At 70.6% G+C, this 55412-nt stretch carries 63 protein-coding genes (1 of these 63 cut by a window edge); 29 read left to right on the forward strand and 34 right to left on the reverse strand.

Annotated features, from left to right (window positions below; translation table 11 throughout):
* Positions 1 to 126: 126 nt before the first annotated feature.
* The 7 genes from ACFYOJ_RS26720 to ACFYOJ_RS26750 form a co-directional block, all read right to left on the reverse strand.
* Entirely contained in the window at positions 127 to 1086 is a 960-nt protein-coding gene (locus ACFYOJ_RS26720) for an AAA family ATPase (RefSeq protein ID WP_356559568.1), read from the reverse strand.
* Between the two features lie 173 nt (positions 1087 to 1259).
* On the reverse strand, positions 1260 to 2045 hold the full coding sequence (locus ACFYOJ_RS26725) for a hypothetical protein (protein ID WP_388598045.1): 786 nt from the start codon (positions 2043 to 2045) through the stop codon (positions 1260 to 1262).
* A gap of 208 nt (positions 2046 to 2253) precedes the next feature.
* A complete protein-coding gene (locus ACFYOJ_RS26730; protein WP_356559552.1) occupies positions 2254 to 2637 on the reverse strand; it encodes a hypothetical protein in 384 nt (127 codons plus the stop codon).
* Between the two features lie 112 nt (positions 2638 to 2749).
* Entirely contained in the window at positions 2750 to 3481 is a 732-nt protein-coding gene (locus ACFYOJ_RS26735) for a VWA domain-containing protein (RefSeq protein WP_388598047.1), read from the reverse strand.
* A 41-nt stretch (positions 3482 to 3522) separates the two neighbouring features.
* Positions 3523 to 4191, reverse strand: a complete 669-nt coding sequence (locus tag ACFYOJ_RS26740) for a DUF6884 domain-containing protein (protein ID WP_388598049.1) — start codon at positions 4189 to 4191, stop codon at positions 3523 to 3525.
* Between the two features lie 303 nt (positions 4192 to 4494).
* Positions 4495 to 4968 (reverse strand): hypothetical protein, encoded by a 474-nt coding sequence (locus tag ACFYOJ_RS26745; protein ID WP_388598051.1) that lies wholly within the window; start codon positions 4966 to 4968, stop codon positions 4495 to 4497.
* Between the two features lie 110 nt (positions 4969 to 5078).
* Positions 5079 to 5471, reverse strand: a complete 393-nt coding sequence (locus tag ACFYOJ_RS26750; protein ID WP_356559482.1) for a hypothetical protein — start codon at positions 5469 to 5471, stop codon at positions 5079 to 5081.
* A gap of 177 nt (positions 5472 to 5648) precedes the next feature.
* On the opposite strand from ACFYOJ_RS26750, the gene ACFYOJ_RS26755 reads away from it, so the two are divergent.
* The 6 genes from ACFYOJ_RS26755 to ACFYOJ_RS26780 all read left to right on the forward strand — a co-directional run bounded on the left by ACFYOJ_RS26755 (position 5649) and on the right by ACFYOJ_RS26780 (position 9834).
* Positions 5649 to 6002 carry a hypothetical protein gene (locus ACFYOJ_RS26755; RefSeq protein WP_356559484.1) on the forward strand — a complete coding sequence of 118 codons (354 nt, stop codon included), beginning with the start codon at positions 5649 to 5651 and terminating at the stop codon, positions 6000 to 6002.
* A 312-nt stretch (positions 6003 to 6314) separates the two neighbouring features.
* Positions 6315 to 6827 carry a hypothetical protein gene (locus ACFYOJ_RS26760; protein WP_356559486.1) on the forward strand — a complete coding sequence of 171 codons (513 nt, stop codon included), beginning with the start codon at positions 6315 to 6317 and terminating at the stop codon, positions 6825 to 6827.
* A 175-nt stretch (positions 6828 to 7002) separates the two neighbouring features.
* Positions 7003 to 7899, forward strand: a complete 897-nt coding sequence (locus ACFYOJ_RS26765) for a hypothetical protein (RefSeq protein ID WP_388598053.1) — start codon at positions 7003 to 7005, stop codon at positions 7897 to 7899.
* A 119-nt stretch (positions 7900 to 8018) separates the two neighbouring features.
* The gene (locus tag ACFYOJ_RS26770) at positions 8019 to 8546 is read left to right on the forward strand and encodes a hypothetical protein (protein ID WP_388598055.1); all 528 of its coding nucleotides are present in this window, start codon (positions 8019 to 8021) and stop codon (positions 8544 to 8546) included.
* 68 nt (positions 8547 to 8614) lie between these two features.
* Complete coding sequence (locus ACFYOJ_RS26775) at positions 8615 to 9418, forward strand: hypothetical protein (RefSeq protein ID WP_388598057.1); 804 nt, start codon at positions 8615 to 8617, stop codon at positions 9416 to 9418.
* A 41-nt stretch (positions 9419 to 9459) separates the two neighbouring features.
* Complete coding sequence (locus tag ACFYOJ_RS26780; RefSeq protein WP_388598059.1) at positions 9460 to 9834, forward strand: hypothetical protein; 375 nt, start codon at positions 9460 to 9462, stop codon at positions 9832 to 9834.
* 336 nt (positions 9835 to 10170) lie between these two features.
* On the opposite strand, the gene ACFYOJ_RS26785 is transcribed toward ACFYOJ_RS26780, so the two are convergent.
* From ACFYOJ_RS26785 to ACFYOJ_RS26820, 8 genes are all read right to left on the reverse strand, one after another.
* Positions 10171 to 10434 carry a hypothetical protein gene (locus tag ACFYOJ_RS26785; RefSeq protein ID WP_388598061.1) on the reverse strand — a complete coding sequence of 88 codons (264 nt, stop codon included), beginning with the start codon at positions 10432 to 10434 and terminating at the stop codon, positions 10171 to 10173.
* A gap of 245 nt (positions 10435 to 10679) precedes the next feature.
* Positions 10680 to 11696 (reverse strand): hypothetical protein, encoded by a 1017-nt coding sequence (locus ACFYOJ_RS26790; protein ID WP_356559406.1) that lies wholly within the window; start codon positions 11694 to 11696, stop codon positions 10680 to 10682.
* Positions 11693 to 12160, reverse strand: coding sequence for a hypothetical protein (locus ACFYOJ_RS26795; protein WP_356559408.1), 468 nt, complete (start codon positions 12158 to 12160; stop codon positions 11693 to 11695). Before ACFYOJ_RS26795 ends, ACFYOJ_RS26790 begins: the two co-directional genes overlap by 4 nt.
* Positions 12161 to 12174: 14 nt before the next feature.
* On the reverse strand, positions 12175 to 13389 hold the full coding sequence (locus ACFYOJ_RS26800; protein WP_356559410.1) for a hypothetical protein: 1215 nt from the start codon (positions 13387 to 13389) through the stop codon (positions 12175 to 12177).
* Positions 13390 to 13468: 79 nt separating this feature from the next.
* Entirely contained in the window at positions 13469 to 15046 is a 1578-nt protein-coding gene (locus ACFYOJ_RS26805) for a DUF2637 domain-containing protein (RefSeq protein ID WP_388598103.1), read from the reverse strand.
* Positions 15047 to 15295: 249 nt separating this feature from the next.
* Positions 15296 to 15457, reverse strand: a complete 162-nt coding sequence (locus ACFYOJ_RS26810) for a hypothetical protein (RefSeq protein ID WP_388598063.1) — start codon at positions 15455 to 15457, stop codon at positions 15296 to 15298.
* Positions 15454 to 15975: a hypothetical protein gene (locus ACFYOJ_RS26815; protein ID WP_356559444.1), complete on the reverse strand. Its 522-nt coding sequence runs from the start codon at positions 15973 to 15975 to the stop codon at positions 15454 to 15456. The genes ACFYOJ_RS26810 and ACFYOJ_RS26815 overlap by 4 nt, the downstream gene beginning before the upstream one ends.
* On the reverse strand, positions 15975 to 16163 hold the full coding sequence (locus tag ACFYOJ_RS26820; protein WP_356559446.1) for a hypothetical protein: 189 nt from the start codon (positions 16161 to 16163) through the stop codon (positions 15975 to 15977). The genes ACFYOJ_RS26815 and ACFYOJ_RS26820 overlap by 1 nt, the downstream gene beginning before the upstream one ends.
* A gap of 573 nt (positions 16164 to 16736) precedes the next feature.
* On the opposite strand from ACFYOJ_RS26820, the gene ACFYOJ_RS26825 reads away from it, so the two are divergent.
* Positions 16737 to 17516, forward strand: a complete 780-nt coding sequence (locus ACFYOJ_RS26825) for a GntR family transcriptional regulator (RefSeq protein ID WP_356559448.1) — start codon at positions 16737 to 16739, stop codon at positions 17514 to 17516.
* Positions 17517 to 17596: 80 nt separating this feature from the next.
* A complete protein-coding gene (locus ACFYOJ_RS26830; RefSeq protein WP_356559450.1) occupies positions 17597 to 18247 on the forward strand; it encodes a hypothetical protein in 651 nt (216 codons plus the stop codon).
* A gap of 545 nt (positions 18248 to 18792) precedes the next feature.
* Here the strand turns inward: ACFYOJ_RS26830 and ACFYOJ_RS26835 are convergent.
* Together ACFYOJ_RS26835 and mihF are read right to left on the reverse strand one after the other, a co-directional pair.
* Positions 18793 to 19251 (reverse strand): hypothetical protein, encoded by a 459-nt coding sequence (locus ACFYOJ_RS26835; protein ID WP_388598066.1) that lies wholly within the window; start codon positions 19249 to 19251, stop codon positions 18793 to 18795.
* Between the two features lie 84 nt (positions 19252 to 19335).
* Positions 19336 to 19650 (reverse strand): integration host factor, actinobacterial type, encoded by a 315-nt coding sequence (gene mihF, locus ACFYOJ_RS26840; protein ID WP_356559520.1) that lies wholly within the window; start codon positions 19648 to 19650, stop codon positions 19336 to 19338.
* Positions 19651 to 19811: 161 nt separating this feature from the next.
* On the opposite strand from mihF, the gene ACFYOJ_RS26845 reads away from it, so the two are divergent.
* The 3 genes from ACFYOJ_RS26845 to ACFYOJ_RS26855 are packed head-to-tail and all read left to right on the forward strand — an operon-like array spanning position 19812 to position 20583.
* Positions 19812 to 20249: a hypothetical protein gene (locus ACFYOJ_RS26845; RefSeq protein ID WP_356559522.1), complete on the forward strand. Its 438-nt coding sequence runs from the start codon at positions 19812 to 19814 to the stop codon at positions 20247 to 20249.
* Positions 20246 to 20458, forward strand: coding sequence for a hypothetical protein (locus ACFYOJ_RS26850; RefSeq protein ID WP_356559524.1), 213 nt, complete (start codon positions 20246 to 20248; stop codon positions 20456 to 20458). Before ACFYOJ_RS26845 ends, ACFYOJ_RS26850 begins: the two co-directional genes overlap by 4 nt.
* Positions 20455 to 20583: a hypothetical protein gene (locus tag ACFYOJ_RS26855; protein WP_356559526.1), complete on the forward strand. Its 129-nt coding sequence runs from the start codon at positions 20455 to 20457 to the stop codon at positions 20581 to 20583. The genes ACFYOJ_RS26850 and ACFYOJ_RS26855 overlap by 4 nt, the downstream gene beginning before the upstream one ends.
* A 560-nt stretch (positions 20584 to 21143) precedes the next feature.
* Here the strand turns inward: ACFYOJ_RS26855 and ACFYOJ_RS26860 are convergent.
* Complete coding sequence (locus tag ACFYOJ_RS26860; RefSeq protein ID WP_356559510.1) at positions 21144 to 21365, reverse strand: DUF397 domain-containing protein; 222 nt, start codon at positions 21363 to 21365, stop codon at positions 21144 to 21146.
* On the reverse strand, positions 21362 to 22228 hold the full coding sequence (locus tag ACFYOJ_RS26865; protein WP_356559512.1) for a helix-turn-helix transcriptional regulator: 867 nt from the start codon (positions 22226 to 22228) through the stop codon (positions 21362 to 21364). Before ACFYOJ_RS26865 ends, ACFYOJ_RS26860 begins: the two co-directional genes overlap by 4 nt.
* Before the next feature lie 198 nt (positions 22229 to 22426).
* Between ACFYOJ_RS26865 and ACFYOJ_RS26870 the strand changes: the two genes are divergently transcribed.
* From ACFYOJ_RS26870 to ACFYOJ_RS26930, 13 genes are all read left to right on the forward strand, one after another.
* Positions 22427 to 22891: an ATP-binding protein gene (locus ACFYOJ_RS26870; protein ID WP_356559514.1), complete on the forward strand. Its 465-nt coding sequence runs from the start codon at positions 22427 to 22429 to the stop codon at positions 22889 to 22891.
* Positions 22884 to 23243: a hypothetical protein gene (locus tag ACFYOJ_RS26875; RefSeq protein WP_356559516.1), complete on the forward strand. Its 360-nt coding sequence runs from the start codon at positions 22884 to 22886 to the stop codon at positions 23241 to 23243. The genes ACFYOJ_RS26870 and ACFYOJ_RS26875 overlap by 8 nt, the downstream gene beginning before the upstream one ends.
* Before the next feature lie 124 nt (positions 23244 to 23367).
* Positions 23368 to 24807, forward strand: a complete 1440-nt coding sequence (locus ACFYOJ_RS26880) for a protoporphyrinogen/coproporphyrinogen oxidase (RefSeq protein ID WP_388598070.1) — start codon at positions 23368 to 23370, stop codon at positions 24805 to 24807.
* A complete protein-coding gene (locus ACFYOJ_RS26885) occupies positions 24804 to 25889 on the forward strand; it encodes a hypothetical protein (RefSeq protein WP_356559171.1) in 1086 nt (361 codons plus the stop codon). The genes ACFYOJ_RS26880 and ACFYOJ_RS26885 overlap by 4 nt, the downstream gene beginning before the upstream one ends.
* Entirely contained in the window at positions 25886 to 26446 is a 561-nt protein-coding gene (locus ACFYOJ_RS26890; protein WP_356559173.1) for a hypothetical protein, read from the forward strand. Before ACFYOJ_RS26885 ends, ACFYOJ_RS26890 begins: the two co-directional genes overlap by 4 nt.
* Positions 26443 to 27462 (forward strand): glycosyltransferase, encoded by a 1020-nt coding sequence (locus tag ACFYOJ_RS26895; protein WP_356559175.1) that lies wholly within the window; start codon positions 26443 to 26445, stop codon positions 27460 to 27462. The genes ACFYOJ_RS26890 and ACFYOJ_RS26895 overlap by 4 nt, the downstream gene beginning before the upstream one ends.
* Positions 27459 to 29045 (forward strand): hypothetical protein, encoded by a 1587-nt coding sequence (locus ACFYOJ_RS26900; protein WP_356559177.1) that lies wholly within the window; start codon positions 27459 to 27461, stop codon positions 29043 to 29045. The genes ACFYOJ_RS26895 and ACFYOJ_RS26900 overlap by 4 nt, the downstream gene beginning before the upstream one ends.
* 34 nt (positions 29046 to 29079) lie before the next feature.
* Positions 29080 to 29550, forward strand: a complete 471-nt coding sequence (locus ACFYOJ_RS26905; RefSeq protein WP_356559179.1) for an NUDIX domain-containing protein — start codon at positions 29080 to 29082, stop codon at positions 29548 to 29550.
* Between the two features lie 2 nt (positions 29551 to 29552).
* On the forward strand, positions 29553 to 30335 hold the full coding sequence (locus tag ACFYOJ_RS26910; RefSeq protein WP_356559181.1) for a phosphotransferase: 783 nt from the start codon (positions 29553 to 29555) through the stop codon (positions 30333 to 30335).
* A 30-nt stretch (positions 30336 to 30365) separates the two neighbouring features.
* On the forward strand, positions 30366 to 30794 hold the full coding sequence (locus tag ACFYOJ_RS26915) for a hypothetical protein (protein WP_388598112.1): 429 nt from the start codon (positions 30366 to 30368) through the stop codon (positions 30792 to 30794).
* Positions 30736 to 31095 (forward strand): peptide deformylase, encoded by a 360-nt coding sequence (locus ACFYOJ_RS26920; protein ID WP_388598105.1) that lies wholly within the window; start codon positions 30736 to 30738, stop codon positions 31093 to 31095. The genes ACFYOJ_RS26915 and ACFYOJ_RS26920 overlap by 59 nt, the downstream gene beginning before the upstream one ends.
* Before the next feature lie 126 nt (positions 31096 to 31221).
* On the forward strand, positions 31222 to 31395 hold the full coding sequence (locus ACFYOJ_RS26925) for a DUF6087 family protein (RefSeq protein WP_356559316.1): 174 nt from the start codon (positions 31222 to 31224) through the stop codon (positions 31393 to 31395).
* Positions 31396 to 31482: 87 nt separating this feature from the next.
* On the forward strand, positions 31483 to 34128 hold the full coding sequence (locus ACFYOJ_RS26930; protein WP_356559314.1) for a DEAD/DEAH box helicase family protein: 2646 nt from the start codon (positions 31483 to 31485) through the stop codon (positions 34126 to 34128).
* Positions 34129 to 34177: 49 nt separating this feature from the next.
* Here the strand turns inward: ACFYOJ_RS26930 and ACFYOJ_RS26935 are convergent, their stop codons facing one another.
* Positions 34178 to 34567 carry a hypothetical protein gene (locus tag ACFYOJ_RS26935; protein ID WP_356559312.1) on the reverse strand — a complete coding sequence of 130 codons (390 nt, stop codon included), beginning with the start codon at positions 34565 to 34567 and terminating at the stop codon, positions 34178 to 34180.
* Positions 34568 to 35324: 757 nt separating this feature from the next.
* On the opposite strand from ACFYOJ_RS26935, the gene ACFYOJ_RS26940 reads away from it, so the two are divergent.
* Entirely contained in the window at positions 35325 to 36248 is a 924-nt protein-coding gene (locus ACFYOJ_RS26940; protein ID WP_356559310.1) for a hypothetical protein, read from the forward strand.
* A gap of 549 nt (positions 36249 to 36797) precedes the next feature.
* On the opposite strand, the gene ACFYOJ_RS26945 is transcribed toward ACFYOJ_RS26940, so the two are convergent.
* The 4 genes from ACFYOJ_RS26945 to ACFYOJ_RS26960 all read right to left on the reverse strand — a co-directional run bounded on the left by ACFYOJ_RS26945 (position 36798) and on the right by ACFYOJ_RS26960 (position 42760).
* On the reverse strand, positions 36798 to 37196 hold the full coding sequence (locus ACFYOJ_RS26945; protein WP_356559504.1) for a winged helix-turn-helix domain-containing protein: 399 nt from the start codon (positions 37194 to 37196) through the stop codon (positions 36798 to 36800).
* Between the two features lie 15 nt (positions 37197 to 37211).
* On the reverse strand, positions 37212 to 37802 hold the full coding sequence (locus ACFYOJ_RS26950) for a replication/maintenance protein RepL (protein WP_388598074.1): 591 nt from the start codon (positions 37800 to 37802) through the stop codon (positions 37212 to 37214).
* 1140 nt (positions 37803 to 38942) lie between these two features.
* A complete protein-coding gene (locus tag ACFYOJ_RS26955) occupies positions 38943 to 39350 on the reverse strand; it encodes a hypothetical protein (RefSeq protein WP_388598076.1) in 408 nt (135 codons plus the stop codon).
* Positions 39335 to 42760: an AAA family ATPase gene (locus ACFYOJ_RS26960; RefSeq protein WP_388598077.1), complete on the reverse strand. Its 3426-nt coding sequence runs from the start codon at positions 42758 to 42760 to the stop codon at positions 39335 to 39337. The genes ACFYOJ_RS26955 and ACFYOJ_RS26960 overlap by 16 nt, the downstream gene beginning before the upstream one ends.
* Before the next feature lie 250 nt (positions 42761 to 43010).
* On the opposite strand from ACFYOJ_RS26960, the gene ACFYOJ_RS26965 reads away from it, so the two are divergent.
* The gene (locus tag ACFYOJ_RS26965) at positions 43011 to 43271 is read left to right on the forward strand and encodes a hypothetical protein (protein WP_356559430.1); all 261 of its coding nucleotides are present in this window, start codon (positions 43011 to 43013) and stop codon (positions 43269 to 43271) included.
* A gap of 443 nt (positions 43272 to 43714) precedes the next feature.
* Here ACFYOJ_RS26965 and ACFYOJ_RS26970 read toward each other — a convergent pair whose 3' ends face one another.
* The 3 genes from ACFYOJ_RS26970 to ACFYOJ_RS26980 form a co-directional block, all read right to left on the reverse strand.
* Positions 43715 to 44125: a hypothetical protein gene (locus ACFYOJ_RS26970; protein WP_388598080.1), complete on the reverse strand. Its 411-nt coding sequence runs from the start codon at positions 44123 to 44125 to the stop codon at positions 43715 to 43717.
* Positions 44126 to 44561: 436 nt separating this feature from the next.
* Complete coding sequence (locus ACFYOJ_RS26975) at positions 44562 to 44972, reverse strand: hypothetical protein (protein WP_356559208.1); 411 nt, start codon at positions 44970 to 44972, stop codon at positions 44562 to 44564.
* A gap of 111 nt (positions 44973 to 45083) precedes the next feature.
* Positions 45084 to 45476 (reverse strand): hypothetical protein, encoded by a 393-nt coding sequence (locus ACFYOJ_RS26980; protein WP_356559210.1) that lies wholly within the window; start codon positions 45474 to 45476, stop codon positions 45084 to 45086.
* Between the two features lie 236 nt (positions 45477 to 45712).
* Here ACFYOJ_RS26980 and ACFYOJ_RS26985 point away from each other — a divergent pair, with 236 nt between their 5' ends.
* Positions 45713 to 46957, forward strand: a complete 1245-nt coding sequence (locus tag ACFYOJ_RS26985; RefSeq protein ID WP_356559212.1) for a helix-turn-helix domain-containing protein — start codon at positions 45713 to 45715, stop codon at positions 46955 to 46957.
* A gap of 14 nt (positions 46958 to 46971) precedes the next feature.
* Entirely contained in the window at positions 46972 to 47445 is a 474-nt protein-coding gene (locus ACFYOJ_RS26990; protein WP_356559214.1) for a hypothetical protein, read from the forward strand.
* A 3-nt stretch (positions 47446 to 47448) separates the two neighbouring features.
* On the opposite strand, the gene ACFYOJ_RS26995 is transcribed toward ACFYOJ_RS26990, so the two are convergent.
* The 7 genes from ACFYOJ_RS26995 to ACFYOJ_RS27025 all read right to left on the reverse strand — a co-directional run bounded on the left by ACFYOJ_RS26995 (position 47449) and on the right by ACFYOJ_RS27025 (position 54958).
* The gene (locus ACFYOJ_RS26995; protein ID WP_356559216.1) at positions 47449 to 47712 is read right to left on the reverse strand and encodes a hypothetical protein; all 264 of its coding nucleotides are present in this window, start codon (positions 47710 to 47712) and stop codon (positions 47449 to 47451) included.
* A 243-nt stretch (positions 47713 to 47955) separates the two neighbouring features.
* On the reverse strand, positions 47956 to 49203 hold the full coding sequence (locus ACFYOJ_RS27000) for a helix-turn-helix domain-containing protein (RefSeq protein WP_356559218.1): 1248 nt from the start codon (positions 49201 to 49203) through the stop codon (positions 47956 to 47958).
* An 85-nt stretch (positions 49204 to 49288) separates the two neighbouring features.
* Positions 49289 to 50647, reverse strand: a complete 1359-nt coding sequence (locus ACFYOJ_RS27005) for a helix-turn-helix transcriptional regulator (protein ID WP_356559220.1) — start codon at positions 50645 to 50647, stop codon at positions 49289 to 49291.
* A 732-nt stretch (positions 50648 to 51379) separates the two neighbouring features.
* The gene (locus ACFYOJ_RS27010; protein WP_388598083.1) at positions 51380 to 52054 is read right to left on the reverse strand and encodes a GNAT family N-acetyltransferase; all 675 of its coding nucleotides are present in this window, start codon (positions 52052 to 52054) and stop codon (positions 51380 to 51382) included.
* A 236-nt stretch (positions 52055 to 52290) separates the two neighbouring features.
* Complete coding sequence (locus ACFYOJ_RS27015; protein ID WP_356559008.1) at positions 52291 to 52782, reverse strand: hypothetical protein; 492 nt, start codon at positions 52780 to 52782, stop codon at positions 52291 to 52293.
* A 240-nt stretch (positions 52783 to 53022) separates the two neighbouring features.
* Positions 53023 to 54036 carry an NAD(P)H-dependent glycerol-3-phosphate dehydrogenase gene (locus ACFYOJ_RS27020; RefSeq protein WP_356559006.1) on the reverse strand — a complete coding sequence of 338 codons (1014 nt, stop codon included), beginning with the start codon at positions 54034 to 54036 and terminating at the stop codon, positions 53023 to 53025.
* 103 nt (positions 54037 to 54139) lie between these two features.
* On the reverse strand, positions 54140 to 54958 hold the full coding sequence (locus tag ACFYOJ_RS27025) for a methyltransferase domain-containing protein (RefSeq protein WP_356559004.1): 819 nt from the start codon (positions 54956 to 54958) through the stop codon (positions 54140 to 54142).
* 220 nt (positions 54959 to 55178) lie between these two features.
* On the opposite strand from ACFYOJ_RS27025, the gene ACFYOJ_RS27030 reads away from it, so the two are divergent.
* A protein-coding gene (locus ACFYOJ_RS27030) for an NUDIX domain-containing protein (protein WP_356559002.1) crosses the window boundary here: on the forward strand, positions 55179 to 55412 show its 5' end (the start). 312 nt of this gene lie beyond the right edge of the window; only the first 234 of its 546 coding nucleotides appear in the window; its start codon is at positions 55179 to 55181; its stop codon lies beyond the right edge, outside the window.

The raw sequence follows: 55412 nt of genomic DNA on the forward strand, positions 1-55412 counted from the left end.
GCCGTGGGGGGGGCGTGGGGGGGGCCGGGCCCCGCCTCTTTGGGGGGGGGTCCCCCCCCGGCCGTCTCTGTGGGGGGGGGGCCGGGGGGGGCCGGGGGGGGCGGGGGGGGGGCCCCCGCGCCGGCGTCAGGAGGCGTGGGCGCCCTGCGGGGCGGCGGCCTGCAGGGCCCTGCCGCGCCGGGTGATGTAGTCGTCCAGGCGGACGAGGGTCAGGCCGTCGTCGTCGGCCATCAGGACGTCCTCCAGGCAGCGGCGGCGTACGGTGTCGCGCAGCCGGCCCAGCCCGGCGTAGGTGGCCTCGGGATGACGCGCCTGCGCAATCAGTTCCGTGACCGGCACCGGCGGAGCGACCGGTTCGCCCTCCTCCAGCCAGTCGCGGACGCGGACGGCGAACTCGGCCCCCGGCCGGGCGACGACCGCGCCGGACAGGTCCGGCGAGAGCGCCTTGACCACGACGAGGGTGTTGTCGCTGTCCATCGCGCCGACGAAGTTGAACTCGTACTCCGCGCCGTCGCGGTGCTCGGGCTTGCCGCCGAAGCGCCGCATGGCGTGACGGCCCTGCTCGTCGGCCTCCAGGTGGTAGTCGGTCTTCGAGCGCAGCGTCACGATGACGTGGCCGGGATACGCGAACAGGGCGTCCCACATCCGGCGTTCGCGCGGCCTGACCTCGGTCCAGCCGGACTTGTTGCCGCCAGAGCCCCGCTTGGAAGCGTCATCGACCTGTTCGAGAACGCCGCCGTGGCCGGACCAGAACAGCGTGTACGGATCGACGATCACGGTCTCGTAGCCCCGCGCCGCGCACTCGGCCAGAGCCGCGACCAGCGCCTCCGGCGAGCAGTACGTCAGGGGCGGGCAGGTGTGGAAGTCGAACCGGCCGGCGTACTTCGAGACATGCCCGTGGACCGCCTCAATGACCGCAGTCGAGGATCCGAGCGCCGAGGCCAGCTCCAGCGCGGTGAACGACTTTCCGGAGCCGCTGGGCCCCGTCAGCGCGATGCGTCCCCGGATCTGGGTGTTGACCGCGGGACCGAAGGGGAACTGCGGATGGGGTGGGCGAGCGGCGGGAGATTCCTGTGGATGCGTCATGGTGTCCGTCAAGAGACCTCCGGGAGCATCTCGGTGGGTTCGGGGTCCGGTCCGCAGGGGCCGCGCACGGGGGCGCGAAGGCGCCCCCGGGGGGCCGGAACCGACTCCCTCTGACGCTATTAATTTTACCACAGGTACATATGATAATTGCTGGTCAGGTGGCGTTCTGCTTCCTATTTGGAGGGCTCTTCCTCGACGGTCTGGCCGGCTTGCTCGGCAGCTTTCTTCGTGTAGTAGTTGTCGCCGGGCAGGGGGCGGAAGGTCCGGCCGACTTGCTTGGCGGCCTTCTTCGCGTAGTAGTTGTCGTCGGGCAGGAGGTGGAAGGGCTGTCCCTCCGGTGTGAAACCGTCCGGCGCTCGGCCGGCGTACCGCGCCGCCTTGCGGTCCTCGGCGCCGGCCGCCCACTTCTCCAGCGTTTCCCGGAACCAGTACGGACGCTCGAGCTCGTCGATCCCGTCGGGCTCGGTGAACCGGCCTAGGGTGCGCGAGGAGGTGAAGCTGTTCTCCGAGCCGAAGCCGGCGATCTTCCACGCGTGCGCGTTGTAGTAGCGCAGTCGCCCCCCGGTCGAGGGGTCCACGTAGAGCGACGACTCGCCGGCCTTGGACCCGGGCTGCTCGCCTTCGGACCGTTCGGCGTCGGTGTGCTCAGCCGGGCGGGGGTCGATGGTCGGCTTGGCCGGCGTCCACTTCCCTCTTCCGCCGCGCCGCTCCATGGGGCTCTCGTCCGCATTCATGTAGCCCACGGCCTTCAGGAAGGCGACCACCACCTTGCGGGGGTAGCGCGGCGAGTCGTCGTCCGCCTCCGGGATCGCGACGTTCATCGCCTTGGCGACCATGCGCAGCGGCGGTTCACCGCCCGTCTTGCGCGGCACCTGGTGCCACTTCTGCGCGGCTTGCCGGCCCACGCCGGCTAGCTTGGCGATCTCGTTGAGGGTCAGCAGTTCGTCCTGGCGGGCCATCACGGCTCCTTGTCGCTAAAAAATAAATACACGGCCGATGGTACGGCAATTTAAATGGGTCAGGTGTGGGTCTGTGCGGTGCGCCTTACGCGCCGCGGCCCGGTGGTGGAGCGCCGAGAGCCCCGCGGACCGAGGCCGCGGGGCTCAGGGAGGGACGGGGCCGGATGTTCCGGGTGACCCGGCGCAGACAGGGACACCGAGATGACCGTCAGGAGAAGTCGAGGTCAGCGCAGCTGCAGTCAGCGTGCCGGCAGGGCAGCCGGCCGTCCTCGGTCAGGCGTGGAGCGTGGGTGGCGGGAGAGTGCCCGCACACGCACGAGGTGCCCAGCGCCACTCCCGCGAGCGCGCGTCGGTGGTACCGCTCGGCCAGCGCCGCGTTCACATCGCGCTCGGCCTCCGCCTCCGTGAGCGCAGCCCGGAGGCCGGCGGTGTCCAGCGGGCCCTTCATCTCGGTGGTGTCGACCTGGTTCAGCGCGAGCGCCAGGTCCGGATCGGCGGCGGTGCGGGCCAGCAGCAGCCGCAGCGCCGCTGCCTGTTCACCGGCCGACCGGGAGGCACTGGCGTAGGTCGCGTGGAGAGTCCGCTCGCTCATCGTGCGTCCTGTTCTTCGCTCGGGGCGCGGGGACGGGACCCGCGCACTGCGCTGAGGGTGGTGGGGGCCGGTCGGCCGGCCGCGGACCTGCGACCGGATGTCCGGGTGGCGGTCAGCGGCCTGCCAGCTGACGGCTCAGGAGCCAGGGGACGAACTCGTGGGTGATGCCGTCATAGAGCTCCTCGTCGGCGATCTGCTCGGGCTCATCGGCCTGGAAGAGCGACACGTGATCGGCCCGCAGCCCGAGGACATCGAGCGTGCGCAGGAAGTCGACCTTCTTGCCGAAGGCGACGAAGGCCACGAACGCGTCCATCGCCTCCTCCTCGTTCTCCCCGACGATCTCGCGCATAAGGGAGATCACTTCGGCCCGGTCGTCCGGGTTGCCGTCGGTCTGGAAGACGATCAGCGCGGGTGCGGTGGCCCCGGACCGCCGGTGCTGCTCCAGTACCGCGCGCAGGGCCGTCGCGTAGTACGTACGGCCCATGTGACCCAGGCTGTTGTGCGCCGCCTCGATCCGACCGGCATAGTCGTCCACGTCCACCGTGATCGTGCCGTCGACCTCGGTGGAGAAGAAGGTCACGGGGACCGCGCCGTCGTCGTCCAGGTTCCGCGCCAGGCCCAGGATCCGCTCGGCAAGGTACTGGACCGTGCCGTCGCTGTAGTACTTGCGCATCGAGCCCGAGCGGTCCAGGACGAGGTAGACCGCCGCCCGCTGCCCGCTCAGCCCTGACTTCTGCAGGCTGTAGGCGGCCTTCTTGGTCAGCTCGGGGAGCGGCGTCCTCACCGGCGTGGCAGGGGGCGGCCCGGAAGGGGCGGGGGAGGCGGAGAAGAGTTTCTTGAACATGGTGATTCCTGTCATCGGGCCAGGTCGGCCGTGGAACTGATCTATGAACGGTGCGCGGCGTGGCCTGTGGACAGAGTCCGCAGGCCACGCCGCCGCTGCGGACGCGCGCCCGCAGGGCGGCCGGGGCGGTACAGGGCGGCGAAGAAGGCCAGGTGCTGGCCGATCCCTCGGCCCTCCAGCGGGTGCTCGAGGCCGGGCCAGATCGTGCGGGCGAGGTCGGCGTACGCCTTGCCGGCGAAGACCGTCACGCGCGCGGCACTCACGCCGAGGAAGTGGGCCTGCCGTGCCAGGGCCTGCCGGGTGACCGTGCCGCTGTCTCCGGCGCGCAGGTCGTAGTGCAGGATCCGGTCCTCGTCGCGCAGGAGCCCGAACTTCGCCGACAGGATGAGGACTTGGGCCGAGCCGTTCGCCGATGCGGCGGCTGCCGCCCTGCGCGCCGCGACATGGTAGGAGCCCACGTACATCTCCCCGGCCGGGGCCGCAGGTACGTCGAGCTTGCCCATCGAACAGGGCACGAGCAGGAGCTGGGTAAGCGGCTCGGCGCGGGCCCTGTCCCGGCCGCGTTCGGAGATGCGAAAGCGCGGAGCACGCGTCAGGGGCCCGAACCGGTCCGTACCGCCGGCGGCGATCGACTCGACCAGGCCCAGCTCGGCGAGCTCGCGAACCTCCGGGTCGGGCACGGACGGCGGGAGATACCCCTGTGCGTGCACCGCAGCGGCGTGCAGACCCGCACACTGCCGGGTGCTGAGCCGATCCGCTGGGACAGCTGACGTCTGCCAGCGCTCGGGGAAGTGGTTGGTGGGGGCGTGGGGGGCCAGAGTCTCCTCCGTGGGCGAGGCAGGGCCGGGGCGGCAGGGCCAGCAGCCGACTCGGATCGTTCCTGCCGCCCCGGGGTCATGAGGGGAGAAGGCGCGCTGCGCCGGCTCCCGGAGCGGCCGCGGGGCCACGGCCGGCGGGTGGAACCCACCAAGTGACTAAATTAATGTAACTTCTAGGGGTTCTTGTGTCAACTTTTAAGCGTCAAGTCGGTGGGAGAGGTCTTCACTCGCAGGCCGGGCGAAGTCGACGACGGTGACCTCCCACAGGTTCGGCCCGGCAGGGCCGGCGGCCTCGGCCACCCCTGCGGCGCCCCCAGATGCCCGGCGCAGCTCCTGGAGCTGGTCCCGGGCGTCGTCGGCGCTCAGCAGGCCGCCCGCCCAGGAGCCTTCGATCTCGTAGAAGCGCGCCGCGACGATCCCGCCCGCGGGCGCGGGCGTCGCCGCCGGCAGTCCGTCGCCCGGCAGGTCGGACTCGGCGATCCGGCGGCGGGTCACCTCGCGGACGTGCTCGGTCAACGCGATCCGGGACACCCAGGGCCGCTCCCGCGCGAGACCCACGTGCTCGCGCACCGACGCGGGGGAGGTGAGGCGGTGGCTGGTGTACTCGTGGACCTCGGCGTCGCCGCTGTGGCGGTAGACGGACACGGACCAGGTCACCTGGCGCTCCATGCGCGAGAGGCCACGCGGCGCCTCCGGGATGCTGGGCGGAGGGATGGGTGGGCACCTCCTCGTGCGGCGGGGCGCAGTGGGCGGGGCCACCTCCAAAGTGGCGGCGGTCATCAGGCCGGCACGCCGCGCACGAGGGCGGCGTGCGGCCGCGTCTCCCCGGCATGAGGCTCGCCCGAAGTTGAGGGGCTGCCGGGGGTGTGGCACCACGAACACCGCACGTGCCGCTGCAGGGAGGTGTGCTCGATCACCGGGGTCCGGGTCAGGCGGGTGCAACTGCCGCAGGTGTACCAGCCCAGCGCGTTGAGGCCGGCCTCGGTGATCGTGTACCGGCCGGTCCCGGTCGACCGGGTCACATAGCCGCGCGGTACCAGGGTGTCCAGGATGCGGGCCGTGTGGGCGGCGGAGCGGAGCTGCCAGGAGCAACCGGCGGTCCAGGTGCCGCCGTTGTGGCGAGCGAGCGCGCTGAGGACGGTGCGCTGGTGACGGCCGAGCGGGCGGGTCAAGGGGCCTCCGAGGTGTCGAACTGCCGGTGAGGCCGCGCCTTCAGGATGGCGCCAGAGCACCGGCGACCCAAATAAATTGACTTATCCATCCTCTCAAGTTAAATTTATTGCGTCAATCGGGTTCGGTGCTGTCAGCACTCTCCCGACACCCGTCTACGACAAGGAGCGAGGGTGTACATGCACGGCACGAACGCCGACAGCGCGGACGGCAACGGCGGACAGGCCCCCAACGCCGAAGTCGTTGGCCTTCACGCCAAGGACCGCTCGCCGTGCCCCCTCACCGGCGACGACGAACACCGTCACCACCGCGGCAGGCCGCTCCGCCCGGAGTGCGCAGCGCTCGGCGGCCGCAACGGCTACGGCGTGCTCTGCGAATGCGGAACCCTCCTGGACTCCGGCAGCAAGCTCGCCGCCATCGAGGACAAGGCCCGCCACCTCGCTCTGCACCGGGGCGATCTCCTGGTCCACCGCGTCGTCCATGACTCCCACGGGACCCGCGTGATCCACGAGCTCCAGACCCTTCACCACTGAACGCCCCGCGCACGCCCCGCACCAGGCCGTCGACCGGCAGGCCCACCTGCGCGATGACCGGCGGGTGTTCTCCACGGCCGCCAGCCGCATCGAGGACGCGACGGTCCGTGCCGGGGCTTTCCACCGGCTCGACGGCCGCTCGGCCGAGCTCACCGTGTGGCACGCCCGCCTACGCCGAGCCGTTCCAGGACGACAACGGCTCCTGATCCCCCGCAGCACGACGGCGGCCGCTGTCCACAGACCACCAGTCGGACAGTCGTGCCTCCGCCCGGCTGCCCGCTTCCCCTTCAAGAAAGCGAGATTCACCCCGCGATGGCCCACACCGCCCGCCAGCTCACGATCACCGCGACCGCCGTCGCCGCCGCGTTCTGGCTCACCGCCTGCGGCTCCCACCAGTCCGCGCCGCTGGAGCACGGCACCGTGAAGAAGAAGCGCCACGACGCGGAGATCAACACGCCGATCTACCAGGACCGCTACCGGGAGACCAACTGCCGCACGGTCACCAACGCGCTCACCCTCACCGGCATCAACCGTCCGTCGACCACCGGCGGCTCCGGCGGGCGCTCATCCACCGGCGGCCGCTCAGGAGGCGTATCGAAGGTGAAGCCCGACTCGCCCAAGAAGCTCGACAAGGACAACTCCAGCGGCGGATCGCACGGCCGCAGCCGCACCGTCTGCGACCGCCAGTACCTCGGCCGCGTGCAGACCGGCGTGCACAAGACGCCGGAGGCGTGGCTGGTCCTGATCGTCAAGGGGGACCAGTCTCGCTGGAAGCCGGTCACCGAGACGAAGTGGCGCAAGATCAAGATCGGTGACCACATCTGACCCCCACCGGCCGGCGCTGTCCACAGCCCGCACCCGCGGGCGCCGGACTCTGTCCACAGGCGCGCCGTCACATCGTGATCAGGTCCTGACCCATCACAGGACCCCGCCGGGCCGTCCACCACGGACCCGGTCCGGCGGGACGTCCCTCGTGAAAGGCACCCGGCCGATGTCACCGATGTCCACGACCGCCTCCTGGCTGCTCTCCGTCGCCGGCTCGGGCATGTGCCTGTTCCTCGCCGTTCAGGCCTTCCGGTTCTGGATAACCCGGGACTGGCCCCGGGTGTGCACCACGCTGGTAGCGGTCCTGGTCGTCATGGCCATGGTGTGGCGCCCGACCCTCCCATTCGAGCTGGCGGCCAAGCTCCGCACGCCCCTTCGCGAGGACCTCCTCGACGAAGGTCCCGGCCCCCAGCACCATGACCCGACCAGCGCGGACGGCCCGGGCACCACGGATGGTCCGCCCTGGGGCACCCTCGCGGTCGTCCTCGGCGTCACGGCCGCCGCCCTCGCCCTGCTGCTGACCGTGCTCGCCCTTGCCGCTGCTGTGCGCCGCCGTCGCGAGCGCAGCCAGCAGCAGGCCCGCCGCGCCGACGAACTCGCCCGGCGCCGAGCCGACTTGGAAGCGCGCCACGACGCGGTACGCGACGCCTACGGAGACTTCGAGATGAACCTGCTCGACAACCTCCACCGCCTGGCCCTGGCCGACGTGAACGTGGCCCAGACGGCCCGGCTCATCGACGCCCTCGACGCCGCACGCGACGCCCGCATCGGCACCACCCCAGACGCCCTCGACACCTACCGCAAGGCCGTCACCGCCCTCGAACTCGCCTGGAAGAGCGCCGACCACCACGCCCGCACGACCGGTGCCAGCTACCTCCCGCCCGCCGAGCGACGCAACATCGAACAGGCCCAGGCCGCCCTCGCCGTCGCGCTCGACGAGCGGGGCTACGCCCCTCAACGCCAGCTCGCCCTGCGCCGCGCACTGACCCTGATCGAGAGCGTCATCCCCGTCCCCCAGGAGGCGATCGCCGCCCTGGAGAGCAGCACACGGCCCGCCCTGGCCAAGAGCTGAGGACCCCCGACCGCTGTCACACCCGCCTGGTACAAGAAGTCCGAGGGCACCTGCCGGCACCACGGCCCCTCGGGGCGCCGCGCCCGCCCGCCGCCACCATGTGAGGGGAACCCGTCACCGTGCCGCCAGCACCCCGCCCGATCCGACCGACCCGGAGCACCTACCTGGCACGCGCCCAGCACGCCGTCACCGCGCTGTCCCTGGGCGCCCCGGACTGGGACGCCACCCGGGACGTCCTGGGCGAGCACTCCTGGCGCAGCATCCTGCTGCGGGCCGCGCTGCGCACCGTCGCCGCCGGCGGTGAACTCCACGAGGCGATCCGCGGCAGGGGCTGGCAGGACCGCGACAGCCGGAGCGCCCACTACCAGCAGTTCTTCAACACGGAAGCCAGGATGCTCCGCCTGCTGAAGGTCGCGGCCTTCGCGCGGCGCCCGCTCGGGCCCCGGGGCCAGCAGTTCACCCGCAGCCAACTCCTCGAGCAGGCATACAAGATCGAGAACGCCTCAGCAGCCCAGCGCTTCTTCGCCCTGGAGACCGACGAGGAGGCCGCCCTCGGCTGCGTCCGCATCGGGCTCGGCCTGGTGCACCACCTCGTCAGCGGCGCACCGCTGCCCGCGAACTGCTCCACCGGCCTCAACTGGCGGTAAACCCCTGCGCCCCCGACGCGCCGCGCCCCTGCCCAACCGCCCGAGCACCGCAAGAACGAAGGACCCCCGTGAGCTACCTCCGCTTCCAGGACTCCCACGGCCACACCCACCTCAAAGGCCACGAGCGCCACTGGCTGCTCAGCATGGTCCGCGACCACGCGGGCCGCGTCCTCCTGGACCACCCCGACCCGGGCGCCGGCGCGCACGCGCTGTACGACCTGCTGCCGCACAACCACGAGCTCCGGGAGGTCCTGCCCGGCCGCCACGTGAGCCCGCGCCACTGGCTGAGCGGGTACGCGCGCGCCCTGCAGAACGTCATCTTCGACGACCCGATCGTCGACTACCGCGGCCACCAGATCCGCCCCCTGACCCTGACCCTCAACACCGCGATGGACGCAGGCCCGGACCCCCTGCGCCTGGCCGCCCGGCTGATGGGCCAGTGCGAGCTCAACACCTGGGTCGACGGCTCCCACCGGAGCTGGCTCGCCGGCGTCGTCGCCGAAGGCCTCGCCCAGGGCCACTTCCGCAAGGCGTGCGGCTGGGAAGAGGTGCAGAGCTTCCTGTGCGAACGCGACGACCACCCCGTCGTCGTCTCCGCCAGCGAGTCCTTCCCTGCCTGGTGGACCGCCTGTCCGCGGACCGCGGGCGGCGAGGACCTGGACGCCGACGCAGCCGAGCAGGAGTGGGAGGCGCTCACCCCGCCCGAGCAGTGGGCGCGCGGAATGGAAGCCCTGCGCAGCCGCACGTCCGACCTGCTGGAGATGACCCCGGACTGGGCGGACTACCGCTTCGGCTCCACCTTGTCCCTGGGCGACCTCCTGGCCCCCGACCACACCCGCCGCCTGGAACGCGCCTTCGAACTGACCGGCTGAACGGCGCCCCGCCTTCCCACGACCCGAACAGGAGCCACCCTTTGGACGTCAGCGTCTACCTCGACCGCACCGCTCTCAAGAACGCGGTCCTCACCCTCCTCATCCCGCCCACGGGGCCCGAACTTCCCCCGAGGGTCGAGGCCACCGGCACGGAGATCAACGGGGAGACGGACAACCCGGCGAGCCTGGAGCGGGCCCACCGGCACGCGGACGAGCAGGTCGCGATCGCGAGCCGCGTCGGCGGAGACTCGGAGGACGTTCACGATGAACTCGCCGAGCTCCTCGGCAACGGCGACACCATCGAGACGGCGGACCCTGAAGCCGACCGGGACACGGCCCACCAGATCATCACCGCCCTGGCCGCGGCCTTCCCGCTGCCGGCGTCCGTCCGCGACAGCCTTCCGCTCGCCCCGTGACCGGACGGCGACATGCTCGATGCTTCCGATAACGGCCCGACGAGCGAGCAGAACCGGGGAAGGGAACGAGCCGGAAGCCCGGGACCTGAGCAGGCCTCGCGTCGACCGCCCCCGGCCGTCCGGCGCGCACGGAGTCCCGAGGGTCCGGTAGGGCACGAACGAACTGACCCCCGGGGGGGGGGGGGGGGGGGGGGGGGGGGGGGGGGGGGCCGGGGGGGGGGGGGGGGGGGGCGGGGCGGGCGGGGGGGGGGGGGCGCGGCCCCGCCCCCGCCCCCCCCCGCGGGCGCCGGCGGCCCCCCCCCCCCCCCCCCCCCCCCCCCCCCCCCCCCCCGGGGGTCAGTTCGTGAACGCGTGCCAGATGCTCCACAGGACGAGCAGACCGGCGACCGCCGCAGCGACGGCGTCGCCTCCAGAGGGCCGCCAACCGGCGGCCCGGGCGAACGGGTTGATCCACGCGATGCGCTGGATGTGCTCGCCCACCGGGTAGTCGCCGTCGTGACGGCGCCGGCGGTGCCGTACGCCGTGTCCCTCGGCGCCGGCACGGAAGAAGTAGGGCCGGGACACCGTGCCGCAGCGCGTGCAGTTGTACGTGAACGCCACGGACGCCTCCTGATCCGATCGGTAGTCACCGGATCGTAGAGGGCAAGGGCCGCACCCGCGTACGGGCAGGGGCTCTTTCTCGCCGTTGGCCACGGCGGGCGTCGGGGCGGGGCCCGCCGTGGCAGAAGTGATGTCGACGGGCCGTAGACGAGGGTGTCGACGGCCCGTCGACGGGGGGTGAGACGGACGGTAGATGCCCTGGTAGATGGGGGTGTAGATGGCATCTACGCCCCCGTAGGGCCCGATCACGTGACGGCGTCAGGGGAGGGGGCGGGGACGGTCTGGAAGTGGGGCTGGGCGGGGGTGCTGGGCGGGGCCGGTACGGGGCCCTCGGCGGGGGGTGCGGTGAGGGTGGTGGCGGGGCCCGCGTCCTCGGCCTGGGCGGGGGTGACCGGGGGCCCCTCGGAGGGGGGTCGGGGAGCCGGCCGGGCGAGGGCCTCCAGGGCCTCGTCCAGCGAGGTGCCGAACGCCTCCTGCAGCTCGTCCGCGCGGACCCCCCAGGTGGGCCCCTTCCCCTTCGCGCGGACGTTCCTGCTGACGGGGATCCCGGCGGCGGTGCACCACTCCCGCAGTTGAAGCTGCTCCCACCCCTCGAAGCCCCGGGCCTCCTGCTGCAGCCGCCCGAGGAGCTCGGAGATGTGCACGCCCATGTACTCCGGCGCGGCGTCCCGGACGGCGGCCACGACGAACCGCGCGAGCAGGCGTGCGAAGCGGTCCTGCTCGGATTCCTCGTCCTGCTCCCCCGCAGATTTCTCATGATCGTTTTGAGTGGTGGTCTCCTGCGGCGGGGGAGCGATCATCCACGCGGTAATCACCCATGCCACCGCGAGGACGGCGGCTGCGACCGGCACGTACGCGGCGATGTACGGCCAGACGAGCCACATGAACAGCCAGATGAGTCCGGCGATGACGACGCCGGCGAACAGGAGGATCAGGCAGCCCAGGCCGATCCGCTCGATCGCGTCGTCGGCGGCGGCCCGGGTCGCCTTCCCGGACACCTTGGCGGCGCCCGAAGCCGGCTTGACTGCGGAATCGTCGTCGGCAGGAGCGCCGTCCTGCTCCCGTGCGGCCGGGACGGCCTTCGTCGGCGGGGCATCGAGGTTCATGGCCGCCGCCCAGCCGAGCTTGACGCCCCTGGCCGCCCTGCGCAGCAGGAACGAGGCGATGAGGCGCGACCCGGTCAGCAGCGGGAGCAGCAGGAGCCGCGGAGTCTGCCGGACGCCCTCGAACGGGACGGCGATCTCCTTGAGCAGCCTTCTCATGCGAGCTTGCCCAGCATCGCGCCGATCAGCTTGAAGAGGATCCCCCAGAAGGCGCCTGCCAGGCCCCAGGAGACGCCCGCTCCCAGACCGAGGAACGCCGGAGGGAAACGCCGCTGCCACTCGGGCAGGAAGGCCAGGGTGGTCAGGATCAGGGCGGTTCCGGCCGGCGTCAGCCCGGCGACGACGTTCGGGTCGTTGAGCGTTGAGGCCGCCAGGTCGTGCGTGCCCTGCGCGATCATCCTCCAGGTGCCCCCGGCGATGATGAACAGGATGCCGGTCACAGCAGCCAGCCCGGCGAGAGGGCGGCGGTCCTCGAAGTACTTCTTGAGCGGCTTCGAGCGGTTGCGGATGGCGATGATCAGGACGATGAATCCCGTCGCCGCGAGAGAGGAAAGACCGACCGCTCCCAGGCCCTGGCCCAAGCTGGCGTCGGGAGCGGCGAGCACGGTGTTCATGGGGGTCACGGGGTTGATGCCTTTCAGATGACAGGGCCGTTGGAGTACAGGGCGCAGACGAGCAGGGAGGTGGCCAGCGGGATACGCGCCAGCCAGCGCTTGAGCAGGCCGCCGTAGCGGGTGCGCCACACCAGCCAGCCCGAGGCGCCGCACATGGTGAGACCGACGACGAGCAGGGAGGTGTCGGCCTGGCTCAGCCCGACGTAGCGGGCGACCGCGTCGGAGGTGTACGGCAGCAGTTCCTGACCGAGACGCCGTCCGAGCTCGGCGGCCACGAAGACCGCTCCGATACGGCCCAGGGCGCCGAACGGCACGAACGGCGAGAGCATCTCGCTGCCCGTCGCCTTCCACGCCGCGAACGCCCCGCCGAGCGCCATGCCGGCCCCGAGCAGTCCGCCTGCAGCGGTCACGGCGGCCGGCGGGAACTGGGACAGGTAGGCGTTCAGACCGATGGCGGAGCCGACCATCGCCGCACTCCCGTTGAAGGTGACGACGCGCCAGAACCTGCTGGGCCGCCACCCCTTCGCGGGCTGCGTCCGGATATGGAGAGTCGGCTGCGGCTTGGGGACGTCAAGGTCCTGCGGACGCTCGGCGGACTCCTCGCCCGCCGTCTCGTCGGGCTTCGCCGGCTCGGGCTCGGGGGTCTTCTGGACCTCGATGAGGACCGGCCCGCTGCCTTCCGGCACGGTCAGGACGTGACCGGTGTAGGTGTCGAGGTCCGCGTCCTGGTCCTTGTAGAGCCGGTCCCACCAGCCCGGCCTAGACTCGCGCGTCGGGCCTTTCGCCGGTGTGGTCTTCGGCTGCTCCCGGTCGCCACGCCACCAGTCCGGACCGGCCGTTTCCGGGGCGTTGTCCGGCGGCTGCGGAGGTGATGCCGGCTTGGGCGGAATGACGGGCTCCGCCTCGCTCCCCCGGGGGGCCAGCGACTCGTCCTCAGAGGCTCTGACCTGCGCATCTACACCGTCTACAGGGGCATCTACAGCAGCGTCTGCAGGGGCTTCGACCGGCTTCTCGGCCGTCTTGCGGTCACCGGCAGGGGCCTCCTCGGCGCGCGCCGCAGGTACGGGCACCTCGTCCGGGAGCGGCACGTGGAACGGGTCGGTCTTCTCGTCTGCGGTGGTCATGTTCCCTCCCTCCTCGGAGGCTCCGGTGATCCGCTCGCCCTGGAGGGCGAGGTGGATCAGCAGGCATATGAACTTCTCGTTGTGGTCGGCTTCGTCGCAGGTCAGTGACCCCACTGGGAGCAGGGCGCGATGCCTGGGGCCGGGCAGGGCGCCCGGCCCCAGGCCGGCACGGGAGCGGCCTCCACGGAGCGGATCAGCCATCGGCCTCTGCCGCGGCCTTGGCTGCCTCGCGCGCCGCCGCCTCCTTGAGGGCCTTGGTCATCCAGCCCGGCGAGCGACCCAGCCGTTTCACGAAGTCCTTCTGCGTCAGGCTCGGGTTGGCCCTCTTCGCGGCGAACCAGGCCGCGGCCGCCTCGGCGCGCTCCGTCTCCTCCGGGCTCGGGGCGCCGACGGCGGCGTGAACCGAACTCGGTGCCGGCTGCTTCGCGGCGTGCGCGCGACGGACGCGGCGTGAATTCACGGTGCCCGCGTTCACGCTGCCGTCGGCATCGTTCACGCGCTTCTCTTCACGATCGCCGGAGTGTCCGTTCACGGTCTCGTCCGGCGCCGGGTTCACGGTGCCGTCGCCGTTGTTCACGCCGCCCTGTTCACGGTCGGCCGCGCGGTTCACGCCAAGCTGCACCGGCTGCTTCACGCTCCACTCAGGCCGGTTCACGGTCCCCGGTTCACGCGTGAATTCACGCGGCTTCACGACCGGCGTGAATCCGTTCACGGTGCCTGTGACCAGCGGATTCACGCAGTTCACGCGGTTCACGGCCGAGCGGTTCACGATGGGCGTGAACGGCTTCACGCGTGAATCGGCGGCGTTCACCGCTGCGTTCACGCCGGACCGTGAACCGTTCACGCGGTTGTCGGCCGAGGCGTGAATCGGAGGATGCACGCCCTGCCCGGCGGCCGGATTCACGGGCTCCGGTTCACGGCCGGCCGCCGTGAACCGGACGGCCGGCCGTGAACCGGACGTGTGCTCGGCGCAGGAGTTCACGCCGGTGTCGGCGTCATCGTTCACGGGCGGAGAAGGAACGTTCATGCCCTCGCCCGTGGAAAGGGCCGGGGCACCGTCCGGGGGTGAGGCGAGCGCGAGGGCGTCGGCCACGTGCATCTCCAGCGCGTGGCCCTCGGACGTCGGCGCAGGGGCCGAAGCGAGCGTGCGGCCGGAGTTGAGCGGCACGCCGTAGCGGGTGAGCTTCAGCGGCAGCCGGGCCTCGACAGGGGCCCGGCGGCGCCAGGCGCGGCCGAACCGGGTACGCAGGCGGGCCTGGTAGACGAGGCGCTCCTGCTCGAGTGCGAGGACCCGGTCGTACGATCGCATCTCCCACAGCTTCATCCGCCGCCATAGCCTGAAGGTCGGCAGCGGCGACAGCATCCACCGGATCAGCCGTACCGGCTCCAGGTGGCGGCCGGCGGTGATGTTCGCCAGCTGGCCGATCGCGTGCCGGGCGGCTTCGACCGTCACGACGAAAAGAACCGGGATCACCGCGTGCATCCCGACGCCGAGCGGGTCGGGCCAGGCCGCGGCGCCGTTGAAGGCGATCGTCGCGCTGGTCAGCAGCCACGCGGTCTGCCGCAGCAGGGGGAAGGGCATCCGGAGCCAGGTCAGCAGCAGGTCGAGCGCGAGCAGGACGAGGATTCCCGCGTCGACGCCGAGCGGGAAAATGTGGGCGAACGTGCCGAAACCCTTGCGGGTCGCCAGGTCCCGGACGGCGGCGTACGAGCCGGCGAATCCGATTCCGGCGATCACCACCGCGCCGCCGACCACGACACCGACGATCACACGCTGCGCCTGGTTGAGCGGCTGCCGGTCCGGCTCACCGGCCGGGGACGGCGGGGGTGTCGTAGGGGGAGTGCTGGAGGTGGTGGTCACCGTACTTCTCCTGTGCGAGGCGGCTCCGGTGACGGAGGTCGCGAGGGGGACATCGGGGTTCTTCCGTCCCCGTGCGTTGCTTGGGGCCGCCCGCACCGGCCTTACTCTCGCGCCTTCGCGGAGGCGAGGCCGGTGCGGGCGGGACCGGAGGCGCCGTGGTCACGAGCGACCCGGCGCCCCCGCCCGGCGCATCTTCTTGTAGGCGGTGGTCCGGTCGGCAGCGCCGCGGCGGTAGTCCGCCTGGCACCGGTCGACCGTGGCGGGCTGGGCGATGATCTGGTTCTCGCGGGGGCGCCGTTCCTCGGGCGCGCTCTGCGTCACCGGGCACCTGCAACGGCCGGCGTGGCGGTGATGTGGACGGTAGAGGTCCCGCAGTGCCCGCGGGCCTCGAGGTACCCGCCCGCGTCCCGCAGGCCCGGGGCGTTGATCGCCCGGACCAGGGTGTTGATCAGCGGGTTGGGCAGCGGGCGGCCGATGTGTACCGCCACGTCGGCCTCCAGCGGCGCCACATCGCTGATCATGTCGAAGAGACTGGCGACCAGGTCGTCATCGGTCAGCCCGCCCTGCTCGGGGCTGGGGGGCGGCGTGGCCGCCGGGACCGTGACGGTCAGCAGGCCGGCCAGGGCGCCGCGCATCTCCAGGATCTCCAGGACGAGTTCGTCCGCCGTCATGTGCTTCAGGTCGAGCTTGATCGCCCGGAGCAGCACGTCACGGGCTGCTTCGGCCGCCTGGACCCGGCGCTCGGCCGGGCTCAGGTTGCCGAGCCGGCTGCGGGCCATTCCCGCGAACGCGGCCAGGCTCGGGTGTACCGGCTCGAAGTCATCGAGGGAGGTGGACATCACCGCACCCCCTTAGCGGCCGCCGTGTTCGCGGCCAGCGTCAGGTTGGACAGGTAAGCCCCGGCCACCTCCGCGGCGCGGGCCCGGGCGGCGGTGTCCACCGTGGCGGCGATCGTCTTGGAGTGCGCGGTGCTCGTCGAGCCGACCCGCGCGGTGGCAGAGGCGGGGTGCTTATTAATCTGGGACACAGTTCGGACTCCTCGTTGGCTGAGGTGTTCGGATCAGGCCCCGGAAGGAGTGGCGACTCCTGAAGGGGGCCGAGGGCGGCCCTGACCGGAGGTGACTTCGGTCAGGGCCGTCGTGCTGGCCAGACGGCCAAGGCCACGGCACACGGCCTCGTGTGCCGGACTTTGGTTGTCTGGACTTCTTGAGCGCGCCCGAGCAGTTGGCCCGGTGATCGCGATGTCGCCGCAGTCTGCTGGGCGATCAGTCCTCTGTCCGTTGTGGAGTTCTCAAGCAACCGCTCCGAAGGGCATTTTCTGATGTTTCGTACTATTCGCCTCCGCGAGAGCTGCCCGCTTGGACCGAGCAAGCGGACTTAAGCCGTGAGACAACTTCACTAGGTGCACTAGCTTCACAAGTGAAGTTGATGGAGACGGTAGACCCCTGGCTGTCGTGACGTCAACTAAGGCCGCTGACATGCAGGTTTGGACGCAAGGAGATCGCGCGATGGGTAATACGGCGAGGCGGTGATGATGTCTCTACGACTCAGAGCGCGAGGCGCTGCTTGCCTCACTAGACAGCCTGGCTACCCTGGCGGCATGACGAGCCGACCCCAGGGGCCCAGGCGCTGGAGCGCCCAGCAGATCGCCGAGGACCTCCGGCGACGCATGCGCGAGGGTGAGTTCAGGAACTCCGGGCAGCTCCCGCCGACCCGAAAGCTGGTCGAGCACTACAACACCTCTGGAGAGACGCTGCGCCAAGCCGTACTCAAGCTGAAGACCTGGGGCTTGGTGACGTCACAGCAGGGCAAAGGCGTCTACATCCGCACGATTGATCCCATCGAGTGGCGCATCCACTCCATAGAACCCGGAGCCCACCGCAGCAAGTTCTCCGTCGACTTCGCCGGGTGGCGGGCATCCGTCGAAAGCGCGGGCCGCGTGGCGAGCCAAGACCCCTGCGACGTCACCGCCGAGCGGGCGCCCGAAGAAATCGCCCACTGGCTTGAACTGGAACCCGGCGCCTGGGCTGTTGCCCGACGAACGATCCGCCGGTGCGACGGGATCCCCTTCCAGCTCGCCGACTACTGGTTCCCCCTTGATGTGGCCATGAACAGTCCTCTCATGGAGGAAGGTGACATCAGCATGATCGACGATGTGCTGGCCAGCATCGGACACCCGCAGCTGCGCCGCCAGCACATCCTGCGTTCCTGGCTGCCTACCGATGACGAGGCGAAGCGACTGGAACTCGAGCCCGACGCCACCAACCCGATCGCCCGACACATCGTGGTAGGACGCGGAGCCGACAGGAAACCCGTCTGCTGCGTGGTGACCATTGCGCCCGGCGACCGTAACGTGCTCCTCTACGACTTCGACGAATAGGCACTGCGAGCTGAGCACTGCGGAAGCACTCCACCTTGATCATCGGGCGGGGCATGCGTTCGACGCCGAGGCCGGTCACGGTGGAGGACATTAAGATCGTCACGAGATTCAGCCCGCAGTCCCGCACGCTGACCGTCCTGACGGGTGAGGGCAGCACGACGAAGTCCCTGGATGGCCTGGAGGCCGAGGAGCGACTGCTGCTGTTCCGGCAGACCGATGAGGGCCTGGAGCCGCTGGCGGTCTGGCTCGGAGTGCACGGACTGCCGATGCACGCCCGCAGCTGGGAGAAGCGGTTCACCGAGGCCAACCAGCGCGTTGCCGCCGGTTGGAAGCGCGCGGGCGGCCGGGGCGTGGTGCCGCTGTTCTGCCGCCCGCACATGTGCCGGCATTCCTTTGCCCTGCGCTGGTTCTCGATCCTGTCGCTGGTGTGGAACCAGCGGGTGGAGGGTTTCACCGACACCGAGCTGCGGGAGTTCCGGGACCAGTTCGGCGATGTGTGGTTCCAGCTGGCTGGCCTCCTCGGACATGCCAACCCGCAGACGACGAAGGACTGGTACCTCGAGCCCTTCACCGCTCTGGAGACGGACTACCTGATGTCGCTGCTCGACGAGGAGGAGCACGCCGCCGTCAACCGGCTCGCCGAGCGGATCGGGGCGTCGAGCGACCGCGTACTGCGCCGTGTCGCCCCGGCCACCGCGTCGGCGCGCAGGAGTGGGGAGGGCTGGTCGTGAGCCAGCGTGGCCGCCGGGCATCGTTGCCTGCGGCGGGCTGGCGGCCGCCTGAGCGGCTGCTCGTCGCCGACGGTGAGTGCGCGGTGCGGTACACCGATGAGAAGGGCCGCCACTCACGCGTCTTCGACTTCCGCCGTGTACCGGTCTCCGGTGAACTGCAGCGGTGGCTGGCCGAGGTATTCGCCGCGGCGACTGGCCCGCGGCGCGGCGTGAAGAGCATCAAGACGGCGGAGTCGTACTTCATGATGCTGTTGCGGTTCGCGACGTTCCTGTCGAAGCAGAGCGATGCGCCGCAGCGGCCGGAGGAGATCTCCACCACCCATGTGGCGGCGTTCAAGCTGTCGCTCGCCGGGCCGTCACCGAGCTGTCCATCGAGAACGAGGCCCTGCACAATCCGGATCACTGGCAGCGGCGCGTCACCCCGCTCGCCGACCGACGACTCCGGGACGGCTTCACCTGCTCCTGAGCGCCCGATCGCCTCAGCAGTCGTATCAGCCGGCCCCGCCACGTTCGACGTGGCGGGGCCGGCCACGGCAGGACGTACCTCAGATGTCAGTGAAGGGCGGAAGCTGCTGGAGGGCCGCGGGCAGGTCGGTGATCCCGCGCTGGAGGTACCAGGCGCGGGCCCAGCGCAGGACGACACCGCGGCGCAGCCGCCACTCGTCGCAGAACTGGGACAGCACGTCGTCGCAGAAGTCCTCGCGGAGTTGGACGAGCACCTTGTCCTCGGGGTAGGCGGCGTAGCCGATGCCGCACTCGTCCGGGTCACCGAGGTCGAGCGCGTCGGCGAGGATGACGCCGGCGGCCGCGCTGGTGCCACCGCCGTTGTAGCCCCAGCCGAAGCCGCCGTCCTCCGGCTCGGCGAGTTCCCGCAGTACCTCCGCCTTCTCCCGCTCGGTGGGGCCGAACTCGGGCTTCTCGACGAGAATCCGGGCGGGCTGCCACCCGTCCTCTTCCGCGACTCCGCCCTGGATGCCGTGGTAGGTGCGGTCTTCGTAGGCCATGTGCTGGTTTCCCCTCCTGGTGATCATCACTGCGTCGCCTTCAACCATGCCGGAAGCAGGCGCGCGCCGACAGGTCGCCGCCGGTCAGCCCTGCTGCGGAAAGAGTTCGAGCAGGCGTTCCCGCTGCCGGGCGCCGAGCCCCTGCACGCGGCGGCGTTCGGAGATGCCGAGGTCGCTCAGGAGCTGGCCAGCGCGAACCTTGCCGATGCCGGGCAGGGATTCCAGCAGCCTGCGGACGTACGTCTTGCCAACGACCGCGTCATCCCGCTCGAGGACGGACTCCAGGGACACGGTGCCGTTCTTGAGCGCGGCGAGGACCTCGCCGCGCTCCTTCCGGACAGCTGCCGCCTTGCGTAGTGCCTCCGCTCGGGCCTCGGCGGTCAGTTTGGGCAGGGCCATGGGCTACTCCTTGCCGTTCGTAGGACTCGAAGCGGCCATCATGACCCCGCCGACAGGGCTGTGACCAGCAGTTTCCAACCTGCCGAGAAGACAAGCCCGGCAGATTTTCAATCGACGCAACTAATTGCTTTCATCGTAATTTGTTGCGTATCCTGTAACTCGTGAGCATCTACGACGACATCGCCGCGATCGTGTACCCCATGCCGGAGCCGGGCGACGTCCCGGAGGACGTCTACAACGACGTCTGCCGCGACGTCGACTCCGCCCGCAAGGAACTGGCCCTCAACCTGGAAGGTGCCTCGGACTCCGACCCGGAAGGGAACGAGCCGCTGATGTCCGCCATCGGCGCCGCCCGCTACCGCAAGGAACAGGCCGAGGCTGAGATTCGCCGACTGGTCGCCTACGGGCGGGAGTTCACCCGGCCCCGTCCCTACAAGCTGGCCGACCTGGCTGCGGCCTCCGGCATGTCGGTCTCCGGCGTCCGAACCTGCTACGGACACGGTGACGTCGCGGCTGTCGAGCAGGCGACCGCGCGTAAGCCGCGGGAGTGGCGGTCGACCGACCCGGCCGACCCGCCCGAGGCCGGGAGCCAGGCGTGACCGCCGCCCGGCAGGAGACATCGGCGGGGTGCGTGTGCCTGAACAAGTGGGCGGAACTCGTGACCGTCATCGAAGGCCGGCAGCTGGCCGCCCTCCCGTCCGACAGCCTCGGGCCGGCCGCCGCGCTCTACCTGGCCTTCTGCGCTACCTGCGGAGCGGAGTACCCAGGGCCCTGGCGGCTTGTGCCCGGCCAGGCCAGGGCCGCGTGAGGAGACTGTCCGGCTTCGGCGGCATCATCAAGCACATGACGAGCGCGATCTCCGACGATCAAGGCCCGGCACGGGATGAGGACCGCAAGACCGGATGGGACGACGAGTACGAGCGGGAGCAGTGAGACGTGATTCCCAACCCGCCGCACCGCCTCAAGGGCGGAGCCCCGATGCTTGGCGCGAGCGCGCCCGGCCTGCCCGGGCCGTTTGGGACGTACGAGGAGGAACCCGAGCCCGAGGATGAGGGCCGGAGCGGGACCGTCGCGGCCTGTGCCTCCCGCCCCGGAACTCAGCAGAGCTGACCTTACAGCCGTCCCGTCGGGAGCCGGTGCCCGATCGCGACATCCGGCTGTCCTCCCCAGCCCACCGGGCCGACGGGAAGGGCGCCGCGAACGCGCGGCTGTGAGGCCGGAGAGGCATTGTCAGTGGGGGGTGAGATGCTGCGGCGGGGGGGGGGGGGGGGGGGGGGGGGGGGGGGGGGGGGGGGGGCGGCGGGGGCGGGGCGGGGGGGGGGGGGGGGTGGGGGGGGGGGGGCTTCGGCGCGGGCGGTGCCGGGGGCGGCGTCGGCGTGGGCGGTGGGGGGGGGGGGGGGGGTGGGGGTGGGGGGGGGGGGGGGGCCGCGCCCGCCCCCCCCCCCCCCCCCCCCCCCCCCCCCCCCCCCCCCCCCCCCCCCCGTCTGCACTGATCAGAGTTCTCCGCTCACCATGGCCCTCCGGAACATGCTCCACTCGGTGGCCGTGTACCGCAGCGGCTCCAGGTGCAGGTTCTTCGAGTCGCGGACGGCGATGCCGCCTCCGGGGAGATCGGTGATCTCGACGCAGTTGTGCTCAGGACCGCTTTCCTTCGCCTTGCGCCAGTAGGCGGCGGAGAGGTCGTACTCGTACAGCTCCGTCTTCTGTTCACTCACTTGCGGTGCCCTTCTTCCAACTTGGTGATCCGTGCGAGTGTGTCCTCCACCGACAGGGCCGCGGCGCGGATGCGCTCGACCGCGTGGGCGAAGGGTTGCGCACCGTCGCCCTCAACGTAGGTAGCTCCGCTGAGGTTCTCCAACAGCACGACATCTGGGGTGGGGCCGGGGAAGCTGACCAGGCCGAAGCCGCCGAACATCCCCGGGTGCGCGGTGGAGTCCACCGGCATGAGCTGCACCGTCACGTTCGGCAACTCGGAGACGTCGAGGAGCTTGCGCAGCTGCTCGCGCATGGTGGCCGGCCGGACCTCGAAGCGGGTGTGCAGGGCGGCTTCGTGGATGATCGCCCACAGATGCAGCGGGTTCCCGGGCCGGGTCAGGACCGCCTGCCGGGCCTGGCGGACCTCGGCGAGAGCGACGATCTCCTCCGGCGTGCGCGTCTCGCTGGTCGCGGTCATGGTCTCGCGCGCGTACGCGGCGGTCTGCAGCAGTCCGGGGATGGCCAGCGGCGCCCACTCGCGGATGTGCTCCGCGTCGTCCTCCAGCGAGATGTAGTCCGCGTACGCCGGGGAGACGACACCGCTGTAGGTCTGCCACCAGCCCTTCTTGCCCGCGTCCTTGGCAAGGTTCTCCAGCGCGGTGAAGACCTCCGGATCCGTGACGCCGTACGCCTTGAGCAGGGCGGTGACCTCGGCCGGGCGGATGTTCTGCCGGGCGTTCTCGATCTTGGAGAGCTTGGGCACCTTCCAGCCCATGGCGACGGCGGCGTCCTCGAGGGTCATGCCGGCGTCGTTGCGGAGCTTCTTCAGTGTCTGGCCCAGGCGCCGCCGGCGGACGGTGGGCTCAACAGGCTGGTGCGGCATATGCGCAGTGTCGCACCGCCCCGGGCAGCAACACGACCCAGTTCACGGGATTCCATGGCGAGATTAGGCAGAAAGGTTGCGACCTACCCGCGAAAGGGTAGATGCTCGACAGCCGATGGGCACGCTCGGTCAACTAGCCGTTGCGGTGCGCTAGTTGCTCGGCGCCGTGCGGTGTCGTGCCGCGGGTTGGAGGCAGCCGTGTTGGTAGACGGATCGACAGCGTCGACGCCCGGGTTCTACCTGCAAGTCCGTCAGGCCGGGTTCGCCGTCCACATGAACGCCTCGGCCGCCCATTTGCGGTCCCTGCGCGCCCTGGCCGACAAGACGCTCTGCGCGGCCGGCCTGGGCGGGGGCATCAGCGACGCGGCCCAGCTCATCGCCTCGGAGCTGATCGGAAACGCGGTACGGGCCTGCGGGGACCACGCCCCCTTGGTCGTGGAGATCGACGCCGAAGAGAGCGGCGTAACGGTGAAGGTCCACGACCCCATGGGGGACCGACTGCCCAGCCGCCGCCCGATCGCACTCGACGACGAGAAGGCGGAAGACGGGCGGGGGTTGGGGCTGGTGGACATCCTGGCACCCGGCTGGACCGTGCGCCCCACTCCGGTTGGCAAACAGGTCGTGTGCCGGCTCCCGTACCCCGAAGGAGACCTCCGTGGGTGAGACCCCGTCCGAGCAGATGCCCTTCCGGGTCGCGTACGACGAGACAGCCCGACATCTGGTCGTGTGGATGACCTACGGCAGCGGGCCGAAGCAGACCGTCCGGCGCAAGGAGGTCGGATCGGTAGAGGCCCTGGCTGTCACGGTGGCCCGCCACCGCTATGAAGCGTTCCTGCAGGGTCGGCTCGCCGCCGAGCTCACCCGTGCCGGCGTCGACCACCTCGGCGCGGATCCGGCCCGGTTGGAGGCCGCCGTCCGCGCACTGCTGGATCCGGCCTGCTCCGTCTCGCTGAGCACCCTGCTGCACAGTCCGACACCGCCACCGGGCCCCTCGGCCGGCCCCCCACCGACATGAACGTTCGCCCCCTCGGCGGGCAGCGATCCTGCTGCTGCACGCCTGAGCTGAATCGCGCCGTCGCAACGCCGCCAGCCCGTGGGCTGGGCGTGTCCACGTTGTCTGCCGATCGAAGGAGGGCACCATGCCCCGCTCCGCGCACACGCCGGACTGCGGCCGGATCGTCATACTCGGGGCCGGGCCATGCGGTCTGGCCTGCGCCGACGAGCTGACCCGCCTCGGCCACAGCAACTTCCTGCTGCTGGAGGCCGCCTCCGCACCGGGCGGGCTCGCCTCCTCCGTGGTGGACGAGGCCGGGTTCACCTGGGACCTGGGTGGCCACGTGGTCTTCTCCCACTTCGGCGAGTTCGACCGGCTGCTGGCCGAGCTCTTCACCGACGAGGAGCTGCTGCACCACGACCGCTCCTCCTACATCCGCTACGGCGACGGATGGATGCCCTACCCCTTCCAGCAGCACCTCCATCACCTCCCGCCGAAGGACGCCACGGCCTGCCTGCGCGATCTCCTCACGGCGCGCCCCGACGCCCGCGGGGACTCCGCAGCTCCGGCGGACTTCGCGACGTGGCTGGTCACGGTGTACGGCCAGGCCCTGGTGGACCGCTTCTTCGCCCCGTACAACACCAAGGTCTGGGCGACGCCGCTTGAGAACATGGGCTCGGCGTGGGTGGCCGAGCGGGTGGCCCCCGTAGACGTTGAGGAAATCCTTGCCGCGTTCGTCGGCACCGCCCCACCCGCGCGGCCGTGGGGCCCGAACGCCACCTTCGCCTTCCCCGCGTCCGGCGGAACCGGCGAGATCTGGCGCCGCCTCGCCGCCCGTATCGACGCCGACCGCCTGCGCACCCAGGTCCGCGCGGTTGCCGTCGATACGGCAGCCCGCGCCGTCACCCTCGCCGGCGGCGAGAGGATCGGCTACGACCGCCTGGTGGCCACCGGACCGCTGGACCGGCTCGCCTCCATGACCGCTACCTGCCCGGCCCCGCTCCGGTCGGCCGCCCAGAGCCTGCGGCACACCACCGTGGCCATGGTCGGCCTGGGCTACCGGGCACCGACCACCGACGCGCGGTCGTGGCTGTATTTCCCGCAGCCCGACGTGCCCTTCTACCGGGCCACGAACTTCAGCAAGTACGCGCCCGCCAACGTCCCCGGCGCGGAGGTGGGCGCCTACAGCGCCTGGATGACCGAGACCTCCCTCACCGCGGGCCAGGGCCTCGACCGCGATGCTCTGGTCCGCTCGTGCGACCAGGCGCTTCGCCGTCACGGCCTGGTGCCGGCCCGGGCGCCGCTCGCCAGCGCCCATGTCGAGGTGATCCCGTACGCATACCCGGTGCCCACCCTGGAACGGGACGAGGCCCTGGCGCAGGTGATGCCGTGGATGGAAGAGCGCGGCATCTACCCCCGGGGCCGGTTCGGGACATGGCGCTACGAGATCGGCAACATGGACCACGCGGTCAAGATGGGCATCGACATCGCCCGCCGCCTGGTGAACGGAACGCGCGAGGAACTCCTCGCCTCCGCCCCCTTGGGTCCCTCCGTGCCCGCGGCCCGGGTGGAGTGCCGGTCATGACCGGCCCGAAGAGGGCCACCGTGCTGTTTGCTGGACACCGCTTCCACGTCGTCACCGACGCCGCCTTCGACGCCGCCCAGGGACGGTACCTTCGGGCCTTCGTCCCCGAACACCAGCTTGCCCCAGCGTGCGGGGAGGAGACGGCAGTTCGGGTCCGCCACGACGCGGCCCTCTTCCAGGACCGGATGGTCCGCGTCGCGGGGGCCGCGTCGGTGACCGTGGTGCCGTTCCGCGGGGAGCCGTACCGCCGCTGCCAGCTCGACGGGACCACCTGGTGGTGGCCCGGGCCCGACACACACTTACCCCTGGACCACCTCTATGCCCGGGACGCGGCGGGCCGGCAGACGGTGCTGCTGAAGCCCGGGGCCGAGCGCGGCGAGCGGTACCTGATGCGCGTCGTCCGCGAGGTCGTCCTGCGATGTTCCGAGAGCCGTGGCTGGACCTCCTTCCACGCCGCGGCCGCCGCCCTCGACGACCACGGCGTGCTCATCGCCGCCCCCTCCGGGGCGGGCAAGACCACCGTGCTCACCGCGCTGGCTGCCCACCACGGAGCAGACCTGATCGCCTCCGACCGTGCCCTGGTGACTGCCGGCGCGGGCATGGTGGCCGGGGTGCCGATCTCCGTCCGGATCGGCGGGGGCACCCTGTCCGCACTGGCCCCGCGCGAGGTCCTGCCGAACCCGCACAGTCTGCCCGGAGCCTTCGGCAGCGCCCGCAAAGCGGCCCTGACCCCACGCGAGTTCGCCCATGCCTTCTCCGCCCGCGTGCGGGAGGCAGCGCCCCTGCGGCTCGTCGTCGTCCCCCGCCTCCACGACGACGACCAGGCCCTGAGCAGCCGCCTCCTCACGTCCGATCGGGCCCGCACCGCCCTTGCCGCCGTGTGCTGCACCCCGCACGACGAGGACTGGCTCGAGCCCTGGTTCGCCGTCCGGACCCGGCCCGTGGACGACCTGGCCCGCCAGGCCGCCGCCCTCATCGGCAGCCTCGCCGCCACGGTGCCCGTCCTCCAGGTCACGGCCGGCGTGCACAGCCCTGGCCTGCTGGAGAAGGTCGCCGACGCGGTGACGAGGAGGCTCACGTGACTGTCAGCCGCATAGCCCTGGTCGGGCCGGTCGCCTCCGGCAAGTCGACGCTGGCCGCAGCGGTCTCCGCCCACACCGGCCTGCCCCGCATCGACCTCGACGAACTGTTCTGGGGACCGAACTGGACCCCCCTGGACACCCCCGTCTTCCACAAGGGCGTCCGCCACCGCCTCGCCGGACCGGCCTGGATCGCGGACGGCAACTACGGCGGCGAAGTCGCCGAGATGCTCCTGGACCGCGCCGAGCTGGTCCTGTGGCTCGACCTGCCGCTGCGCGTATGCCTGCCCCGGCTGGTCAACCGCTCACTGCGCCGGGCCGCCACCGGTGAAGAACTGTTCGCCGGAAACCGGGAGACTTACCGCCACCTGCTAGCTGCGGACTCCATCCTGCGCTGGGGCCCCATGCACCACCACCGTCACCGCCGCCGCTGGTCCGCCCGCCTCCACCCCGACAACACGGCCGGCCTGACCGTGGTGCGCCTCGACCGGCCCGCCGCCATCACCCCGCAGCTGCGCCGGCTCGGTCTACTGCCCGCAACAGGAAGGGGACGCACGTGATCGCCTCCGTCGTCCGCGTGCCCTGGCACACCGCCCACGGCGGCTACGACCGCCTCCTGGACCACCTCCCCGAAGTCCGCCGTATCACCCCGCCCCGCCACCCGGGCACACGACGGGCCTTCACCGCCGCCCACCGCCTCCTCGGCCCCCGCTGCCCGCTCCCGTTCTACCCGGCCGATCACTTCGCCACCGACCTGCGCGTCCTCGCCTCCCGCCAGCCGGCGCACGTCCTCTACGGGGACGAGCAGTTCTGGCTCTCCCGCCACCGCACCGCGCCGACCGCCATCACCTACCACCAGCCGCCCGACCAGCTCGCCCGGCTGCTGCCGGTCAAGGTGTGGCGGTCCCTGGCCCCGCGGGCCGAGCAGATCATCGTCCTCGACCCTCACCAGCAGGCGTTCTTCTGCGACCTGCTCCCACCTGAGCGGGTGCACCTGGTGCCGCACGGCATCGACACCGCCGCCTTCACCCCCGCTGGCGCACCGCCGCAGCCCGGCCGGCCGCTGGTGCTGACCGTCGGCTGGTGGCTGCGCGACTTCGACACCCTCGACGCCGTCCACGACCTCCTGCACCGCCGCCACGGCGCGGGCATCGAACTGACCGTCGTCACCCGGCAGGCCGCCTCGCGCCCCTGGCACCCGGCCGCCCGCATCCTGGAAGGGATCAGCGAACAGGAGCTGATCGCCCTGTACCGGCGGGCAGCGTTCCTGCTGCTGCCCCTGACCGGGGCGAGCGCCAACAACGCACTGCTGGAAGCCCTCGCCTGCGGTACCCCGGCCGTCGTCACGGACATCGGCGGCATCCGGCACTACGCCGGCGAGGGCCCGGCCGCCGTCCTTGTCCCGCCCGCCGACGCGGCGGCCGCAGCCGACACCGCCGACAAGCTCCTTGCCGAGCTGGACACCGCCGACCACACCGCACGGCGTGCGGCCGCACGGGAGCGGGCCGAGTGCTTCGCCTGGCCACGAGTCGCCGACAGCATGCGTGCCGTCTACCGGCTGCTGGGGGAAGCGTGAGCGCCGCCGAGGTGTGGTTGGACATCGTGGTGCCGGTTCTCGTGACCGGGCTGCTGGCCCGCGCGGTCTGGGCCGCCCTCGCGGTCGAGGCGAGTGTGCGCTGGCTGCTGTCCGCCCCCGCGCACCGCCCCGCCGACGTGGACGGACAGACGCCGTGGCTGGTGGTGCTGCTGCCGATGCTCCGCGAACAGGCCGTCGCCGCCGAGTCGATCGCGGCGTTCACCGGCCTCGACTACCCTGCTGACCGCGCGGCCGTCGTGGTCATCACCACCGAACGCGAGCACACCGCCCGCGCCCAGCACCGCCGCCGGCTGCCGGAGCTCGCCTCGCTGTCCACGCTGACGGCAGCCCAGCTGCGGGGCCTGTTCCCCGCCTCCCGCTGCCAGGCCGTCACTGAGACCGTCAATGCCGTCCCGTGCGGCGAACGCCTGGCGGTGCTGACCAAGCTGTTCGACGCCGAGCCGAGCACCGCCGACATCGTGACCGCCCTGACCGCCGACCACATCGAGGGTCTGCCGCTGGTGCATCTGCACCAGCCCGACGTCGGAGGCCGAAAGCCCGGACAGCTCAACTTCGCCCTCGACCACCTGCCCGACGTACTCGGGCCGCTCGGCTGGCACGAGGACACCCACGCTCACGACACCTTCGTCCTGGTGTACGACGCCGACGCCGTCCCTGACCGGGCCACCCTGACCGCCTTCGCCGACGCCGCCACCGAACACCGGGCCTCTTCCGGCCGGATGCCGGCGCTGATCCAGCAACAGAGGCTCCCGCTGCTAGCTCGCCGCCCTTTCCCGCGCGGCCTGGCCGGCCTGCTGCTGACCGAGGAGTGGGTCTACCAACTGCGGCGCTCCCTCGGCATCGAACTCGCCCGCGTACGCCTCCACCAGTGGCTCACCCGCTCCCGGCTCCCGGAGACGGTCCGGTTGTGGCTGCGGCCGATGGTCTACGCCGTCGGCTGCGGCATGGCCGTCCACCTCCCCGCCCTGCGCCGGCTCGGCGGCTTTCCCGAACCGATGGAAGACCTCGGCACAGGGCACCGTCTCTCCCTGCTCGGCGCCGACTTCGCACCGGCCGCCGCCCTGGTCCTGGACGAGCCCTACACCGACACCACCGGCCTGACCAACCTCCACGCGCTCGCGTTCACCGCCTCCGCCCGACCTGACCGGCACGCCCGAGCCGTCGCCCACCTGCCCAGCGGCCTCTCCCGCCTGGCCAGGACCGCCCTGATACTGCGGGAGTGGGCGGACGAAGCGGCCTGGCTGCTCGGCGCTCCGCTGCTGGCCGCCGCCGTGGCCAGCGCCTGGTGGGCCGGTCCCCTGTGGGCTGGGCTCGCCGTAGTCGGTGTCCTGCTGCACGGTCCCCTCACCACCGCCCGGCTGCTCGCCCTGGCACCGGCCCTGCACCACCGCGTCACCACGCCCGCCACCACCGGGCCACCACCGCGCTCTGCCGCAGCGCGGCCGATCGTGCTCGTCGCGGCCAGCCCCCTCCAGCCCTTCGTCCGGCTGGCCGGGCCCTGGCGGCTGATCTGGGCCAAGACCACCGGACGCCGTCTCGGCTTCGGTAAGACTGAACGCTGAACACCCCGACACCCGATCACACGTGGGAGCCCCTGTGGCCGAAACCGTTACCGCGACCATCCGCAATGCGGCCAAGGCCGTCGTCCTCCACGACGGCCGCGTCCTGCTCCAGCGCGCTCACTGGGAGGGCCAGGACTGCTACTTCCTGCCCGGCGGCGGCCAGCACCCCGGCGAGACCCTCGGCACTACGGTCCGCCGCGAAGTCCGCGAGGAGACCGGCCTGGACGTCACACCCGAGCGTCTGCTGTGGCTGCGCGAGTACATCGGCGCCAACCACGGCGGCGCCCCAGAGGACCACCGAGTCGAAGCGATCTTCCTGTGCCGGCCCGAGGGTGACCCGGACAAGCTCGGGGGCCACGCCGAAGACGACGTGCAGACCGGCCTGGAGTGGGTGGAGTTGGAGAAGGTGCCCGGCCTCAACCTGCTGCCCCACGGTCTGCGCACCCTGATCGCCGACCTCGCCCACGACGAGTCCCCTACCCGCTACCTCGGCGACATCGCCTGACCGTGGGGAGGAAAGACGGCCGCGTCCCCGACGGCGCCACCGAAATCACCACCGGCCAGGCCAACCGCGTCTGGTACATCGGCGGACGCGAGCCGTACATCCTCAAGCACTACAGCGATCCCGCCCGCGCAGCCAACGAAGCCGCCGCCCTCGCACTGCTCACCCACCACCGCGCCCCCAGCCCCCACCTGCTCGACGCCGATGCAGAGGGGCAGCCGGCCTGGACCGCGCAGAGCGCCGTCCAGGCCCAGCCCGTCCCCGCCGAACAGTTCCTGGATGACCTCGCCGCCCCGCTCGCCGCCGTCCATGCCATCCGCGGAACCCACTTCGGGCGCCTCGCCGGAGCAACCCGCCACCCCACCTGGCGCCACTACCTCCACGACCGCCTGAACCTCTACACGGCCAAAGCACCCGATCTCGCTACCGCTGCAGCAGCCCTCCGCCGAGACCTCGACCGAGTGAACCTTGACATCGAGCCACGCCTCCTCCACCACGACCTCCAACCCGGACACCTCATCCGCACCACAGCCGGTGTCCGGCTCCTGCTGGACTGGGAACTCGCCGCCTTCGGCGACCCGATCTCCGACCGCGCCCGCCTCGCCGTACGCCTACGCCTGCTCTCACCGCAGGCCGTACTCGCCCCCTGGGCCGCTCCAGCCGCCCATCAGCGCCTGGAGCTGTACTGGCGCCTCCACCTCCTCGCCGATGCGGCCCTGGCAACCGACCCCGCCGTCCGCGCACACGCCCTGTCCCTCACTGCTCGACCACCCCGCCGCGCACAATGACCTGCAGACCTTGACCACCCGGAGGCTGGCATGGACGGCAAATGGCTCGTCGACTTCTTCAACAAGCCAGCCCGCTACCCGCATCACATCGTCCGCGGGGACGGGTCACGAGATCCAGTACACATCGGCGACCTCAACCGCGTCATCGAAGCGGTGAGCCGACTCATAGACCAGCTGAAGATCCCCGAGTTCGCCATTCGATCGGAGAACTGGTCCGGCCTGATCGTGGTGTACGGCATGGACGAACCGGAGTCTCGCGGCCGGCTACGCGATGCCCTGGAGAAGAACGGGTTCGAGGTGCGGACACCGTTGTCGGCCAACGTCTGGACGCCATGGAACGTATCGCCGCGCGCACGATTTCTCCGGCAAGGGCCTGGGCCTAGCCGCCCCGCAGATCGGCATCGGCCGGTCCGCAGCCGTCGTCCAGCCGCCCGCGGCCGACCTGATCGTGCTGCTTAACCCCCGCATCACCGCTGTCTCCGAGGAGATGGACGAGAAGTTCGAAGGGTGCCTGTCGTTCTTCGACGTACGAGCCCCGGTCCCGAGACTGCTGCGGATCACCGTGGAGACGGTGACACTGGACGGCAGCCCCGCGACCGCGGTCTACGAGCGGGGCAAGGCCAGGCTCATCGCCCACGAGATCGACCACCTTGACGGTCTTGTGCTGCTGAACCGGATGCGGCCCGGCGTGAAACCGATCCCCGTCGAGGAGTACCGCACGACGGTCGAGGCCACCGGCCGCGCCTGGTCATACGAGTAGAAGGGGCAGGGCACGACTGTGGGCAGGCACGCCCGTCCTGGACCGCCGGACCAGCCGTCCCGCGCGGTCCCGAGCATCGACCCCGACGACCCACTCGCCCCGTGCCTGCGGCGCAGGTGTGCGCCGATGGACGTCTACCGCCGGCACCGGCCCGTCGGCGGCGGTGCCACCCACGTGCGACCCGAGGAGCCGCGGGTCCTGGAGCCCTGGGACGGCTTCGCGTACATGCCCGAAGGCACCGCGCCGAACCTCGCGGCCGCGCAAGCCTGGGCTGCTGGCGAACCAGCGCCGGGCAGGTAGGCCACATCGGCTCGATCGGCCCATGGCACAGGGTGGGATCTCAGCAAATTGGCCCCCCCCCCGGACACGAATCCGGATCATGGAGGCGTGGAGGACTGGCACGACTGCAACGACCCGGCCGAACTGCGCATCCGGCTCGATGTGGCGCTCGAGGAGAACGCCGAACTGCGAGCGAAACTCACCGAGCGCCAAGCTGAGAACGAGCGCCTGCGTACCCAGCTGGGCATGCTCACCGTCAAGGTCCCGCAAGTGCTACCCCGGGTCCCCGAGCCCATGGCGCCGACCGTCGCGCGAGGCGAAGGCGGTCTGCCGTACGCGGACGCGACCTCCGGGACGGAGGCGAAGATCGCCCTGTTCCGGGCGTTGTTCGCCGGCCGCGAGGACGTCTACGCCACCCGGTGGGTGAGCACGAAGACGGGCCGGACGGGCTGGAGCCCCGCCGAGGACAACCCCTTCGCCAGGAACAAGAACGACGCCGAGCGGGTGTTCTGGCCGCTGACCGACAGGGCCGTCTACAACCACCTCTCCCGCCCCGAGCCCGGCTCCCGGGAGACCCACCTGGGGCTGTACCCGTTGCTCGCCGACGACACCTGCCGGCTCCTGGCGGTCGACTTCGATGGAAAGGACGGCAGCGACTGGCGCGGCGATGCCGCCGCCTACGCCGCCGCCTGCCACGACTCCGGCGTTCCCGCCCTGGTGGAGATCTCCCGCTCAGGGGCTGGCGCGCACGTGTGGACCTTCTTCACCGCCCCCGTTGCCGCGGCCACAGCCCGGTCCTTGGGCATGGCGCTGCTGCGGCGGGCGATCGACGCCCGCGGGCAGATGACGCTGTCCAGCTACGACCGCCTCTTCCCCGCCCAGGACCTGCTGCCGACGAACGCCAAGGGCAACGCCCGCTTTGGCAACCTGATCGCGCTCCCGCTCCAGGGCGTCTCCCGGCTGAAGGGCACCACGGTCTTCGTCGACCCGCAGACCTGGGAGCCGCACCCGGACCAGTTCGCACACCTGTCCCTGATCGAGCGACTCTCCCCAGCCGAGGTCGAGGCGCTCACCGACAAGCTCGGCGAGGTCAAAGCAGGCCCGTCGGCGACCGCGCCGACCCTGCCGCCCAAGCCCCGCCGACGTGCACTGGGCAAGGCGCCCGCCCTCGTCGAAGCGAGGCTGTCGGCGATGCTCGCGATCTCGACCAAGGGCCTGCCAGCCGCCTTGCTCGCGGCGCTCAAGCACACGGCGTCGTTCCACAACCCAGAGTTCTACCGCCGCCAGAGCCAGCGGTACTCCACCTGGGACACCCCGCGCTTCGTCTGCTCCTTCGACGCCACCGACCCGGACTGGCTGAACCTACCGCGCGGCTTGGCGGATGAGGCCACCCAGCTCATCGCCGCCGCCGGCGGCACACTCACGATCACCAGCGACCTCCCAGACCTCCCGCCTATCGAGGCCCGATTCACCGGCGAGCTGACCGACGTCCAGCGCCAGGCCGTCGACGCGGTCACGGACCACACCAGCGGCGTGCTCGTCGCGCCGCCGGGCTCCGGCAAGACGGTGATGGCCTGCGCGCTGATCGCACACCACCAGACCCCGACCGCGATCATCGTCAACCGCTCCGAGCTGCTCCTGCAGTGGCAGGACCGGCTCGCCACGTTCCTCGACCTCGGTGGCGGCCGCGTCGGCTCGTTGGGCGCGGGCAAGGACCGCCGCGGCCACGTAGTCGACCTGATCATGCTGCAGACGCTCAGCCATCGCGACGCCCCCGACGGACTACTGGACGGATACGGACTCGTCGTGGTCGACGAGTGCCACGCCGTGGGCGCGCAGGGCGCGGAGGCTGCGATCCGCAAGACCCGCGCTGAGCGGTGGATCGGCCTGTCGGCCACCCCCTACCGGGCCGATCAGATGGACCCGCTGATCACGATGCAGTGCGGGCCTATCCGGCACGAGATCGCCGACACCAGCACCTTCGCCAAGCACCTCGTCGTACACGTCACCTCCTTCACCAGCGACGAGCCAGGCAAGGACGGCGCTTCCTACCAAGCCATCTACACCGAGCTCGCCTCGAATTCCGACCGCAACACCCAGATCGCAGCAGACATCGCCGACGCCTCCCGGCGCGGCCGATGCAGCCTGGCCCTGAGCAACCGCGTCGAGCACCTTCACCAGCTCGCTACCGCCCTCGCGGCCCACGGCATCGAACCTCTGCTCCTGCACGGCGGCATCCCGCCCGCCGAGCGGGCCCGCGTCCGCGCCCGCCTGACCGACGAGACGGGCAGCCCACTGGTGCTGCTGGCCATCGACAAGCTCGCCGGGGAGGGCTTCGACGCCCCCAGACTCGACACCCTCTTCCTCATCAGCCCGATCTCCTTCAAGGGCCGGGTCATTCAGCAGGTCGGGCGGATCATGCGAAACACCGAGACGAGGAAGTCCCACGTCGAAGCCCACGACTACCTCGACGCCGACGTGCCCTGGCTGGAGCGCATGCACCACAAACGCCGGCGGATTCTCGAACGCCGCGGCTTCACCGCCACCTCCCGCGACCACCTGCCCCAGCCGCTGTCCCGCCCAGCCGTCCCCGCCCGCCGCCGACCGGATCCCTCGCCACCGGCCGCGAACCCGCCGGTTGCCCAAGTGCGGCAGTGGGCCAAGCAACAAGGCATGGACGTTCCCGATCGAGGTCGGCTCCGCAGCGACATCTGGGACGCCTGGCACGCGGCCCACGCCCAACCCGTCAGCTGATCCGTCACCTCACCACGACGGTCCGGACAATCCGGGACGCGGTGACGCTTCAGGGCAAGGGGACGGCATGTGCCAGCGGCTGAAGGTCCTCGTACAGCGCCGCGTGCAGCGCGGCGGCGATTTCACGCGCCCGCTGCTCGCTCTCCACGTCGTACAGCACGAAGTACACCGGTCCTGCCGAAGAATCCGGGCGAATCTCTCGCGAACGGATCAGGTGGATGACCGCGGCACGGACGGCGTCGTACACCGAGTCGTCGATGAGATGGTGCGGCCCAGCGGTGAGCGTGTCGGCCTTGACCGTCCACCCGCCTACCTGAAGTTCGACAGCGATGAACACGGTGTCCTGCTGCTTGGCCTGCCTGTAGGCGGCGTTGAAGGCGTCGATGCCTGTAGCGTCGGGGATGAGATCGGCGGGGCACGGTTCCGGCAGCGGCTGCATGCGAAGCATCGTGTCAGGCGACAAGAGCAGGTGCGGGCGTTGACGTGGAGCGTGTCCTGCCGACTGTGGCGGGCGTTGGGTGAGGTGACGCGTGCACGGGTCGAGCAAGACCCCACGGGACTCGTGCCTGTCAGCGGCCCCTGGTACCGCGCCCGGCGCCCGGGGCCGCAGCATGTGCGGGCCATCCCCTCGGGACCGGCACAGCGTGAAGGCCGACCAAGCGCGGATGATCGGGGGCTTCGCTGTTGCTGGTCGGCGGGCCCCGCGCGCGCTCAGGATGCAGCCTCTGTGGACAGCAGCTACAGCCGTGGAGGAGTAGGCGCGACGGTGCGAGAAACGCCTGCCCAAGGAGATGCTGAGACGGGCGCCCCACGAAGTATGCGACAACGCCACTTCCGACAGATCGAGCAATACCGGGTTCGCGAGGTACTGGGCCTTCACCGTGCTGTCGTCCGCGTACCGTCACGGGGTGTGACCGAAGGTGGCAGCGCAGTTGGCGATGCTGGGCGCCGGCACACCGAGCAACACGAAGCCAGGGTGCAGGGGGCGTGGATGCGCACGAGAGCGCCAGCACGGGGCAGCATCCGTTGCAGGCCCAGCTGCACGGTCATTCTCTCGCTGCCGTGTCGTCGACCGGCCCCGTCAGCAGGGCATCGGCCAAGAGTTCTCACCGGTCGTCAACGTGGTGGTGCCGCTACCCGCGCCGACAGCGGGCTGGCGCTTCCTGGTGAGCACGGAGCCAACTACCGTCGTGCGTATGGACATCGACGAGGCCTTGCAGCAGATGAGACAACTCCGCTTCGGCTCGACATGGGAAGGATGTGTCTTTTGGGCCGGGGAGCTGACCGTGTGGTACCTTGCGCAGCATCCTTCGACATGGACACCCAGACAGAACCATTCCCAGGCCGCCGGCACTGCGCTGTCTTACGTCAACTTGGTCACCGCGTGTGCTTTGCACTCCGCTGCGGTCACCGAGCACATGGACGCACCTGACGGGTCGCAGCTGCTGGCTGTCCCCCTCGCCTCGGCCGCCGGTCTCCTCGGCCAGGACCAGGTCCTGAACACTCTGGTCTCTGCCGCGCCGCCCGACGAGCGCCTCGTCGATGCCCTCCACGACCTCCGAGTCTCGCTGGAGGACACACAGCGTTCCGGCAACGCTGAGTTCATCGTCCAGCAGGCCCGTGACTCGCTTACCGCCCACACCGAGCTCGGCAGGACAGTGGGCGACCGGCTCCACGCCGTGGTGGACACCAGACACGCGTTCCGCGCCGCCCTGAGGCAGGAACGCCCCGCAGGCCAGATAGCGGACCCGGACGTGGCCGTCTACGACCACGCTGAGGATCTGGAACAGCACGCGGATGCAGTGAACACCCTGCAGGCCCTCCTCCGTGCCGACCAGAGCGCCGGAACAGAGGACCCCCGACGCACCCGCGACTTCCTTCTACGATCCGCGGCGCTCTATGACCGCTATGCGCTCGCGATGGACGACTTCGCGTCCGACGACGTCCTCATCGAGGCATTGGCCGCGGCCAACAACCTCGTCGCCTGGGACCGACGCCACAGATGCAGTGCCGGGCCCGTACCGGCGGCAGACAGCCGGTGGTCGGCCCGTCCCCGCAGCTACGTGCGCCAGGAATACAGAGCCCACCTGGACTGGGTGCGCCAGGAATTCCTGCTGTAACAGGCGCCCCGCGCCGCTGGCCATCTGGCTGCTCCCTGGCGCGTCCGGGACTCCCATGCCTGAAGCGGCCAGCATGCCAGCGCGTCTCGGACCCATCTCTCCTCCCTGACACAGGTGGGCGATCACAGCTTGAAGGCCGGACGGCGAGGAGTTGATTGCCTACGCCGACTGGGCCATGGCCTCTGAGATCTACTGCGAGACTTCCTGGGTCCTTCCAGGCATAACGGCGCCGGGCGGGTAAGGCGGAAGCCTGACCCCGGACGCATGACGTAGGCGAGAGGCTGAACCGGGATGCGACCTGCGAACGGGCCTGCAGTCCCCTTTGATGCAGACGCCGAGGCAGCCGATGGGGAGGCGGCGGAGCGGCCCGTGTCCGCAGAACTGCGGGACGGGGGGGGCGGCGTGCTCCGTGCCTACGCATTCCGGGCGACGACCTCGGTGACCAGAGGCGTACGAGGGCCGGGACGGTGCATACTGGAGTGACGCACTTTCGCGTACAGGTGCAGAAGGCCCCGGCAACCGCCGGGGCCTTCTGCGTCCTGACGGGGATCAGGCGACGGCGTGGAGGCCGCCCTTGCCCTGTTTGGGCGGGCGTTTGGCGTAGCCGGGAACCTTGATGGGGGGCGGACCGCCGACAGCGAGCTGTTCGGTCATGGCCTTTTCCAGCTCGGTCTGTGACTCGTAGCCGGCCACGGCTGGGTTGAGGGCGTAACGGTGCCCGCGGCCGCCGCCGGAGCGCAGCACGATGCCGCGTTCGACGAGCAGGGCCATGGCGCGGCTCATGGAGGCCTGTCCGACGCCGAGGATCTCGTCGATCTCGGACTGCTTCATCCCGACGTTCCCCCCGGGGTCCTGGTGCTCGACCATCACCGAGAGGACATCGATCGCCGTCGGGGTGAGCTGCAGCTGGTGGAGCATGCCGAGCAGCCCGGTGGTCTGGAACAGCATGGCGAGTCCCTTCGGTCAGCCGACCTCAGACCTGGGGAACAGGCTGAGCTCGGGCGCGAGTTCGTCGGGGAACTTGGAGTCCAAGGCGAGTGCCCGCAGCTCGGCCAGGAAGTCGTGCTGCTCCTGGCCGTTCCCGTTATACGCGACGCGGGGGTTGAGCTGATAGGAGGACCGCTTGACCTTGCGCACGAGGTTCTTCTCGCACAAGGCATCGAGAGCGTGGCCGACGCTGGTGCGCTTCACACCGAGTTCGGCCGCGATCTCGGCGTGAGTCGCCTCGATCTTCCCCTTCTTCTGTCTGCCGATCATGTTTGACAGGACCGCAGCCTGCAGCTTGCTGATGATGTTGTGCATCAGGCAGTACGGCAGGACACGACGCAGGAAGTAGTTGCTGACCAGGGAGTACCCGTCGGCACCGAGCATGTCGTGAGGAGGCCGGCGGTAGACGACGGTCTTGACCTCATGGACGGGCCCCTTGCCGAACTGCTCCGCGATCCGCCGGGCAAGGTCTGTACCACCGTCTGTACTGACCGGCCGGATAGCCCTGGGCTGTTGGGATGGTGGCCTCGCGCGACGTCCGCGCAGCGGCCGTGCCGCTTCTCCCATGTAGATGATCCTTTCACGTACAGGTGCTGCGCACTGTACGGCAAAAGTTGCGCTCATTCGCATGTTACGCGCCGGAGAGTTGCTGTCCGACGCAAGTTTGTGTCGGCCGCCGCCGGCAGTCGACGCAGACGAGGGGGCATCCTCTCGGCGAGACTCGAATGGCGGTGGCCGCCCAGGCCCTGTGGGTGCGCGCCCTGGAGGCGCAGCCTCAGGCTCCGCACAAACCGCCTCTTCCTGCCCAGCGCAGGGGGCTGCGCGCCTCTCGGCTGACTCTTGGTGTTCTTGCATCGCCGAGGGGGTGCGATCGGAGCAGGGCCTTCCGGAGGACCTCGAGTGGGTGTTGGCCGAGCAGGGGAAAGTTGCGGACAGGCGCATGTTTCTGTGTAAAGTTGTGTCTATCCGCAACTTTCCCCTGCCGGTGCCGACAGTCGTCGACACTCAGGGCCTTCTAATGTCGGCGGCCACCGACATTAGGAAATGCAAAACTGCAGGTCACGTGGCGTTCTTTTCGAAGTCCTCTTACCTAAAGAGCATCCCTGGTCTCTGGAAACCTCTGAGCCTGCTTCAGCAGGCCACGCCGAAGGCGTCAACTCCTCAACCCCGCACGCCTACAAGTCCTGACCCATGTCATGAAGCCGCCACATGCAGTCACAGACCTTCCCCGGCCGGCTGGAGGGGGACACAGTCCTGCCGACCACTGAAGCTGCCTTTTCTCCAGTTATGGCCGAAATCTCCGCTGCATGACCCCCCTTGCTGAGGCACCCTGCCCTGCTCCGGCCCGCAGACGCGCTGTGCACAGGCAGCCGTTCTGGTTGAGGGCCACAAGTCCCCGCCCGCTGGATTCGGGCCCCGGCGGGCGGGGGTCCGGAGGAGCCCGCCGGGGGTATGCGCAAGGGCGAAGCCCGCAGCCCCGGAGCGAAGCGGAGGGGGCGCCAGGAGGAGGCCGCAGCGGCGCGCACCACCACCGGGCAGGGTCCGGCCTCCGGAGGCGACGCACTGCCGGACCGGGCCGGCAGGCCCGGTGCCCCACCCCTGTGGGTCAGTCACACAAACAGGCCCGCCCGGAAGACGCCAGTACAGCCCTCCACCACCGCTGAGGACGGGACACAATGCCGAGTGACCAGTGGTGCGCCGGGTGGATCAGTCCGTCGCCCTTTTCTCCGTCATCAGGGTCGGCCAGGGTCCGCTGCAGCGGACCCTGGCGTGGCGGTGGAGGTGGGAGGTGACGGTGGTACGGACCTTGGGCGGGAGGGTGGTGTCGCTGCCGAGGGCTTGGTACCAGGCCGGGGGCTGGGCCGTGGTGCTGGCCAGCATGGAGAAAGCGGTGACGGCGATGTACCCCATCGCGGGCTCGGCACGCGCCAGTTCGGCAACGAGCCTGCGGCGGGCACCGGCCCCTAGGTGCGCGAGGGTCGTGCCGAGGGTGCTTGCTGTGAACGTGGCGAAGTTGTCGGCGATGCCGTTCGGTGAGGTTCCTAGGCGCTGTGCCGCCGTGACCAGGCCGCGGGCGGCGAGTTCGGGGCCGGTCGCGGCTACACGGCCGAGCATCGTGGCGGCCAGACGGGCACAGGAGGCATCGATGGAGGCCAGCGCGTCTCCGGAGGGAAGGGTGAGGTCGAGGACGGTCTCCAGCGCGGTGCCGGCATCGGCTGCGGCCAGGGGATGCCGGTAGGCGAGGAGTGCGGCAAGGGCCCGGTGGGGGAGGATGCTCCGGCCTGTCGTTCCGGCCGCGCCTTGACATCCTCGCTCAGTCGTTCGGTCAGCGGCTTAAGGTGCTGCCATTCCCATGCAGAGTGTGAGGCGCATTCCTCCACCAGGAGCAGCAGGCTGGTGTAGCGGCTGTCACCGGCCTTCAGGGCCCGGGTGACCGCGTCGGGTGCCGGCGGCGGCCAGGACCAGTGCTTGACCAGTGCCCGCCACAGCTGGATCTGCTCGGAGGTTTCGAGGTCCTTCGTCAGTGCTTCGAGGCCAGGCCGGGTCTTTCGGGGTGCGCCCAGGCCGGCTGCTGCGGCCGTCTCGATGAGGATGGGCAGATCGCGTAGTGTCTGATGTTCGAGTGCTTCCTGCACCAGGTGGGTGAGGATGTCGTCCGTGAGGTGGGCGAGCAAGCTGGTGGAGATCCGGGCGACCGCCCAGCCGGCCTCCGTCCGCGCCTTCGGCGCGGTGTCAGCCCACGTTTTCAGCACGGCCAGCGCAGGGCGATGGCCGGCCGCGGCAGCCGCGCCCAGCAAGTCCGGCAGGCCGTCGGGGTGGAGCCACAGCGTGGGGGTGCCGTCGTCCGGCAGGAGCGTGGTGAGCCGGTCCGGGGCGAGCCCTTCGCCGACGGCCCTCTTGACGGCCTCGGTCAGCCAGGCGGCGCGGTTCCGGCTGCCGTCGGCTTCCTTGGCCGGGCACGGCAGTGCGGCCAGTGCGGCGCGGCAGACCTCGTCGACGGCGCGACGGAAGGCTGTGTCCTCTCCCAGGAGGACCGGTACGACGACGTGTGTCAAGGCGACCGTCTGCACAGCGGGGGCGCGCACGTCCAGTATTTCCCCGATGGCCTGGCGTGCTCGCTCGGGCGACAGCACGGCGGCAAGCAAACCGGCTCCGTGAAGGCGGGCCCGGCCCGCTCCCCGGTCGCCCGTGAGCAGGGCGGCGGTGAGCTGCGCGCTCGCGACGGCTTCCGTCGTCGGCTGGGCGCCCGCCCACAGGCGTCCGACGGCCCACTCGAGCTCCGCGACGTTCTTGGGCGCCTTGGCGGGGCGTTCGTCGAGCAGGGACTCGAATGCTGGTAGCGCCAGCTGCCGCAGGCCGGGCTGCCGCGCCGCGGGGGAGATACGGCGTACGCAGTCTTCGGCCTGGTCGACGGCGTTGGCGACGAGTCCGTAGGCCCCCACCGCGGCGAGGACACGGCAGACAGCGTGCAGCCACGCCAGGGCTTCTTCGGCGTCGTGCGGAAACAGGGCGGCGAAGAGGGTGAGCCAGGCATTCTTGTGCGTCTTGAGCAGTTGGGGGCCCTGCTTCACCCACCAGTGCAGCCGCTGCTCCCTGTCGGTGCAGAACTCGAACGCTTCGTCGGGATGCTGGCTCGCCAGGCGGCCGACGGTGGCGAACAGGACCCGCCGTACGGCCGGTAGCCGTTCGGTCAGCGGCCACACCACGCTCAGGTCCTCGACCCAGCGCCGGCCCGTCGGGTGCACGTGACCGGGAAGCCGTTCCATGAATCTCTTGAGGCTGTGCGGCGAAGCGCGGCGCAACGCGGCATGGGCGGCGGTCATGTCGTCGGGACCGGGGTCTGGTATGTCGGCGTACCACTCCAGGGCGCGGTCGGACAGTACCTCGTTCTCCAGCAGCGGGCGCAGGAGCGTGCTGTCGGCACCTGAGTCGGTGCGAGGGATCAGTTGGCCGGCTACCGCCGCGAGGACGAGGTCCTGGGGATGCTTGGTCATCCGGGCCACCAGTTCGGCGCCGCGGTCGGCGGCGCGCAAGTACTCGGCCGCCATGAACTCGAAGAACGTCTGGTGGAAGAACCGCAGCCCGCCGGCGGGTGCGTCCGTCAGCAGTCCTCGCCTGCGCAGCTCGGCCAGCTCGAGACCGATGCGGGCGCGGGGCACGCCTGGCAGGAGACGCTCCAGGGCGTCCCCCGCCTCCCGGGGCCGGTACTCGATGGTGTTCCTGCTCAGCATGTAGCGGGCCAGGGCCTGGGCAGTATCGACGAGGTTCCAAGCTGCCCGGGACTCGTTCTCCCCGGCCACCACCGCCTTGTCTCCTGCCCGGGCGTCACGCTCGACCCGATCGGCGCGCACCAGGTCGAACAGCCCGCCGGCATCGATCTGCTGCAGCGGCGGATCCGGGGCGTAGAGGTCGAACAGCATCTTCAGATAGAGGGGGTTGGCACACACCTCCTTCACCGGCAGCCCTTGGTAGACGGCGCCCAGGATGTCCGACTCCAGCCGCTCGGCAGCACCGGGCCCGTACAGGGCGTCGGGGCAGAAGACATCGGCATGCCGGCGTACGGCCTCGTTCCGCTCCTCATCCGAGTACAGACCCAGCGTGACCGGCCGGCGCCGGAACATCACGGATTCCGCCTGCGTCTCAGCGTTCTCGCTCTCCGCCGTGCCGGACCCGTCGTCCTGCGGGGGGAACTGCAGCGCCAGGGCCTCCTCGGGACGGCACGTGAGCACCACGGGTACGTGCTGCCGGTCCATGACGGTCAGAAGGTCCTGGACCACTGCTGCGCCCTTGGGCTGGGCCACGAGCAGATCCAGCGTGTCGATCAGCACGACCGGACGGTGCCCCAGAGCCCTTGAACAGCGGACCGCCGCCCTGATGTCATCGACGGTCACGGCCGTCGGAGTCTGCTGCTGATCCAGCCCTTCGATGAGGTAGCTGGCGCGTACGAAGAACGGTTCCACTGCCTCGGTCTCACCGAACCGGCCGTACAGACTCCACAGCAGGGACGTCTTGCCGCAGCCCGGTTCTCCGGTGATCAGCTGGGCGCTGGCGGTCTCCGCTCCCAAAGCCTTGTCGATGACGGACTGCTCGATGTCGCGGCGCACGTACAGCTGCTTCAGCGCGACACTGCCCTGGCCTGCCGGGCCGGTGTGGGACACCACCGAGGCATCCTTGTGCGCGTCGGCACTCAGCTGCACCATCTGCAGGTACGCCAGATGTCCCGGAGTGTCATAGATTGTGCTGATCCGCATCAGCTGGCCGCTGATGTTCGTGAACTGCTTCCGGTAGGGCTCCGGCCAGAGCTGGTAGCTGATCGACGAGTGCTTCCTCAGCCCGTCCAGCATCTTCTTCAGCGACTCGGGCTGCGGGATCACTTTCCCGGTGCACCAGTCGGAGACCGCCTGCGTTGACTTCCCCGACAGCTTCGCCAGCAGGGTCTGCGGCGGCGCGGGCCGACCGGTCGCGGCCGGGATGAGGTCGCGCTGGAGGAACCGCAGCAGTCTTCCGAACTCCGCCTTGCTCACCTGGTGCACCCCTCCCGCACGAACCGTTCTCCGGAGTTTCTACCGCAGCCCGCCCTGCCACGGCGCTCCCCGCCCGCCTGCGAGGGTCCCACCGGATCCGGCCGGACAGCTCACAAACCACATCTGACCTGGCCTTATGCCGGTGCGTCCTGCACCGGATCCCACCGGACGATGCCGGTTGCGGAAAGGGTCGGATGCGGCGCCGCCCACCGGCAGCGCCAACCGCAACCACCCGATGGGGGAGAACACGATGAACGGTTTCCACCTCGCCGCAGCGGCCGGCTGCACGGCACCGAGCCTCGGCAGCCTGGCACTGGGCTTCCTGCCCTGGCTCCTGCTCGTCTTCCTCGGCGGCGCGATCGCCGGAGCGGCTGTGGGCTGGATCAGCCGGCGCGCCGGGGACAGCCGCTGGGAAGCACTCCGCCACGGAGTGATGGCCTCGGTCGCCTGGGTCGGCCCTCCGCTGGCCATTCTGCTGTCGCTCGTCAGCCTGTTCAGCCAGTGCCGTTGACGCGCCCACGTCACGCCGCCCGCGGGTCCGATGCGCCGGACCCGCGGGCGGCTTCGGCAGCCACCATGCCCAGCCCGGCGGTGCAGATACCTCCCCGGCACGGACAGCGCCGCCGAGTCGATCACCGCGTTCACCGGCCTCGACTTCCCCGCACTGGCCGCGCGGCCAGTACGGTTATCACCACCGCTCGGCTGCCGGCTTGGCTCCCGCCCTGCACCACCGCATCCCCCAGCCCGTGAGAAGCGGCTGCGGGAACTGGCCGCCGCCGAGGCGGAGGACTTCGTACGGCTGGCGTGAGAGGGACCGTAGCGATGCGGCCCGTGCGGCAGCCGCAGTTGCGCCGGCGGGTCCGACCTGGCCGCCGGCGAACGATGGGACGGAGACGTACGTGACGCTCGGGACCACACGGAGCATGTGGTCCAGGACCTGCTGGAACGTGGCGTTCACACGGCTGGTGCGATGTCGCCGTGGCCAAGGGGAACAGCGCCCTCGGCGTGCTTGAGCGCCTGCCGGGCGGCGACCAGGTCGGCGCCCTTGACGCCCTCTTGCGCACAGCGTCCCCACCACGGGTGGCTCTGCACTTTCGCTGTGGCGTTACGCAGTTCCCCGAGGAGCCCGTCGAACTCCGCGGCCTCTGCGTCCGTCCAGCCGGGGGTTGCGGGCCTGCCAGGACGCTCCCTGCCCCGTTCCGTCTCCTGCGGAAAGCCGGGGTGCGGCTCCCTCGACCACGGGAGCGTCTCCTGGAAAACGCGCAGGGCGGCATACAGCTCGGCGGCCTTGCGCTGAGCAGCGACCAGGTCTGCGGGGAAAGCGTGCGGATCAAACGGAGCCGAGTCGGAGACGGGGGTACTCATGCCTCGGAGCGTACTTCGTGGCTCCGACAACATTCCGGCTCGTCTTGCGGCGCGGCGTCACCGCGCGGCACAGGGTGAGCGCTGTGGCCTCCCACAACAGCCCCGCCGTCATGGAGGTACCTCCGGCGGCCTGGAACGGCTCCCTCTCGTCCACCGCCCACCAGCCACCTGGCCGTGCAGCGCAGGCACGGCCGGGCGGGTTGGCCGATGCGCGTGCATCCTCTGTACCGAGCCGCTGCCGATGACATCCCACAGCCCGCCCCTGACCAAGGCGAACGCTCGTCCACCCTGACGAAGAACCCGCCATGCGCGACCTGGTCCACCAACCCGACAATCCGGACACCGATACCCGACGTCGCGACCTGAGCAGCATGATCCCTCGCAGCGACCGGCAGACCGGTCTGTACCAGTCGAAGACGGCCATATCCTCTTGCTTTCACGGCGAGAGGAAGCGGGCGTTGTCCGGCAACCGCTCGCGGAAGCGGTCCGGGATCGAGCCCATCAGCCACAAGAAGCGTGCGACCCGTACGATCTCGTCCTCCAGCAGGAGGTACGGACGGTCAGCACGGCAGTTGAACCTGATCTCGGGCGGACACCCCTGCTCCTCGGTCCACGTCATGTAGTGCCGCCCGCCGGCACGCAGCACGCGCCGGCCGTCGGGGTCCTGGTCGCCGAGCGCCCGGTACCCCACGCACGTCAGCCAGAAGTCGCACTGCCTGCACACCTTCCACCGCAGCATCCGCGCGCCGACGCCGCCGACCTCCGCGTCCGACCCCCTGCCCGGGCACAGCTTGCAGTCGAACACCTCGTACCGCGTCTGCGGATACGCGTCCGGCCACCGAACCACGACTCGCCTCTCCTCAGCGCCGGCTCGGCGCGGGCGCCGCGACCGGCTCGATCGCCCGGACCGGCGTCGTCCACTCGACACCGCCACCCGCGGGGATCAGCCTCGCCGTGCTCATCGCAGCGCTCCCATCTGCGACAGCGGCGCCCAGGAGTAGCGCACGGCCACGCCCTGTTCCTGCAGCTCGCTGATCTCGCGGTGCCGCAAGTCGCGCGACCGGTCCGGCGCGATGGCCGTCGGCCACCGCACGATGACCATCTCGATCTCGCCCAGCTTGGCCAGCTCCCGTACCCGCCTCCAGCCCTCCCGGGACACCGGGTCCGGCTGGCCGTACGGGTCGGTGACCGTCTCGACGATCGTGATGTTCCGCGCGGCAGCGAAGAAGCGGCCCTCCTGCTCGGCGCGCTCCGCGCCCAGCCGCGGATTCAGCAGACTCCGCTCGGCGCACACGTACAGCACCGCCCGTGCGGGCACGGCTTCCCTGTTCTCCTGAGCATCTGTGGCCATCGGGACCTCGCGGCGGTCGTGGACAGGGTGGCCCGGGGCGTCACCGACGGGGGCAAGGCAACGCCCCGGGCAGCGGCACCTCCGGGTCAGGACAGAGTGGTTGCCGCTGACGACCAGTCAACGATCACCGAGGGCTGTGGGACCATCACGCATACGGCACCTGCATACGCGTATCCGCAAAGCGCATACGCGTGAACGGCAAGGGCCGCGAGGACTCGTAGCGTGGAAGGTGCACCGTGCAGCACGAGGCGGAAGTCCGGGAAGCGTCCCGGAGCGGCGACTACGGCAGGGTCATCGAGCTGGTCCGCAAGGACCGGCGCATGACCCAGACCCAGCTGGGACAAGCGCTGGGCCTGTCGCAGCCGGCCGTCTCCCGCCTGGAAAAACGCGGCACGGGGACGTACCAGACCGACGTCCTGGCGGCGGCCGCCGCGCATCTGGACATCCGGCCCGATCTCGTCGGGCTGTCCAGCAGCCGGCCGAAGCCACAGGCGAGAGACGACGATGACATGCACCGACGTGCCCTCCTCGGCGGGGCGGTGGCCGCAGCAGCGGCACCCGTCCTGGCCGCCATCCCCACCCCCGCCGATGCCTCCAGCGGCCAGGCCGCCGCCCTGCGCCTGTCCACCACCGCCTACAGACGACTCGACGGCTCCACCCCCTCCCAGGACCTCGAAGAGGTCGTCCAGGCGCACCTGCGGCTCATCCAGAACACCGCCCGCACGGCCGGCGAGGAGCACCGCATGCGGCTCGCAGCCGTCGGCAGCGAAGCCGCCAGCCTCGCCGGCTGGCTGGCCTGGGACATGGGCAACAACGGCTCCGCCCGCGCCCGCTACGGAGCCGCCGTCAACGCAGCCCGATCCGCGGGTGACCCGCTGCTCACCGCCTACCAGGTCGGCAGCCTTGCCCAGTTCGAGGCGCACGCCGGAAACGGCGTCGAAGCCCTCAACCTGGCCGGCCGCGCCCGCCGCGCACTGCGCGACCGCAGCCCCGCCGTCGCCGACGCCTGGCTGTCCAGCATCGAAGCCCTCGGCCACGCGGCCGCCGGCGACAAGCGGTCGGCGGACAAGGCCCTCGTCCGCTCCCGCGCGGCAGCCGAGGCCCTGCCCGAGCAGGAGACGCCCCCGCCGTGGCCGTGGGTGTTCTCCTTCACCGTCGAGAAGGTCGCCGCCCACCGCGTCACCTGCGGCGCCTGGCTCGGCCTGCCCGACTGGGTACTCAGCGACGACGTCGAAGCCCTCGCCACCGGCCACGCCAAGCAGAAGGCGCTGCTGCTCCTCGACATCGCCGCCGGACACCTGGCGGCCGGACGCGTCGAGGGCGCAATCGCGGTGGCCACGCGGGCACTCGAAACAGGCCTGCAGTACCGGTCCGGGCGGATCGTGGAGCGGGCTCGCGCTGTACGCCGATCGCTGGCACTCTCGTCTCCGCCCCGAGTGGTGAGGGATTTCGACGAGCGCCTTCACGGCGTCTACCTGTGAGGAGAGACGACGGCATGCGGGTAGGGATCACCGGACACCGTGGCCTGAACGAGGAGGTCGAGGAGCGCGTGCGCGCGCTGCTGGCCGAGGCGGTGAAGGAGTACGACCCGGGCGAGCTGGTCGCCGTGTCCTGCATCGCCGACGGGCCGGACACCTGGTGGGCCGAAGCGGTCCTCGATCACGGCGGCCGCATCGAGGTCGTCGTCCCCGCCGCCGAGTACCGCGATGGTCTCCCCGACTGGCACCACCCCACCTACGACCGGCTGATGAGCCTGGCCTCCGACGTCCACGAGACCGGCATGACCGCCTCCGACCCGCAAGCCCACATGGCCGGAGGGGAAGTCCTCGTCGGCCTGGTCGACGAACTGCTCGCCGTGTGGGACGGCAAGCCGGCCTGGGCGTACGGCGGCACCGCCGACGTCGTCGCCTACGCCGAGCGGCAGGGAACCGCGGTACGCGTCCTGTGGCCCGAAGGCGCCTCCCGCTGATGCTCAGGCTCGTGCGGCCTTGATGGGCGCGCACCGTCCGCAGGTAGCCGAGAGGCACACTTCCAGATCCGGGCTGTTCCTCCGGAACTGTTCGCAGAACTGATCGCGCCTGCTCTGGGGAACGACCTTCAGGGCGCCCGGCCGCTCGGGCGCCTCCTGGAGCAGTCTGATGGCCTTCTTCAGGTGGGACATGCCCTCGTGGACACCGGGAAGGCTTCCCAGAGCCGGGAGCGCGGTGCCGCGGGTGTCGGCAGCAGCGTCAGTCATGCGGCGATTGTGGCACCACGCGGCCCTCGTCCCGGGCCAGAGACAAGCTCAGTGGTCCAGGTTGAGACGCAGTCCGAGCCACCTGCTGAGCGCGTATTCGACCTCGGCCAGGGGCTGGTGCTGGGCATGCGAATCTGACACTGCCCCCCTCCGCCAAGAAGGCCGAGGACCACTGAACGCAACGTGACAAGGCCGACGACAGCTCCGCACCCTGCGCTGCCCGGGAGCCTTGCTGCGGGAGGACTACCGGCTGATGCCCATCCGGTGTGCCAGGCCGGCAAGGTCGCGCTGCACATGGGCGGGAAGCCGCTTCCCGAGGAGGTAGCTGACGGAGTCACCGATCAGCGCATCGGCGTGGACTCGCTGGGGGGCGATCCGCTCCGCGCGGAGGAACCGCTCGGCGGCAGCCGACTCCTGTCCGCGTATGTGGGCCAGAGCCCGCCCCAGGTCGGAGTGGTAGGCCGCCTGCCGGCCGGGGGCGTTGATGATCTCGGGGTGCACGCCGGACCCTGCCGTGACGGCGTCGCCGTGGTGCCCGAGATCCGTGTTGAGGCTGACACGGTGGATCTCGACGTTCGTCGGGCCGAAATTCAGATGGAAGGCGCGCGTCTCACCGGTCCCGTCCGCCAGGCGCTCTGCCTCGGCCAGGTGGGAGAGGATGTCGGAAGTGCGGTCGCGCACCGGTCGGCTCGGATCCTTGGTGATGCTCGTGGCAGAGATCAGGTGGAGCTCACCGAGCAGTGCTTCGGCATGGGGCAGGGCCAGGTGCTGCTCCAGCAGGTTCACTGTGGCAGTCGCCTTGGACAGGGCCTGCTTTGGGCTGCCGGCCGCCATGAGGATGTGCGTGGTGAAGAATCCGCTCAGAGCGGCGTAGACCGGGTCCTCGAGCTCGGCGATGGCCTCGCTGGCCCGGGTGACCGCGATGAAGGCCAGATCGATGTGGCCGAGCGACTTGAGCATCAGCGTGCACGCCGGGTGGTAGGCGTCGGCCAGCAGCCTCAGCACCCGCAGCCGCGTACGCCCCTCACTTACCGCGGCCGCCGCGTGCAGGTCCGAGAGCAGCGCCGGCAGCCTCACTGCCAAGGCGCCGTACTCCGCTGAGTGATAGAGCCGGTTTGCCCGCCGTACCCGCGCCGCCAGCCGCGTCACAGGATCCGCCGGTGGCCGACGGTCCTGCGGGCTTCCCAGGGTCATGCCCATCAACGTCAGCCGCAGGGCCGGGATCGCGGCATGAGCCTCCGTGGCGTGCGGGTCCACGGGGAGGAAGGGCTGCCCGAGCAGCTCTGCCGGTGCGACCCTCAACGCGTCGGCGATCGCGTTGATGTAGGAGGAGTTCTTCAGGAGCCGCTTGCCGCCCTCGACCATCGACAAATAGCTGTTCGAGACGCCCGAAAGGCCAGCCAGCTCACGGAGGGTCATGCCCCGCTTGCCGCGGAGCGTCCGCACCCTCTTGCCGATCAGCTTGGCCTGCTCCCGCTGCCGTTCGTCCATGAAAGCCTGCCCAACTCCTTTGGATCATGCGTAGGTTAGGCCATCTTCGGTCAGCGCAACCCGGCATTCCCCGAACGGGCAAAGATCACTTCATGCCGAACCGGACCGCCATGGCGCCCAGCACCTCGGTATGTCTCTGGGCGCGGCTGGGGAGCACACTCACGAGTTCGCGGGCCAGCGGGTCCAGGCGGGTGTGCAATGGCGCGAGGGATTCCGCTGCCGCCAGATCCTCGACCGCCGCCTCGTACTGGCCGAGCCTGGCCCGGGCCGACGCGGTGAGGACGAGCAGGGCGGAACGGCCGCCGGCCGGGAGGCAGGCGGCACCCACCGCCCGGTCGAGCACGTGGCCATATGCACCCCATTCCGCCGCCGCGAAGGCCTCGGCGGACGCGACCTGGGATCGTTGCCGCAAGCCGACGGCCTTCTCCCGAGCAGATGCGAGCAGGCGCTCGCTCTCCGTCTTGTGCCCGAGCGTCGCGTGCGCGATGGCCAGCGGCAGGAGGACATCGGCCTCAGCCCGCGCAGCCTGGGCGACGGCGAGCTCGGCCTGTCCCATGTCCAGCAGCAGCCGGACCTCCTCCGCCAGCACCGCAGGGCGGGCCTCCGGCGGAGGACATGCCCGAGCGAGCACGCTCCAGGCGAGATCCCGGTACCCGAGGCGGCGCAGGAGCCCGCTCACGGCTACGTGCGCCGTCGCACGAAGAGCGGCGACCTCACGGTCGGCGTCACCGAGGTGTGACGGGCCTGCCAGTTCCAGCAACCCTGGAACCTTCAGGGCGGCGGAGACGAGGTCACCGGCATCGTCGGCTGCTTGCAACCCGTCTACGAGGGCGGCAACTCGTTCCCGGCCGGCTCCCTCGGCGGCGTCGTTCTCGGAGAGCGAGCGAGCCAGATGTTGACGAGCGTGCCACCCGAGCGCGTGCACGGTGGAGTGGTCGGGCCCGCCCGGCACGTAGGGCTGACCGGTCAGTTCAGCCGGGTCCACCCGGAGGCTGGTTGCCAACGCGCTGAGTACACGGCGTTGGTCGACCCAATCCCTCCCCGCTTCCAGGTCTTCGATCAACCGCTCAGGAAGTCCGGAACGCATCGCCAGACCAGCTACGGTGAGGCCTCGGCGTGTTCTCCACTCGGAGAGGTGAAAACCCCCAGGGGTGGGGCCGTAGCCGTTCGTCTTCTGCGTCACCAGGATGCTCGCATGACCATTCGCGTGCTCCGTGCTCTTCCTCAGGCGGCAAACGCCGGTCGCCGGGGTCCCTTCTACGGGACCACATAGGGTTCGCCGTGACACAGTAGCCACGCAGAACCGGCCAAAGCGAATATGCCAGCTTGGAGCGCATGCGAACTCCCCCTGCTCGATCGCGGCATGTTCATCACCCGTGCCCGAACCGGCTTGAGTTGTCCTGAAGTCGTTTGGCCGGCGCCATCTGGTCTGAGAATCGGGCATGGGTGATCTGGTGGTGCACGAGACGGCGAGCTGCTACGCCTTCGTGCAGTTCAGCCGGCAGTGGCGGCTGTGCGTGATCGAGCACCCTCGCCTCGGTGGAGGTCGGTGCCGCGTCCTGTTTGCCGGAGTGCGCGATGACCCGCACCCCGTCCAGGTCGACGGTCGTCTCCCTGAGTGCAGTGGGCCACCCCGACGACCCGGTGTGCTACCCCAGCGGCGACGTCGTGACGTACCACACGTCTGGCGGGACCATCAGCTGCACTACACCGAGTCCATAACCAGCGGGCAGTAGCCTCATGCCCAGGCTGTCGGCCGTCCTCGCCCCGCACCGCCGCTCCCAACAGGAGCGGCGGTGCGGGGCCCGCCCTTCCGGCGGTTCGCGCGTGGCCGCCGTTCCCATCGCCTCTGAGGACCGGCTGGCCGAGCACACCTGGAGAACGCCCTGCCGCGCGACCGGCGTTCGAGAGTGGTGGAGGGGCGGCGTGAAGGTCACCTCCCACTTCGCCGCACGGCTCGAACACCGGCCGCGGTACTTACCCCGCGCTGCCCGGGGGAGGGGCAGCGGCATATCCGCTTCGTGCGCGACCTGCGCACCCTGGTGGCAGCGCCTGCCACTTGGCGCCGACGAGGACGTCCTTCACACCTTGCGCACTCCGACCCCAAGCCTGAGGGCTCCGAGGCCGAGATCGCGGGTGATACGAATCGCCCCGGTGATGCCAGCCGGCAGTGCGGCTACAGCCTGTTGGTCATGGTGCCGTCGGCGGCTTCGTGGAAGCCGACCGCAGCATAGAAGGCGACCAGGTCGAGGTCCCATGCCGCCATGAGCACTTCTGTGTCCGGGAAGGCGGTCAGTACGTGGGCCACCAGCGCCCGAGCTACCCCGCGGTTGCGGTGCTGCGGAGCGACGATGATCCGGTCGACGGCGATGTAACCCGACTCGGGCGGCCGGTAGGCGCCGTACGCCCAGCCGAGAACCATGTCGCCCTCGCTGCAGAGATACGCGAAGATCGGCTCGCGGTCTTCACCTGCGAGGCGTACGGTACCCCTCGATGTCGCGGCCAACGCCCACTGCTTCTCTTCGCCGATCGCGTTCACGGCGGCGAGGTCGGAGGTAGCGATCGGACGCACGAAGAAGTTCATCAGCTCAGAGTACGAGCGAGTGGCGAGCTGCAGGCTGCAGCCAGCCAGTGTCACCGAGGTGGCCAGCGCACGGTGATGGAGGGCCTCCTGGGCGCGGCCTGCAAGAAGCCGGCTGACCGTGACGAACGCGGCATGCCGTGGGTTCTGCCCGTCGTCGGCGACGGCACGGGCACACGGTGGGAGAGGGTGCGCTCCGTGATCCCGCCCATGCGCGAGCCGTGCGCCAAGACGGTGCCGCTTCTGTGCCCGCAGCTTCGCGACGGCCACGTACAGCTCCGCGTTCGCGAGGCCAAGCTGATCGGCGTGCGCGAACTGAACCAGACCACCGTGGTCTCCTTCGCCGCAGCCGCTGTTTGGCAGCTGTTGTGCGGCCCGGGCAGGGCGGAGCCCCCGGCCGGCCAACGGTCACTCGAGGCCCCAACGGTCGGTTCACCCGCGAGGGGCAGTCGGCAGAGCCCGTGGGTGCACCCTGCCGGGTGCGCCCACGGGCCGATACGGTCCGGTCAGGCGCGGCCGCTGTAGTAGACGATGTCCCAGTGGCTCTTCTCGCGTGCGTACACGTTGCCGGCCGGCGACTTGTAGAGCTTCGTGCCGTCCTTACGGGCACCGGCCCGCTTGAAGTGGCTGGGGATGTACCGGTCCAGGCACCCGTCCTTCTTGGACATGTCCACCTTGTAACCGTTGCGGTGGGAGTACGTGCCCGAGCCGTGGCCGACCTCGGTGCCGGCGGTGATGACCACCCGGCACTTGCTGAGCTTCTTGAAGGCGATCGCACCCGCCACGGTCGCCTTGTTGATGTTGGTGAAAGAGGTGCATCCCCTCTTGTTCCAGTCGGCGCAGCCCTTGCTCGAGGTCCAGGTGATACCCGCCTTGCGGAACTGAGCCGCCGCGTCGTTGTGCCGGGCGTACTTCGCCGGCGCCGCCTCCGCCACGCCTGCGGTCAGCAGGACCGAGCTCATTGCCGCGACGGCCAGGGCCGACCTGAGCATGCTCATCCGGTTTCCTCCACGGTGCGCTGCGCGGGTGCGCAGACAAGATCCAATGTGTGTGATCTTGAGTGTGGCAATGCCCGCATGAGGGGAGAATCCCTCACAGGAGTGACGCACGGATGCTGCGACGTTTCTGCGGCTGACGCAGTCACCCTTTCAGGTAGGTCACGACACCTGCCGAGAGTGGCCATAGGCGCGCCGGTCCTTCACGTAAGAGCGGCCCGGGTGCTTGCAGGATGTCGAGGGTCAGCGTTCGGTCGTGGGCGGGCGCTGCAGCAGCGCGGCGGTGGCCTGGTCGAGCGTGGCTCTGCCGTTCAGCAGGTCGGTGATCATGCCGGTGATGGGCATCTCGACATCGTGGGTGTGGGCCAGGGCGAGCATCGCCTCCGCGCTTTTGACGCCTTCGGTGGTCTGCCGGGTGGCGACGGCCGCTTCCTCGACGCTCGATCCTGTGCCGAGGTGGGTGCCGAAGGTGCGGTTGCGGGAGAGCGGGGACGAGCAGGTGGCGACGAGGTCGCCGAGGCCGGCCAGCCCGGCGAGGGTGGCCGGGTGGGCTCCCATGGCCACGGCCAGCCGGGTGGTCTCGGCCAGGCCGCGAGTGATCAGCATGGCCTGCGAGTTGTGGCCCAGGCCCATGCCGGCGGCGATGCCGACCGCGAGCGCGACGACGTTCTTGGCGGCACCGCCGAACTCGCAGCCGATCACGTCGGTGCTGGTGTAAGGCCGGAAGTAGCCGGTACGGCACGCCTGCTGCACGCGGATCGCGGTCGCTTCGTCCGGGCAGGCGACGGTCGCCGCGGCGGGCTGTCCGGCCATGATCTCCCTGGCGAGGTTCGGCCCCGACACCACTGCCACTCGCTTGGCCTGGATGCCGGTCACCTCGGTGATGACCTCGCTCGCCCGTCGGCCGGTGTCGCGCTCGATGCCCTTCATCAGGGACACGGTCACGGTGTCGGGCCCGATGTGCGGCGCCCATGCGGCGAGGCCTTCCCGCAGGGACTGCGCGGGGATGGACAGCACGAGGAAGTCCGCCCCGTCCAGCGCGGCGGCCGGATCGGTTGTGGCCGTCACGGTGGCGGGCAGTTCGATGTCCGGGAAGTAGCCGGGATTGCGGTGCGTCGCGTTGATCGCATCGGCGATCTCCCTGCGCCGGGCGTGGACGGTCACCTCGGCGCCGGCATCAGCCATGATCTTGGCGACCGCGGTGCCCCACGACCCGGCGGAGAACACCGCTGCGCGGGCGGGACGGTGCTGGGGCACTACGGGTCCTTCCAGGGGGATTGCCCCGGCGGGGAGGGCGTCGGGACCGGCCAGCCTATCGGCAGCGGCGGATGCCGCTGGAGCGCCGCGGCCCGGTACGCGTTCAACAGCCAACCGGCGCGGAAGAGGTGCCGGGGCAGGCCGCGGCGGTGAGGAAGAACGTGACCGAATAGAGGAACCGTCCCTGGGCGATCGCCTCGTCGAGCAAGGCGACGAACCGGTCGGCCTCACAAGATCCGAGTCCGCCGTGGTCAGCAGCGGTGTGTGCCCAGGACCGCAGCCCCATCACGTGGTCGACGGCCGCCGGGTCCCGTACGACAAGAGTGCGGGCCTCCACGGTGATGCCGGTCAGCCCCCGGGCTGCGAGGAGGCCGGCGTGCTGGTGGGCGAGGGTCCCGTGGCGCAGCATGCGGTCAGCGCGGAAACGCAGGACCTTCCGGGCGAGTTCCTGGTCGGCGATGTCGAGGACCTGGGTGTCGTAGTCGGGGTCGGCAAGAGCGATGCGCCCGCGAGGGCGGACAACGCGGATCATCTCGTCGATGACGGCCTGCGGATCGTCGACATGCTGGAGCACACGGTCTGCCCACGCCCCGGCGAACGAGCCGGTGCGGAAGGGAAGCCGGTGGGCGTCTGCGGCAACGGCCCGCAGCCCGCGGGCTCGGCACTCGCGGACCATGGTGACAGCCCGGTCTACGGCGACCACTCCCGTGTGATGCCGGTGCTGCACGGTGAGGGCCGCCTCACCGGTCCCGGCCCCGACCTCGAGGAGCGTCCCCGCTGTGCGCGGCCCGACGAGTTCGTGAAGGCGGGCCTTGTATGCCGCGTAGAACGGCTCGCCGTTCAGACGGTCCAGTACGCCCACCCACTCAGCCGGGGCAGGCTGCTTGTCCACTGCGGTGAAGCCGTGCACCGGCTTGTCCATCGCGCCTCCCTGCAGTACGGGTTCGGCACAGAATAGAGGGGTAAGGGACCGCTCCGGTGCGGCCACGGCACCAGCAAGGCAGCGGCCGTCGAAAGATTCTGCCTGGCGTGACACGGCGCCGTGGCACTGCTCGGCCAATTCACCCGAGAGATCCGGTGCTCGAGCAGGCCGAGGAGGAAACCCCCTCCGGAACCGGGGGACAGCTTTGATACTGGCCGTCATGGCCACAGCTCCCGACGCACCGCCCCCGTTCTCCAGGATCAGAATCCGAACCGGGGCCCTGGTGTTCTGCGGTGACGATATCGCCCTCATTCGCCGTGACCGCGCCGCCTCCATCCACTACACCCTTCCGGGAGGCAACGTCGAAGACGGTGAAGACCTGCAGCAGGCCCTGAGCCGAGAGCTCGACGAGGAGCTCGGCCTCGACATCTCCCAGGCCGAAGGCGGAGACCTC

Source organism: Streptomyces sp. NPDC006384 (assembly GCF_042870695.1).
In the GTDB taxonomy this organism is placed as follows: Bacteria; Actinomycetota; Actinomycetes; order Streptomycetales; family Streptomycetaceae; genus Streptomyces.

Coding starts and splice junctions, on each gene's coding strand:
- ACFYOJ_RS27000 (WP_356559218.1), bottom strand. CDS start 49,203: ATGGACGAACGGCAGCGGGAGCAGGCCAAGCTGATCGGCAAGAGGGTG.
- ACFYOJ_RS26735 (WP_388598047.1), bottom strand. CDS start 3,481: ATGTTCAAGAAACTCTTCTCCGCCTCCCCCGCCCCTTCCGGGCCGCCC.
- mihF (WP_356559520.1), bottom strand. CDS start 19,650: ATGGCCCTGCCCAAACTGACCGCCGAGGCCCGAGCGGAGGCACTACGC.
- ACFYOJ_RS26970 (WP_388598080.1), bottom strand. CDS start 44,125: ATGAGTACCCCCGTCTCCGACTCGGCTCCGTTTGATCCGCACGCTTTC.
- ACFYOJ_RS26940 (WP_356559310.1), top strand. CDS start 35,325: ATGGACATCGACGAGGCCTTGCAGCAGATGAGACAACTCCGCTTCGGC.
- ACFYOJ_RS26825 (WP_356559448.1), top strand. CDS start 16,737: ATGACGAGCCGACCCCAGGGGCCCAGGCGCTGGAGCGCCCAGCAGATC.
- ACFYOJ_RS27005 (WP_356559220.1), bottom strand. CDS start 50,647: ATGCCCGATTCTCAGACCAGATGGCGCCGGCCAAACGACTTCAGGACA.
- ACFYOJ_RS26815 (WP_356559444.1), bottom strand. CDS start 15,975: ATGTCCACCTCCCTCGATGACTTCGAGCCGGTACACCCGAGCCTGGCC.
- ACFYOJ_RS26745 (WP_388598051.1), bottom strand. CDS start 4,968: ATGGAGCGCCAGGTGACCTGGTCCGTGTCCGTCTACCGCCACAGCGGC.
- ACFYOJ_RS26995 (WP_356559216.1), bottom strand. CDS start 47,712: ATGACTGACGCTGCTGCCGACACCCGCGGCACCGCGCTCCCGGCTCTG.
- ACFYOJ_RS26950 (WP_388598074.1), bottom strand. CDS start 37,802: ATGGGAGAAGCGGCACGGCCGCTGCGCGGACGTCGCGCGAGGCCACCA.
- ACFYOJ_RS26835 (WP_388598066.1), bottom strand. CDS start 19,251: ATGGCCTACGAAGACCGCACCTACCACGGCATCCAGGGCGGAGTCGCG.
- ACFYOJ_RS26990 (WP_356559214.1), top strand. CDS start 46,972: ATGCGGGTAGGGATCACCGGACACCGTGGCCTGAACGAGGAGGTCGAG.
- ACFYOJ_RS26945 (WP_356559504.1), bottom strand. CDS start 37,196: ATGCTGTTCCAGACCACCGGGCTGCTCGGCATGCTCCACCAGCTGCAG.
- ACFYOJ_RS26755 (WP_356559484.1), top strand. CDS start 5,649: ATGCACGGCACGAACGCCGACAGCGCGGACGGCAACGGCGGACAGGCC.
- ACFYOJ_RS26725 (WP_388598045.1), bottom strand. CDS start 2,045: ATGGCCCGCCAGGACGAACTGCTGACCCTCAACGAGATCGCCAAGCTA.
- ACFYOJ_RS26965 (WP_356559430.1), top strand. CDS start 43,011: ATGAACGGTTTCCACCTCGCCGCAGCGGCCGGCTGCACGGCACCGAGC.
- ACFYOJ_RS26760 (WP_356559486.1), top strand. CDS start 6,315: ATGGCCCACACCGCCCGCCAGCTCACGATCACCGCGACCGCCGTCGCC.
- ACFYOJ_RS26915 (WP_388598112.1), top strand. CDS start 30,366: ATGGACGGCAAATGGCTCGTCGACTTCTTCAACAAGCCAGCCCGCTAC.
- ACFYOJ_RS26935 (WP_356559312.1), bottom strand. CDS start 34,567: ATGCAGCCGCTGCCGGAACCGTGCCCCGCCGATCTCATCCCCGACGCT.
- ACFYOJ_RS27025 (WP_356559004.1), bottom strand. CDS start 54,958: ATGGACAAGCCGGTGCACGGCTTCACCGCAGTGGACAAGCAGCCTGCC.
- ACFYOJ_RS26880 (WP_388598070.1), top strand. CDS start 23,368: ATGCCCCGCTCCGCGCACACGCCGGACTGCGGCCGGATCGTCATACTC.
- ACFYOJ_RS26790 (WP_356559406.1), bottom strand. CDS start 11,696: ATGAGAAGGCTGCTCAAGGAGATCGCCGTCCCGTTCGAGGGCGTCCGG.
- ACFYOJ_RS26955 (WP_388598076.1), bottom strand. CDS start 39,350: ATGCTCGGCCGTGTAGCCGCGACCGGCCCCGAACTCGCCGCCCGCGGC.
- ACFYOJ_RS26720 (WP_356559568.1), bottom strand. CDS start 1,086: ATGACGCATCCACAGGAATCTCCCGCCGCTCGCCCACCCCATCCGCAG.
- ACFYOJ_RS26865 (WP_356559512.1), bottom strand. CDS start 22,228: ATGCCGCACCAGCCTGTTGAGCCCACCGTCCGCCGGCGGCGCCTGGGC.
- ACFYOJ_RS27015 (WP_356559008.1), bottom strand. CDS start 52,782: ATGAGCATGCTCAGGTCGGCCCTGGCCGTCGCGGCAATGAGCTCGGTC.
- ACFYOJ_RS26885 (WP_356559171.1), top strand. CDS start 24,804: ATGACCGGCCCGAAGAGGGCCACCGTGCTGTTTGCTGGACACCGCTTC.
- ACFYOJ_RS26925 (WP_356559316.1), top strand. CDS start 31,222: ATGGACGTCTACCGCCGGCACCGGCCCGTCGGCGGCGGTGCCACCCAC.
- ACFYOJ_RS26765 (WP_388598053.1), top strand. CDS start 7,003: ATGTCCACGACCGCCTCCTGGCTGCTCTCCGTCGCCGGCTCGGGCATG.
- ACFYOJ_RS26980 (WP_356559210.1), bottom strand. CDS start 45,476: ATGGCCACAGATGCTCAGGAGAACAGGGAAGCCGTGCCCGCACGGGCG.
- ACFYOJ_RS26730 (WP_356559552.1), bottom strand. CDS start 2,637: ATGAGCGAGCGGACTCTCCACGCGACCTACGCCAGTGCCTCCCGGTCG.